The organism is Pseudomonas sp. GW822-FHT04C11 (assembly GCF_058800905.1).
Window position 1 is genome coordinate 345,361 of sequence record NZ_JBXAMS010000005.1, and the last position, 54,762, is coordinate 400,122.

The following is a 54,762-nucleotide window of genomic DNA, read 5'->3' on the forward strand; positions in this document are numbered from 1 at the left end:
ACCGCTGCTGTCGGTGTTCGGTGGCAAACTGACCACCTACCGCAAACTGGCCGAGTCGGCCATGGCGCAGCTGGCACCGTACTTCAAGGGCATGAAGCCGAGCTGGACCGCGCAAGCGACCCTGCCGGGCGGCGAAGACATGACCACGCCACAGGCCTTGAGCGCGTTGATTCGCGACAAGTTCGACTGGTTGCCGACGGAAATCGCCCGACGCTGGGCCACCACCTATGGCAGCCGTACCTGGCGCCTGCTTGAAGGTGTACAGAGCCTGAAGGACATGGGCGAACACCTCGGTGGCGGTCTCTACACCCGCGAAGTCGATTACCTGTGCAGCGAAGAATGGGCCACCAGCGCTCACGACATTCTCTGGCGTCGCAGCAAACTGGGTTTGTTCACCACCCAGGCAGAGCAAGAGAACGTCCAGCTGTACCTGAACAAGCTCGAGCAGAACCGCAGCAAGATCGAAGCGGCCTGATCGGTAACCCGGCTCAACCAAAGCCCCTGAATCTCACGATTCAGGGGCTTTTGTTTAGAAGATCTTTCGACGCCATTACAAAATGTTCGAGTAATCCGCTTCGATCCGATCCAGGCTCAGGTGATTGAGGAAGTTGGAGAAACACATCCAGGCCGACAAGGCGTTCATGTCACGGAACTGGTCCGGCAGGTACTTGGGTGGTTCCACCAGGCCCTCATCCACCAACTGACGCAGGGTGCGCATGTCTTCCAGGGTGGTCTTGCCGCAAAACAGCAAAGGGATCTGCTCAAGCTTGCCTTTACGCACGGCCAACTGAATGTAGTTGTAAACCATGATAAAGCCCTTGAGGTAGGACAAGTCCTTGGTGAATGGCAGGCCAGTGGGTATCGAACCACGGAAAACCCGGCTGGCATTGCTATAGCTTTCAGCCATCTCGAAGCCTTGAGCGCGGAAGAACTCGAAGATCTGCAAGAAGTCCGCGCCCTCCTCGGCCATGTGAATCGCCCGGGTACGGTTGGTCAGTTTGCGCAAGCGACTCGGATAGGACGCAAAGGTGATGATTTCCATCAGGATCGCCAACCCCTCCTGGGTCACGGTCGACGACGGTGGACCTTTGGAAAGGAAAGTACAGATCGGCTGATTCAGACCGTTAAGCGTGGTGCCGACATGCACCAGCCCTTCATGGACTTCCAGGGCGCGCACGTCACGTTCGTTGAACATCGCGTCAGCGCGGATCTTGATGTAGTCGGCACCAGCCGCCGCATCCGCGACAATACCGTCGGACTCGAACACCCGAATGGTTTCCTCGGCTTCGCCAAAGACCTTGTTCAAACGGGTTTGCAGCAAGTGCACGGCTTCCTTGGCGGTGAGGATCTTCGGTTCGTCCTTGAGGTCGCCCCGGCCATCGATGTTGTTCAGGTAGTCGGACATCATCAGGCCAAGGTCGGCCAGGGTCGGGTCGCCGGCGTGGAACGCATCGGACGCCGCGCCGTAAAGCTCCTGGGAGATCAACCCGAAATCTTCGGTGCCACGTGCTTCGAGCATCCGCACCACCATGCGGTATTCCTTGCACATGCGACGCATGATCTGCCCGACCGGGTTGAACTGGCCGAGCTGACGGGTGATGTCGCGCTCGATGTTCTGGAATTCCAGCTTCACTTTGCTGGAGTCAAAGGACAGTGGCCGGTTGAGGTAGTAGTCGCGATCCACCGCCGGCATTTCCTTGCCTTTGGCCTTGAGGAAACCCTTGCGGATGTTGTCGTCCCACTTGACCGCATCGAGTACCCGAATCGGCGTCTGCGCCAGCACTATGCGATCGGACAACGTGCGTATCGTCTGCTGGTATTCGTCCACCCGGTGCTCCTGTTGATAACCGTTGCGTATCGCGTGTTTTGATCAGGCCGACGCCAGCACCAGGTGCATATATCGCGTCAGAATGCCGAGCATCTCTTGTTCGGCCTCGGGCTCTGCGTCGTTGAGCAGGCCCTGATATTCCATCCGGCCGATAATCGCCGTCAACACTTTGGCATCCTGCTGCGGCTCTCGCGAACCCAATACCTGGAAAAGCTGGCAAGTGCCCTGCAAGAGAATTTGCTGATGCGAGCGCACCAGCAGCGCCAGGCGCGGGTTGAGCAACGCTTCCTGGCGGAAGGCCTGCTCGGCCATCAGGTGCTCGCGGCGGTTGATCAATTGCCGGTGAACATAGTCCGCCATCAGCCGTGCGATGTCGTCAGCCAACTGTGAGCGGCACTCGGGGCTGCCGTCGCCGCTGATGACCATCTCGCGCAACAAGCCTTCGTTATTGGCCCACAACCTGGCCATGTAGGCGGCGCTACGTTCGACGTATTGAGCGAAGGTATCGGTGAGCAGGTCATCGATATCCTTGAAATAGTAAGTGGTCGCCGACAGCGGCACACCCGCTTCGGCGGCCACGGCGCGGTGACGTACCGCACGAACACCGTCGCGTACGACGATGCGCATCGCTGCATCGAGAATTTCCTGTCGACGCTGCTCGCTTCCCTGTCGGCTGGCTTTGCGTCCCTGATACTGAACGCTTTCAGCAACCGCAGTGGCGATGCCAGCTGCTCCTTCTTGAGCCAATGCACGATTCACGACAGATATTCCTCTCTAACGTCAAAAGTAACCAATTGATACGTTTGTACCAGACAGGCAATAAAAAGCCGCCTGTTATAGGCGGCTTTTTAATTGAAACATTTACGCTTGCGGCCGCATGTGCGGGAACAGGATCACATCGCGAATCGACGGTGAGTTGGTCAGCAACATCACCAGTCGGTCAATACCGATACCTTCACCGGCGGTCGGCGGCATGCCGTACTCCAGTGCGCGAACAAAGTCAGCATCGTAGTGCATGGCTTCGTCGTCACCGGCGTCCTTGTCGGCCACCTGAGCCATGAAGCGCTCGGCCTGGTCTTCCGCGTCGTTCAACTCGGAGTAGGCGTTGGCGATTTCGCGGCCACCGATGAACAGCTCGAAACGGTCGGTGACGTTCGGGTTCTCGTCGTTGCGGCGGGCCAGCGGCGACACTTCGAACGGGTACTGGGTGATGAAGTGCGGCTGCTCCAGCTTGTGCTCGACCAGCTCTTCGAAAATCATTACCTGCAGCTTGCCCAGACCTTCGAAGCCCAGCACTTTGGCGCCGGCCTTCTTGGCGATGGTGCGAGCCTTGTCGATGTCAGTCAGGTCGTCAGCGGTCAGCTCGGGGTTGTACTTGAGGATCGAGTCGAACACCGAGAGACGCACGAACGGCTCGCCGAAGTGGAACACCTTCTCGCCGTACGGCACGTCGGTGCTGCCCAGAACCAACTGCGCCAGTTCACGGAACAGTTCTTCGGTCAGGTCCATGTTGTCTTCGTAGTCGGCGTGGGCCTGGTAGAACTCCAACATGGTGAATTCAGGGTTGTGACGAGTCGAAACACCTTCGTTACGGAAGTTGCGGTTGATCTCGAACACTTTCTCGAAACCACCTACCACCAGACGCTTGAGGTACAGCTCCGGCGCGATACGCAAGAACATCTGCATATCCAGCGCATTGTGGTGAGTCTCGAACGGCTTGGCCGCCGCACCGCCCGGGATGGTTTGCAGCATCGGCGTTTCGACTTCCAGGAAGTCGCGCTTCATCAGGAAGCTGCGAATGTGCGCAATCACTTGCGAACGCACGCGGAAGGTCTGACGCACGTCTTCGTTGACGATCAGGTCAACGTAACGCTGGCGATAGCGCTGTTCGGTGTCGGACAGGCCATGGTGCTTGTCCGGCAACGGGCGCAGGGATTTGGTCAGCAGACGTACGTTGGTCATTTCAACGTACAGGTCGCCCTTGCCGGAACGGGCCAGGGTGCCTTCGGCGGCGATGATGTCGCCCAGGTCCCAGGTTTTAACGGCGGCCAGGGTTTCTTCTGACAGGGTTTTACGGTTGACGTAAACCTGAATGCGCCCGGACATGTCCTGGATCACCATGAACGAGCCACGGTTGAGCATGAGACGACCGGCAACCTTGACCGGGATCGCAGCCTCTGCCAGCTCTTCCTTGGTTTTGTCCGCGTACTGTTTCTGCAAATCTTCGCAGTAGGCGTCGCGGCGGAAGTCGTTGGGGAAGGCCTGGCCCTTGGCGCGCTCGGCAGCAAGCTTTTCCTTGCGCAGGGCGATCAGGGAGTTTTCTTCCTGTTGCAGGGCTTGCGAATCGAGTTCTAGGTCGCTCATGTCTTTAAAAATTCCATCACAGGTTCGTTGCCCCCAGCCTTCGGCTGGGGTTCGCGGGCAAGCCTCGCTCCTACAGGGTCGTTGAATCAGTGACCACTGCAGTGCATTCGTTACAAGCCTTGTTTCAGGCTCGCCACCAGATATTCGTCGATGTCGCCGTCGAGCACCTTGTCGCAGTCGCTGCGTTCGACGTTAGTACGCAAATCCTTGATTCGCGACTGGTCGAGCACATACGAGCGAATCTGGTGACCCCAGCCGATGTCCGACTTGGTGTCTTCCAGGGCTTGGGAAGCAGCGTTGCGTTTCTGCACTTCCTGCTCGTACAAGCGCGCCCGCAACATTTTCATCGCGGTGTCTTTGTTGGCGTGCTGGGAACGTTCGTTCTGGCAGCTGACCACGGTGTTGGTCGGTACGTGGGTGATACGTACGGCCGAGTCGGTGGTGTTTACGTGCTGACCACCGGCGCCCGAGGAGCGGTAGGTGTCGATGCGCAGGTCCGACGGGTTGATGTCGATTTCGATGTTGTCATCGATTTCCGGCGACACGAACACGGCCGAGAACGAGGTATGGCGACGGTTACCGGAGTCGTACGGGCTCTTGCGCACCAGACGGTGCACGCCGATCTCGGTCCGCAGCCAGCCAAAGGCGTATTCACCCTTGATGTGCACGGTTGCGCCCTTGATCCCGGCGACTTCACCGGCGGAGAGCTCCATGATGGTCGCGTCGAAACCGCGTTTGTCCGCCCAGCGCAGGTACATGCGCAGCAGGATGTTGGCCCAGTCCTGGGCCTCGGTACCGCCGGAGCCGGCCTGGATATCCAGGTAGGCGTTGTTGGCGTCCATCTCACCGCTGAACATGCGACGGAATTCGAGTTTTTCCAGGGCCTCGCGCAGACGCTCGACTTCGGCAGCGACGTCATCGACGGCAGCCTGGTCTTCTTCCTCTGCGGACATCAGCAGCAGGTCTTTGGCGTCGGCAAGGCCGCTGTGCATCTGGTCGAGGGTTTCGACGATCTGCGCCAGCAGGGACCGCTCGCGGCCCAGTTCCTGAGCGTACGACGGGTTGTTCCAGACATTCGGATCTTCAAGCTCGCGATTGACTTCGGTCAGACGCTCATGCTTTTGATCGTAGTCAAAGATACCCCCGAATAGTTTCGGAGCGCTCGGACAGGTCCTTGATACTGTTAAGGATCGGGTTGATTTCCATGGCGGGCAGCACTCGTTGGCGAACTTTTGAAAGCCGGCGAGTATAACGTAATCACGCTGTCACGGCAGCCCGCCTGGCGGCTTTAACGGCGAATGAACGTGCGGGTTCATTCGATGCCGACCTGATTGCGTCCATTGTTCTTCGCCAGGTACAACCCCTTGTCCGCCGCCGAGATCAATTGACGGTAATCACTGCCCGGCTGCGGGGTGATGGTCGAGAGGCCGATGCTGATGGTCAGGCTCGCACCTTCGGCCGGAACAACATGCGGGATGTTCATTCCGGCCACGGTCTGCCGGAGTTTTTCCGCGACCAGGCGTGCCCCGCCCGGCGAGGTATTGGGCAATACCAGGACGAACTCTTCACCGCCATAACGCGCCGGCAGATCGGAAGGCCGGCTGCTGGCATCGCGGATCGCCGTGGCGACTTTGCGCAGGGCTTCGTCGCCTTCCAGATGGCCGAAGCTGTCGTTGTACAACTTGAAATAGTCGACATCGATCATCAACAGCGACAGTTGCGCCTGGTCACGCATGGCCCGACGCCATTCCAACTCAAGGTATTCGTCGAAATGGCGACGGTTAGACAGCCCGGTCAGGCCATCGGAGTTCATCAGGCGTTGCAGCACCAGGTTGGTGTCGAGCAACTGTTGTTGACTGACCCGCAGCGCCCGATAGGCCGCATCGCGCTGGATCAGGGTCATGTAGGAGCGCGAGTGATAACGAATGCGCGCGACCAGTTCGATGTTGTCCGGCAGCTTGACCAGGTAATCGTTGGCCCCTGCAGCAAACGCCGCGCTCTTGATCAGCGGGTCTTCCTTGGTCGACAGCACAATGATCGGAATGTCCTTGGTCGCCGGGTGGTTGCGGTATTCGCGCACCAGCGACAGGCCGTCCAGACCGGGCATGACCAGGTCCTGCAGGATCACCGTCGGCTTGATGCGAATCGCCTGGGCGATGGCCTGGTGCGGATCGGCGCAGAAATGGAAGTCGATGTTCTCCTCGTTCGCCAGCCCGCGGCGCACGGCTTCGCCGATCATCGCCTGGTCGTCGACCAGCAGCACCATCGCGGCGTTCTCATCGGTTTTAAAGGCGTCGAGCTGTAAATCATCCATGTGCGGGCACCTGAATAAGGCAAGTACAGCTGCAATGATGAGTCATTTTGCAAAGATCTCCAGCAATCGTGGCGCTATCTTGTCCAACGGGTGAATTTCTACAGCGGCGTCGATGGCGGCGGCCGCTTTCGGCATGCCATATACCGCACTGCTGCGCTGATCCTGAGCAATGGTCAAGTAGCCTTGCTGGCGCATCGATTTAAGTCCCTGGGCGCCATCGCGCCCCATGCCGGTCAGCAGCACACCGACTGCATCTCCGTTCCAATAAGTGGCCACGCTTTCAAAAAAAACGTCGATCGAGGGTCGATAGATCTCGTTGACCGGCTCGGCGGTGTAGGCCAGCGTACCGTTCTTCAATAAACGAATGTGGTGATTGGTGCCCGCCAGCAACACCGTCCCGCTTTGCGGCGGCTCGCCTTCCTGAGCCAGGCGCACGTCCAGACCGCTGGCGCTGCCGAGCCATTCAGCCATGCCGGCCGCGAACACCTGGTCAACGTGCTGGACCAGCACGATGGCCGGCGCAAAATCGCGCGGCAGGGCCTTGAGCAAGACTTCCAGCGCCGCCGGCCCGCCAGCAGAAGAACCGATGGCCACCAGGCTCTGGCGTTGCCCGAGAACACGAGGAAGGGCCGGCGCCGATTGCACACGGTTACCGCGCTCGCCGATCAGCCAGCCGATATTCATGATCTTGCGCAGCAGCGGCGCTGCGGCTTCTTTCGGATCGCCCGCGCCGAGGGCCGGGGTATCGACCACATCCAGCGCGCCGTGGCCCATGGCCTCGAACACCCGATGGACATTCTGCTGTCGGTCCACCGTGACGATAACAATAGCGCACGGGGTCTCGGCCATGATCCGGCGTGTTGCTTCGACGCCATCCATGACCGGCATGATCAGGTCCATCAGGATCAGGTCCGGGGTGAACTCGGCGCAACGTTGCACCGCCTCGGCGCCATTACGGGCGACCCAGACCACCTCGTGCGCCGGCTCGAAGGCCAAGGCTCGACGCAGGGCCTCCACGGCCATGGGCATATCGTTGACGATAGCGATCTTCATGCTCGCGCTCCTCCTATGAGCTCAACCACTGCATCGAGCAGTGCATCGTCATGAAAGCTGGCCTTGGCTAGATAGTAGTCGGCTCCAGCGTCCAGCCCACGACGACGGTCTTCTTCACGATCCTTGTAGGACACCACCATCACCGGCAGCGATTGCAGCCGATTGTCACGGCGCAACAATGAAACCAGCTCGATCCCATCCATGCGCGGCATATCAATATCGGTAATCAGCAGGTCGAATTCCTCGGCACGCAGTGCGTTCCAGCCGTCCATGCCGTCAACCGCTACGGCCACGTCATAACCCCGATTGAGCAGCAGCTTGCGTTGCAACTCACGAACCGTCAGTGAGTCATCGACCACCAGAATACGTTTACGCGCGACGATGGCGGCCTGTTGGCTGTGCCGGGCGATCCGTTCCAGGCGACCGGTATTGAGCAGTTTGTCCACCGAGCGGAGCAGGTCTTCGACGTCGACGATCAACACCACCGACCCGTCATCGAGCAAGGCCCCGGCAGAAATGTCCTGAACCTTGCCCAGCCGCTCATCCAGCGGCAGCACCACCAACGTGCGCTCGCCGATAAAACGCTCGACGGCCACACCGTACACCGTGTCGCGGTCACGGATGACCACGACTTTAAGGGTCGCCGGGCTGTTCTGACTCGCCGGGCGATTGAGCAGCTGGCTGGCCGCGACGAGGCCAACGTGTCGACCTTCGTGCCAGAAGTGCTGACGACCTTCCACCTGGACGATGTCGTCCGCTGCCAAATCGCACATGCGCTCGATGTGCGCCAGTGGAAAGGCATACGCCTCCTCGCCCACTTCCACCACCAGACTGCGCACCACCGACAACGTCAACGGCACCTCAAGCTGGAAACGACTGCCCTCGCCGGCCTTCTGTTCCAGCACCACAGCGCCGCGTAACTGGCGGACCATGTGCTGAACCGCATCCAGGCCTACGCCACGCCCGGACACCTCGGTAACTTTGTCGCGCAGGCTGAAGCCCGGCAGGAAGAGGAACGTCAGCAGCTCTTCTTCGCTCAACTGCGCCGCGGTCTCGGCCGGCGACAATTGACGTTCGACGATACTGGCGCGCACTTGTTCCAGGTCCACGCCATGGCCATCGTCGCTCAACTCCAGCAACAGCAGCCCGGCCTGGTTGGACGCGCGCAGGCGAATCAGTCCTTCGGCAGGCTTGCCGGCCAGCAGGCGTTGCTCGGGCGTTTCGATGCCGTGGTCTACCGCATTGCGCAACAAATGGGTCAGCGGCGCTTCGAGCTTCTCCAGCACGTCGCGATCGACCTGGGTCTTTTCACCCTCGATTTCCAACCGTACCTGTTTGCCCAGACTACGCCCCAAGTCGCGAACCATCCGCGCCTGCCCGGTCAGCACATCGGCAAACGGCCGCATGCGACAGGCCAGCGCCGTGTCATACAGCACCTGAGCGCGCTGACTCGCCTGCCAGGCAAACTCATCAAGCTCAGCGGTTTTCTCAGCCAGCAACTGCTGCGATTCGGCCAACAGCCGCCGCGCATCGCCGAGCGCCTCCAGGGCCTCAAGACCCAGGTCTTGCCCCTTGAGGTGAACGTTGAGGTTTTCCAGGGCGCGCAGACTGTTGCTCTGCGTACGTTTGAGACGCTGCATCGTCGCCAGGTAAGGCTTGAGACGCAGGGTTTCCACCAGCGACTTGCTCGACAGATCGAGCAGACTGTTCAAGCGCTCGGCGGTCACCCGCAACACCCGCTCGCCACCTTCGGTGACGCGCTTGGCTTTACGCGACGCCTCGACCGAGGCCGCCAGCGACGACTCAAGTTCCGACACCAGGTCCGGCGGCTCGACGTGCGGTGCCGGTGCCTCGGGCGGCAATGAGGGCTGTGCCACGGCAGGTGCTGCAACCGCCGCCAATGGATCGAGCAAACGCCCCATCAGCGCCACGTAGGCTTCGATATCGCCCGGCCCCACGTTGGCACTGCCTGGCGTGGCAATGCGCATCAGCAAGTCCGTGCCTTGCAGCAGCGCATCAATGTGTTCGGGGCGCAGAAAAAGTCGACCCTCCTGCGCGCTGACCAGGCAATCTTCCATCACATGAGAAACGCTGACTCCGGCATCCACACCGACGATCCGCGCCGCGCCCTTGAGCGAATGCGCGGCGCGCATGCAGGCTTCCAGCTGATCGGCCTGGGTCGGGTCACGTTCCAGCGCCAGCAACCCGGCGCTGAGCACCTGGGTCTGGGCCTCGGCTTCAAGACTGAAGAGTTCCAGCAATGACGCGTCGCGCATTTGATCGGGGGTCATGTCAGGCTCCGGGTCACGGCGGACAGCACCTGTTCTTCATCCAGCCAGCGCAGGCTGCGACCTCTGAATTGCAGGACGCCACGGGTGTACTTGGCACTGGCCTGCTCACCTGAGCGGGACGCGGCATCGAGAATCCGCTCATCAATGGCATGAATCCCGTCCACCTCATCCACCGGCACCACCACCGGGCCGCCGTGAGCAGCAATGATCAACATGCGCGGCATGATCCGCACGCCAGAGGCAACACCGGTGGTCGCTTCCAGCCCGAGCAATTCCACCAGCGACAGGCACGCCACCAGCGCGCCACGCACATTCGCCACCCCCAGCAGCGCCCGCGAACGCTGATGCGGCAGCGAATGAATCGCCTGCATCGGCGCCACTTCCACCAGGCTGCGGGTGGCCAGGGCGAGCCATTCTTCGCCGAGGCGGAACATCAACAGCGAGCGCGTGACCACGTCCGTTTCAACGGCAGTGGACACTTGCGCGCGGTCGTCCTGCTGCAAGGCATAGCGATCCAGCAAACGTGTCGCCGCCGCGGAATACACCGCGCAATTGCGACAGTGAATATGCTCGATCAGCAGCGGGCAGGACTTGTCGCCGTGGATACCGATACGGTTCCAGCAGTCGTCGATAGCCTGGGCATCTTCATGGGTCACGTTCAGCGAAACAGTACCGGTCATCGTTTACGCTCACTGTCAGCGGTGCGCTCATTACGAGCAGCGCGTTGCTGCAATCGACGGGCACCGGACGCATCCCCCTGGGACGCCAGTAACACCGACAGGTGCATCAGTGCTTCGGGATGCTGCGGTTGCAAATACAGCGCCTTGCGATAAAAACCCTGGGCTTGCAGCACGTTGCCGGCGACATCACTGAGCAGCCCCAGCCAGTAAAACACCTGCGCCACCGGCTCATGGTGGCGCAGGTATTCCTCACAGGCGGCCTGAGCTTCGAGGCTTTTACCTTCGTTGGCCAGGGCTGCAATGCTTGCCAGCAGCGTTGCCGCATCGGTATTCGGCGCTTTCTCAAGGCTCGCACGCGGCGCCGGTGCAACAACGGCAAACGGTCGGCTGCGCACTGGCGGTAGTGAAACGCTGCGCAGGGGCAAACTCACCGGCAACGGCGGTGCACTAAACACGGAGGGCGGCGCGGGTTCAGGCTCGCTGTGACGGCTGAAAGCGAAGGATTGTGGGATACCGATCGAACGCATCCCCAGATGCCCCAGCAAACTGCCTTCGGCCGGGCCGATAAACAGCACGCCCTCTACATGAGTCAGGCGCTTGAGCACCTGGAGAACCTGTTGCTGGGTAGGCTGATCGAAATAGATCAGCAGGTTGCGACAAAACACAAAGTCATAGGCTGGCTCATTGGCCAGCAAGGTCGGGTCCAGCAGGTTGCCCACCTGCAAACGCACCTGTTCGCGCACCCGCTCGCTGACGCGATAGCCGTCGTCTTCGGTGCTGAAGTAGCGCTCGCGGAAATCGGTTTGCTGCCCACGAAAGGAGTTCTTGCCGTACAGCGCACGCTTGGCTCGCTCGACCGACAGCGGACTGACGTCCACCCCGTCGACCTTGAACTGGTGCGGCGCAAGCCCACCATCGAATAACGCCATGGCAATCGAATACGGTTCTTCGCCAGTCGAGCACGGCAGGCTGAGAATCCGTAGCGCGCGCATACCCTTGGTCTCGGCCAGGCGCTTGAGCGCCAGCCTGGCCAGCGTGGCAAAGGATTCCGGGTAACGGAAAAACCAGGTTTCCGGGACGATCACGCCTTCGATCAATGCCTGTTGCTCGTCTGCCGAGCCTCGCAGTCGCAGCCAGTACTCATCGGCCGTTTCCACCTGCTGCGCGGTCATGCGCTGGCGCACGGCCCGCTCGATGATCGCCGGGCCGACGGAGTTCACGTCCAGACCGATACGTTCTTTGAGGAAGTCGAAAAAGCGCTGGTCGCAGCTCATAGGCGCTCCTCAAGCATCGCCAGGTCCAGCGGCGGCGACGGGAACAGCAGCGCCCGCACCTGGGCATCCAGCAAGTCTGCGACACGCACCCATTGCAGCAGCCCTTGGGCGTCTTCACGCACCGGCCCCAAATACGGCGCCTGACGGTTATCCAGGCCATAGGGCTGGAAGTCCGCCGGGTTGCAACGCAGGGTGTCGGTGGCCTGCTCGAGAATCAGCCCGAGCAATTGCCGGGGCGTGGCGTCATTCGGCTGATAATGCACCAGCACCAATCGAGTGCTGGTGCGCGCCTGGGCCGGCTGACCGAACGCCAGCTCGCCGACATCGATTACCGGCACCACCGCGCCGCGATAGGCAAACACCCCCGCGACCCATGAAGGCGTCCCGGCAATCGGTTTGAGCGGCAGGCGCGGCAGCACTTCGGCCACTTCAATGGCTTGCAATGCATAACGCTCGTCACCGATACGAAACACCAGAAACAATGACTGCCTGGGCGCCATGCCTGCGCCGCGCTTCGCCACGAGTTCGCTCATCAGACTTTAAATCGCGAGACGCCGCTGCGTAGCCCAACGGCCACCTGGCTCAGCTCGTCGATGGCGGAACTGGCCTGACGCAAGGACTCGACCGTCTGGCTGCTGGCATCGCCCAACTGCACCAGCGCATGGTTGATCTGTTCGGCGCCCGTGGCCTGGGCCTGCATGCCCTCGTTGACCATCAACACCCGCGGCGCCAGCGCCTGAACCTGGTGGATGATCTGCGACAGTTGCTCACCGACCTGCTGCACTTCGGACATGCCACGGCGGACTTCTTCAGAGAATTTGTCCATGCCCATGACGCCGGCCGACACCGCCGACTGGATCTCGCGAACCATCTGCTCGATGTCGTAGGTGGCGACGGCGGTCTGGTCTGCCAGACGGCGAACTTCGGTGGCGACCACGGCAAAACCGCGACCGTACTCCCCGGCCTTTTCCGCTTCGATGGCGGCGTTCAGCGACAGCAGGTTAGTCTGGTCTGCAACCTTGACGATGGTCACCACCACCTGATTGATGTTGCCGGCCTTCTCGTTGAGGATCGCCAGTTTGGCATTGACCAGGTCAGCCGCGCCCATCACCGAGTGCATGGTCTCTTCCATCCGCGCCAGCCCCTGCTGACCGGAACCGGCCAGCACCGAGGCCTGATCGGCGGCGGTGGAGACTTCGGTCATGGTCCGCACCAGGTCCCGCGAGGTGGCGGCGATTTCACGCGAGGTGGCGCCGATTTCGGTGGTAGTGGCCGCCGTTTCAGTGGCGGTCGCCTGCTGCTGTTTGGAGGTGGCGGCGATCTCGGTCACCGAGGTGGTGACCTGTACCGAGGAACGCTGCGCCTGGGACACCAGCGAGGTCAGCTCGGTCATCATGTCGTTGAAGCCGGTTTCCACCGCGCCGAATTCGTCTTTGCGATCAAGGTTCAAGCGGCTGCTGAGATCGCCGGTGCGCATGATGTCGAGGATCTGCACGATGCGATTCATCGGCGCCATGATCGCGCGCATCAACAGCAGGCCACAGAGGCCGGCGGCGATGACCGCCACCAGCAAAGACACACCCATGCTGGCTTTTGCCGCAGTAACTGCTTGGCGGATGGCCTCGGTAGCGTTAGCGGATTGATCACGATTGCTATCAATCACAGCATTCAACTGCTTGCGGCCATCGACCCACGCGGGCGTCAACTCCTGCTCCAGCGCCAGACGAGCCTGTTCGTATTGTTTTTGCTGATACAGCCCGACGACTTTAGCCAACGCTTGGTTGTACGTTTGATAACGAGCCTCGAACGCTTCGAACCCGGCCCGATCCTCGGTGGTGAAGATCGTTTTCCGATAGTTGCCCATCTCGTCTTTCAGGTGCGCCTCGGCGCCCTTGTACAGCTCCAGGTCAGCGGCACTCATGTCGCGATGTTCCGAGAGGCCAACGATCCTTTGGGTCAAGACGTAAGTGTCGACCCAGGCGCCACGAATCATCGAGCTGTAATACAGCCCCGGAACGGCATCCGACTGGACCGTTTCCTCGCTGGACTCAATCTTCAGCAGACTCGAGAACGAGACCATGACCATCAGCAGCATGATGGCGATAATTACCGCAAAGCTCGCCAAAATGCGTTGGCGCAACGTCCAGTTCTTCACAGTCAGTCCTCGGGGCCGTTCAAATGGAGGGGAGTATAGCCGAGGGCACGCTGCGTTTTATAAGCGCTGCATCTCAAGTAGCAACGAAACACCTGTGGCGAGGGAGCTTGCTCCCGCTGGAGCGCGTAGCGCTCCCAATATTGGCAATGACAATTCTTCAGATGGATCTCATTCGCCGGTTTTGGGGCTGCTACGCAGCCCAGCGGGAGCAAGCTCCCTCGCCACACCGTGGTGCTGCTAAGTCTCTGGCTGATCGAAGTTATCCAGCGCCCGATTCACCGCCAACTCGGCCAGGGAAATCATCTGCTGAATCGCCAGCGCGGTATTGCGTTTGGGGCCTTCAAGCTCAAACGCCAGATCGCTGGCCATGACATTCACCGAGGCGAGGGTTTCGCAGGCGTGGGCCAGCAGGGTTTCGCTGTCGACGTCGGGGGCAATGACGAAAATGCAGCCGGGGCGTCGGTCGGCCAACAACTGCTTGGTCTCGGGCAATACCAGGTAATGGTCGAGCGCACGGTGCGCGGCGGCGTGGAGTTCTTTTGAATCGAGGGAGGCGTAGGGAGAAACCGGATCGGTTTCGGGTGGATTGGGCGTGGCTTTGAACATGCTGATGCTCCTAGAGTCATGGAGCTGCCACGATTCGCTGCGAAGCAAAGGGAGGTGGCAGCTGTACGCGGGTTCGCAGACCGGGACTCTAGAACCGGCAGACCCGAAGGTCTCCCACGCACAACCGCCATAACATGAACTGACAGGCATAGAGGACACCTGCTCACGAACGGGGACGTTGTGCGTCTAGAGATTACCCGGGCTGCGAAACCCGGTCGCTGAATGGGCAGCGACACGGAAACAATAGGAGCCAGGCCCAAGACGCACAAGCCGGCGGATTCTGGCGCAGGTGTAGGCAGCGACGCAAGGCAACGTAGCCTCCGACCGAGGCTTTGGGGAAAGAATAAACAGATCAAAAATTGCGTACTGATTTGTGGCGAACGGAGCGTGCCCTCCGTTGGGCTGCGTAACGGTCAAAAAAGATCTTTTCACTTCAAAACCACATCATGCCGCACGGCGGACGACCAGAGACTTACCGAGAGGGAGGCCTTTTTTGTGCAAAAAATCACCTGATGAAACGTATCAGCTAGCAACAAAAAACCCATAAATTCAAAAAAATGGAATTTTTCCTTGATCTTGAAAATCCACTGACTTACAGTGAAATCACTGTATGGATATACAGTCACTAACGAAGATTCATTTAAATATATTCATGGATGAGGTACTCCCTATGAAAAGCAACACTGAAAAACTTGGTCAGCTTCCCCACCAGCCCAGCTTGTGGACCCGCGCCGATGCGCTAAAAGTTCACGCGGATGATCCGACCACTACCCAGCCTCTGGTCAGTGCGGATTTCCCGGTATTGAACAACGAGGTGTTCATCTGGGACACCATGCCGCTGCGCGATATCGACGGTAACGTGGCTTCTGTCGACGGCTGGTCGGTCATTTTCACCTTGACGGCAGATCGTCACCCGAATGATCCGGAGTACATCGACGAGAACGGTAATTACGACATCATCCGAGACTGGAACGATCGTCATGGTCGGGCAAAGATGTACTACTGGTTTTCCCGCACCGGTAAAGACTGGCAGTTTGGTGGTCGCGTGATGGCGCAAGGTGTGTCTCCAACCACGCGTGAATGGGCTGGCTCCCCGATTCTGTTGAACGACCAGGGCGATGTGGATTTGTATTACACCGCCGTCACGCCGGGCGCCACGATCGTCAAGGTGCGTGGCCGCGTGGTCACTACCGAGCATGGCGTCGAGATGGTGGGCTTCAAAAAGGTTACGTCGCTGTTCGAGGCTGACGGCGAGATCTATCAGACCGAAGCGCAGAGTCCGTACTGGGGCTTCCGTGATCCATGGCCGTTCCGCGATCCGAAAGACGGCAAGTTGTACATGCTGTTTGAGGGCAACGTGGCCGGTGAGCGTGGTTCGCACAAGGTCGGCGAAGCTGAAATCGGCGACGTACCGCCGGGCTATGAAGATGTCGGTAACTCGCGCTTCCAAACCGCCTGTGTCGGTATCGCCGTAGCAAATGACGAAGATGGCGACGACTGGGAAATGTTGCCGCCACTGCTGACTGCAGTAGGCGTCAATGACCAGACCGAACGTCCACACTTCCTGTTTCAGGACGGCAAATACTATTTGTTCACCATCAGCCATAAATTCACTTATGCCGACGGTGTGACCGGTCCGGACGGGGTGTACGGTTTCGTGGCGGATTCGCTCTTCGGCCCTTACGTGCCACTGAACGGTTCCGGTCTGGTGCTGGGCAACCCCTCTTCCCAGCCATTTCAAACCTATTCACATTACGTGATGCCTAACGGCCTGGTGACTTCGTTCATCGACACCGTACCCACAAAGGAAAGCGACACCGGAATGCAGTACCGGGTCGGCGGCACTGAAGCGCCGACAGTGGGCATCAAGGTGAAAGGGCAGCAGACTTTCGTGGTGGCCGAATATGACTATGGTTACATTCCCCCGATGATTGATGTAACGCTGAAATAGTATTGAAGTTACACAGGGCCTTCAGGCACCGAGTTTGAATTCGATAACAAACACGTTGTGGATATGATCGAGATATCCGCGCCTGACTCATTGCGACTTGATCGGGAGCCGCATTGAACAATGCGTAACATCGACCCTTCGGAACTGGCTGCATGGATGCAGCCAGTAACGGGGCTTCTCCCTCCCCTATCTCTCCCTATCTCTCCCCAACCAAGCCCATGCGAAGGCTGAAGTGAGCCGCACTGACCGAGCAATTTGAGAGTGACTTAAACATCATCCACGAACATTATTGCGTACTGACAAGCGCTTGATTGGATCAACATCCTCTTTGACTCTCCTCGCAAGGACGCGTGAATGCCCCGTCGTACCGTTTTTTCCATTTTCGGCTTGTTTGCCCTGCTGGCACTCACTGCCAACACCTGTATCGCCATGACCCTGGAAGAGCAATTCCTGGGCATGACCAGCTGTAACATCCAAGATGTCTACCTCGATCAAAACACTCAACAGCCCGTTGGGTTCGATGATCTATTGCGATCAAGACAGTCAGTCACTTCCCGTTTAAGAGCGATGGATCCTCAATGAACAGTCACGCCTTTCTCAAATACCTGTCACTCACCCTTCTGTGCTTATGGTGCTCGTGGGTGAATGCAAACAACGCCGTTGAACCAACCTGCCCATCCGAGGATTTGCCGACCTTCGTCAAAGCCTTTTCCGTCAGCCCCGAGCTGCAAAAAACCTACACTGCCACGCCAGTGACGGAGCAACTCCCTGCTTACGACGAAAAGTCCTACCCGGTCGTGATCCGCCGCAAGTTATTCGATTTGAAACCCGATGCCCTGGCACTGCTCGATCCCCAAGCGCAGGCCAAGGCCGGCTTGAAAACCTTCTGGGTCGATGACGTCACGTTGGCGGTCCACGACGAACTGGGCAATGTCTTGCAGGCCTTCGTATTCGAGAAAAACACCTGCTGGAACTTGATGAAAATCGAACAGTGGTCGGTCGAAGGCTTGCTCAATGAGCATGTGCCTGCCAACGAAACACCGCTGGAACGGGAAGTACGCAAAGCCTCGATCTATGAACGCTACGGCTCGCGGGAGGAGTTTCCACTGACCCAGTACTTCTTTGTCCTGGCCCAGCAAATCGACTTGCATGCCGCCGAACAAGGTTCCGTCGCAGGGGCGACTCGGGCCATTGCCTTGAGCTACTCCGAAATGTCACCGGAGATGGAGCCAGCGCTGATCGAAAAGCTGCTACTGACACACGCAGACAACGATGAGCTGGCAACCATGTTGCTCGCGTCGTTCTATTGTGATCGTGGCGACCCATCGTACAGCGGTCCTTGCCAGGATCTACCAAAGGCTAAAGAAACGCTGGTTCGGGGCGTCAGGAAACTCGACTCGGCGCAACTCTACGCACTCCTGGGTTCCCACTACACCGGCGACACCTGGGGCAAACCCGACATGCCTCGGGGTCTGGCGTGTTATCGGGAAGCCGCAACCAGGCAAGATGCTGAAAGCCTCGGTGTGCTGGCGCGCCTGGCCCAACGTGGAGAAGTGCCGCAACCGGGTGCGACCTGCCTCTGACTGACACCTTCAGCAATGACTCCAGTGGTGGGCATCGGCCCACCTGCTGGAGACATCAAAGTATCAAAACTGCGAAACACGGTGCATCGCATCCGCCAGATAGCGCATTGCAATGCGGTCATTCTCCGATAACGCTCGATACTGCTCGACGAGTTTCGCCTCCTCTGAATTCAGCCGGCGCGACCTTCGCGAGAGGCTCAAGCCAGAGAAAATCCCTAAAAACCCGATGAAGCTTTGCGCTTTTTCCATGGACGATGTCCCTCTGCACGTGAACTGAAACTTCAGATACCTCATCGCCCTGCTCCTTCTTCAGCAGCGACCGGCACCTGCCAGACAGCTGCTGAACGTTCACCGGCCTCAAGGGCAAAGGCCGGTCATGAGCCTAAGAATAGGGACAAAAAAACGTTTGCGAGCTGTTTTTAGAGTAATTAGTCAAATAAATGAAAACGCTTATTTGAAACACCAAGTCGGCTTGAACGACAGCTGAATATCCTCGGGGGGCCAGCTCATGCAATTGCACGCCTGGCGTTGCGAGTAACACGCAGGCCTGGCACGGCCTGTGGGAATTTTCCAGGAAGCGTGCACTAATCATTTTCGAGTTATTTCGAACGCTTTATCTTATTGGGCATCTGTTTAGAATCCGACGCGTTTGGCCGAAGGCTTGTCCGAACCACACATTTTGATCCGTATCGCAGCCAGGAACGCCGCGGGATCGTCCACCACAGGTTGTCCTATGCACCGCAGGAATTTGCTCAAAGCCTCCATGGCCATCGCTGCCTACACCGGCCTTTCGGCCACTGGATTGCTGGCCGCACGGGCCTGGGCCGGGACGGCCGATGGCGAGGCCCAGACCTTCGACTTCGAGGCGTTGCAGGCACAAGCCAAGCAACTGGCCAGCAGTGGTTATGCCGACACCAAGCAGGTGTTGCCACCGACGCTGGCGAACATGACGCCGCAGCAGTTCAACGCGATTCAGTACGACGCCAGACATTCGCTGTGGAATGACTTGAACGGGCAACTCGACGTGCAGTTCTTCCACGTCGGCATGGGCTTCAAGCAACCGGTGCGCATGTACAGCGTCGACCCCAAGACCCGTCAGGCGCGGGAAGTGCATTTCCACCCGTCCCTGTTCAATTACCAGAACAGCGGCGTCGATACCGCGCAGCTCAAGGGTGACCTGGGTTTTGCCGGGTTCAAGCTGTTCAAGGCCCCGGAGCTGGATAAACACGACGTGGTGTCGTTCCTTGGCGCCAGCTACTTCCGGGCTGTGGATAACACTGGCCAGTACGGTTTGTCGGCCCGTGGCCTGGCGATCGACACCTACGCGAAGAAGCGCGAAGAATTTCCGGACTTCACCAAGTTCTGGTTCGAAACCCCGGACAAGGACAGCACCCGTTTCGTGGTCTATGCCCTGCTCGACTCACCGAGTGCCACCGGTGCCTACCGCTTTGACATCGACTGCCAGGCCAATCAGGTGGTGATGGCCATTGATGCACACGTCAACGCGCGCACGGCCATTGAGCAACTCGGTATCGCGCCAATGACCAGCATGTTCAGCTGCGGCACTCACGAGCGGCGCATGTGCGACACCCTTCACCCGCAGATCCACGACTCGGATCGGCTGGCGATGTGGCGTGGTAATGGCGAATGGATCTGCCGCCCGCTGAATAACCCGGCGACCCTGCAATTCAACGCCTTCGCCGACACGGACCCGAAAGGCTTTGGACTGGTGCAGACCGACCATGAGTTCGACAGCTATCAGGACACCGTCGATTGGTACAGCAAACGCCCGAGCCTGTGGGTCGAGCCGACCACCGCCTGGGGCGAAGGCTCTGTCGATCTGTTGGAAATCCCGACCACAGGCGAAACCCTGGACAACATCGTGGCCTTCTGGACCCCGAAAAAACCGGTGGCCGCAGGCGACTCGCTGAGCTACGGCTACAAGCTCTACTGGAGCGCCCTGCCGCCGGTGGGCACGCCGTTGGCACGGGTCAATGCCACGCGTTCGGGCATGGGCGGTTTCGTCGAAGGCTGGGCCCCCGGCGAGCACTATCCGAAAGTATGGGCGCGGCGTTTTGCGGTCGACTTCACCGGCGGCGGACTGGATCGCTTGCCTGAAGGCACCGGCATCGAACCGGTGGTCACGGCGTCGAGCGGTCAGGTCAAAGATTTCAATGTGCTGGCGCTGGATGACATCAAAGGCTATCGAATCACCTTTGACTGGGTCCCGACCGATGACAGCGTGGCACCGGTGGAACTGCGCTTGTTCATCCGCACCCATGACCGGACGTTGAGCGAAACCTGGCTGTACCAGTATTTCCCGCCTGCGCCGGACAAGCGCAAGTACCCGGATTGGGCGGCGTCATAAGATAAGTGGCGCCTGGACGGGCCCCATCGCGGGCAAGCCTTGCTCCTACGGAATCTACCTCGTCGACCCCGCTCTCCCGTAGGAGCTGAGCTTGCTCGCGATGAGGCCAGTAAAGCCGATAAAAATTTCCGCCAGACAAGCAAGCCCCGGCCAAACAGCCGGGGCTTTTGTTTTTTTCAGCGTCACTCAGTCCCGCAAATCCGACTCATGAATCGGCTGATCGCGGCTCGTCGCCCGTTGATACTGCGCCGGCCAGATGGCCTTGCGTCCGCCCAGGTCATCGTCGGCGTGCAGTGGCCAATAGGGATCGCGCAACAGCTCGCGAGCCAGCAGGATGATGTCGGCCTGACAGGTGCGCAGAATGTGTTCGGCTTGCGCAGGTTCGGTAATCAATCCGACGGTGCCGGTGGCAATCCCTGACTCCTTGCGCACACGCTCGGCAAACCGCGTCTGATAACCCGGCCCGGTCGGGATCTCCGCATTCGCCGCAGTGCCGCCTGATGACACGTCGATCAGATCGACCCCCAACGCTTTCAAGCGCCGCGCCAACTCTACGGTTTCATCCGGGTTCCAGCCGTCTTCGACCCAATCGGTGGCCGATACCCGAACGAACAAGGGCAACTCTTCAGGCCAGACCGCGCGTACCGCCTCGGTCACTTCCAGCACCAGACGAATGCGGTTTTCGAAAGACCCGCCGTACTGATCACGGCGCTGATTGCTCAACGGCGACAGAAATTGATGCAGCAGATAGCCATGAGCCGCGTGCACTTCAACCACTTTGAAGCCTGCGGTCAGTGCACGCTTGGCCGACTCGACGAACGCCTGAATCACCTCGGCGATCTGCGCCTCGGTCAGTGGTGTGGGGGGCGTGTGTTGAGGGTCGAAGGCAATCGGCGAGGGGCCGACCGGGGTCCAGCCGCCATCCGCCGGTTTGACACTGCCATGTTTGCCCAGCCACGGCCGGTGGGTGCTGGCCTTGCGTCCGGCGTGGGCCAGTTGAATACCGGCAACGGCGCCTTGGGCGGTGATAAAGCGGGTGATGCGTTGCAGTGGTTCGATCTGTTCATCGTTCCACAGGCCCAGGTCCTGAGCGGTGATCCGTCCCTCGGCGGTGACTGCCGTGGCTTCGGTAAATATCAGGCCGGCCCCACCCACGGCACGGCTACCGAGGTGGACCAGGTGCCAGTCATTGGCCAGTCCATCGACGCTGGAGTATTGGCACATCGGCGACACCGCGATGCGGTTGAGCAGGGTCAATTGACGAAGGGTATACGGTTCAAGCAGCAGACTCATGGGGCACCTCTCAAATCAGTGGGCAGGCTCCAGGGTTCTGTTTGAATAGTCGACGAGTGACAGGAAAGGATGCGGCACCCGCCCCCGCGGGTAAAAAATGGACAAAACGTCACAAGGCCAATCAAGCAGTGATTAGAGCCTAGTCGACATCGGGGGATGAGGGAGGGTTCAGAAACGAAACGCTCCAATTAGTAGAAGCCAGCACGGAACCTGTGGCGAGGGAGCTTGCTCCCGTCGGCCGGTCCGCGTTCGGGCGTAGCAGTCGTAAAACCATTCACCGACATGCGTCAGACAAAACGCACTTAGGGCCGCTCCGCGCCCCAGCGGGAGCAAGCTCCCTCGCCACAAAGGCCCCATTGAAATTTCTGCTGGAACCGGGCTCAGCGCGGTTCGATGTGGGCAATCATCAGCTGGACGGTTTCCTGGCCGCGGAACTCGTTGACGTCGAGCTTGTAGGCCAGTTCGACCCAGCGAATGGTCGGGTTCGGCCAGACGTCGCGGTCGATGCCAAACGCAATACCGTCGAGCTTCACCGAACCACATTCGCTTTTCAGCACTACCTTGAGGTGGCGTTCACCGACCACTCGCTGCTCGACCAACTGGAACACACCGTGAAACAGCGGCTCCGGGAAGTGTTGGCCCCAGGGACCGGCATGGCGCAGGGCGCGGGCCAGTTCCAGGTGAAACTCTTCGACCGCCAGGGTGCCGTCCGACAGCAACCGCCCGGTCAGGTCCTCTTCACGCATTTGCCGGCGAACTTCAGCGTCGAAGGCCTCGGCGAACAATGGAAAGTTCGCTTCCGGTAACGTCAGGCCCGCCGCCATGGCGTGACCACCGTACTTGCTGATCAGTGTCGGATGTTGCGCCGCCACCACACTCAAGGCGTCACGAATGTGAAAGCCCTGCACGGAACGTCCCGAGCCCTTGAGCATGCCGTCGCCTGCATCGGCAAAGGCAATAGTCGGACGGAAATAGCGCTCTTTCATACGCGAAGCAAGGATTCCGATGACACCCTGGTGCCACTCGGGATCGAACAGGCACAAGCCGAACGGCATCGACTCCAGCGGCAAGTCCTTGAGCTGGGCCAACGCTTCGCGCTGCATGCCCTGCTCGATGGATTTGCGGTCCTGATTCATCCCATCGAGTTGCGCGGCCATTTCACGGGCCAGTGCCACGTCTTCGGTGAGCAGGCACTCGATGCCCAGGCTCATGTCGTCCAGACGCCCCGCCGCGTTCAGGCGTGGGCCGAGGATGAACCCCAGATCGGTCGAGGTGATACGCGAGTGATCACGCTTGGCCACCTCGAGAATGGCCTTGATGCCCGGCCGAGCCCGACCGGCGCGAATCCGCTCCAGGCCCTGATGCACCAGGATCCGGTTGTTGGCATCCAGTGGCACCACGTCGGCGACGCTGCCCAGCGCCACCAGATCCAGCAATTCGCCGATGTTCGGCTGCGGCCTGCTCTCGTACCAGCCCAGGCTGCGCAAGCGTGCACGCAACGCCATCAGCACATAAAAAATCACCCCGACCCCGGCCAGCGCCTTACTTGGGAACTCACAACCGGGCTGGTTCGGATTGACGATGGCATCGGCCAACGGCAGCTCGTCACCGGGCAAGTGGTGATCGGTGACCAGGACCTTGAGCCCGGCCTGTTTCGCCGCCGCCACGCCCTCGACGCTGGAAATGCCGTTGTCCACGGTGATCAGCAACTGCGGCTCGCGCTGCAACGCCACCGCGACGATTTCCGGGGTCAGGCCGTAGCCGTACTCGAAGCGGTTGGGCACCAGATAATCGACGTGAGCCGCGCCCAGCAGGCGCAGTCCCAACAGGCCAACGGTGCTCGCAGTGGCGCCATCGGCATCGAAGTCGCCAACGATCAGAATCCGCTGACGCTGCTCCAGCGCCACCACCAGCAAGTCCACCGCCGCCTCGATACCCTTAAGCTGTTGATACGGGATCAAGCGCGCCAGGCTCTTGTCCAGTTCCGCCTCAGACTGCACACCCCGCGCCGCGTATAAACGGGTCAGCAGGGGTGGAATATCACCGAGGAATGGCAGGGTGTCGGGCAATAGGCGAGGTTCGATGCGCATGGGGTAACAGGTGCTTCTCTTGAATACGTAGGATAAAACCGGGTGATGCGATCCTGCGGCGAAAAATCAGCCGCGCTCGCCGGCCAACCATTGCAGCTGGACTTCGTGTTGACCACGGTCGTCGGTGACGAAGATCGTCCCTTCGCTGATCATCACGTCCCACTTGATAACGCGGGGCATGTCCTTGGCCAGGGTTTCCAGGACTTCCTGAGGCACCGCGGCAATGTTGACGTTTTTCAGGTTTTTGACTGCTGGCACCACTTTGCCTTCCCAAACGCGCAGGCTGCCGTAAGCCAACAGGCTGGTGCGTTCGGTACGACGCGAGCACCAGGTCAGGCGATCGGCATCTGGCTGGCCGACTTCGATCCAGTGCAGAACGCGGTCATCCAGGCTCTTTTCCCACAGGGCCGGCTCGTCCACTTCCGACAGACCACGACCAAAGGACAGCTGCTCGTTGTACCAGAGGGCGTAGGCCAACAGCCGCACGGTCATGCGCTCTTCGGTTTCCGAAGGGTGGCGGGCGATGGTCTGCTTGACGCTCTCGTACACACTGCGGTCGAGGTCGGTAAGGTTCAGTTCAAACTTGTAGGTCGTGGACGGCTGGGCCATGAACGGGCTTCTTGATACGAGGAAAGGCGGCAAGTCTAACCGATGCCGGGGTCAATCAACGAATCATGACGGCCATCAAGCGTGGGCGATGAGCTCCGGCCTATGATAAAACGATCTACTAGCTCAGCCTTTGTCCTACAGGATTGACCATGCCGCTCACCGCCAAACCCCTTGCCGGCCTGAAAATCATCGAACTCGGCACTTTGATCGCTGGCCCTTTCGCCTCGCGTATTTGTGCCGAGTTCGGCGCCGAAGTGATCAAGATCGAATCTCCGGACGGCGGCGACCCGTTGCGCAAGTGGCGCAAACTCTACGAGGGCACTTCGCTGTGGTGGTTCGTCCAGGCGCGCAACAAGAAGTCCCTGACGCTAAACCTCAAGCACCCCGACGGCCTGGCAATCCTCAAGCAGTTGCTCGGCGAAGCCGACATCCTGATCGAAAACTTCCGCCCCGGCGTGCTGGAAAAACTCGGCCTTGGCTGGGAGGTGCTGCATGCGCTGAACCCAAAACTGGTGATGGTCCGTCTGTCCGGCTTTGGCCAAACCGGGCCGATGAAGGATCAACCGGGCTTCGGCGCAGTGGGCGAGTCCATGGGCGGCTTGCGTTATATCACCGGGTTCGAAGATCGACCGCCGGTGCGTACCGGGATTTCCATCGGTGATTCGATTGCCGCGCTCTGGGGCGTGATCGGCGCGCTGATGGCCTTGCGTCACCGTGAGGTCAACGGTGGTCAGGGGCAAGTGGTGGACGTGGCGTTGTATGAAGCGATCTTCGCCATGATGGAAAGCATGGTCCCGGAATTCGATGTATTCGGGTTTATCCGCGAGCGCACCGGCAACATCATGCCCGGCATCACGCCCTCCTCCATCCACACCAGCGCCGACGGCAAGCACGTGCAGATTGGCGCCAATGGCGATGCGATCTTCAAGCGCTTCATGCAGACCATTGGCCGCGACGACCTGGCCAACGATCCAGCGCTTGCCAGCAACGATGGCCGCGATAGCCGTCGCGATGAACTGTATGGGGTCATTGATCGCTGGGTCAGTTCGTTGCCGCTGGATGCGGTGATCGAGCAGTTGAACCAGGCCGAAGTGCCGGCCAGCCGGATCTTCAGCGCCGAAGACATGTTCAGCGACCCGCAATTTCTTGCCCGGGAAATGTTCCTGCAAGCCAAGCTTCCCGATGGAAAAGACTTCAAGATGCCGGGCATCGTGCCGAAACTCTCGGAAACACCGGGCGCTTGCGAATGGGTTGGCGCGCAGCTCGGTGAACATAACGTGCAGGTGTTGAGCGAGCTTGGCTATGACGTGGAACAGATCGCGCAACTGCGTGCAGATGGGGCAATCTAAACTGCAAGGGTTGTCAGCCATTCGCAGATGCGCGGCGCAGTACCTGCGTGTGCTGGGTTTCGGCACAACGCTAGCATGCCTGCTGGCAATCCCCTCGGCCGCTCAAGCCAAGGACACGTTGATCTGGTTGCTGCGCGATCTGCCGCCGCTGACGATTGTCGAAGGGCCGCAAAAAAACCAGGGCGTGATCGACCGGTATTTACCGCAATTGATCGCCAGCATGCCCGAGTACCAACACACAACCTTTCAGGTCAACCGCGCGCGCGGCATGCAAATGCTCCTGGAACCCAGCTTCACCTGCGACCCTTCGCTGCTCTGGAGCGCGGAACGGGCAAAACGGATCGTCTACTCCATCGCAGCCTATCGAGTCCCTGGCAACGGCATTGTGATACGCCATGCGGACCGCGAAGCGCTTGCGCCCTTCATCATCGGCAACAGCATCGATCTGGAGCGATTGCTGGCGCATCAGGACAAGAAACTGGGAGTGGTCGCCGAACGCAGTTACGGCCAGGTCGTTGACCGCCTGCTGCAACAGGCACCGAGCAACAGCCTGGCAGCCCATTACGGTAACGATGCTCTTGGCAGTCTGCTGCAAATGCAGCGCCTGGGTCGTTTGACCGCCCTGCTGGGGTACTGGTCGGAAATTCGTTATCAGGCGCAACAGCAAGGAATCTCGCCCGATGAACTGGAGTTTTTCCCGATTCGCGGCACGGACAAGTACCAGTCGACTCATATTGCTTGCTCGGATACCGAGCAGGGCCGTCAGGCCATCGCTCACATCAACAAAATATTGCGCGGATCGGGGCAAACCAGGCTGGTCGAGTTTTACGCCCAATGGCTCGACCCGAAAATGCGCAGCGAGTACCTGGAAGATGCCAAGAGGTTTTTCCAGAATGAGACACCCTGACCAAACGCCAGGCAAAAGAAACCCCGAGAAGTGGGGAGACGACTCGGGGTTAAACGTGGCCTACAAAGACCCGCCCAACAAGCGACAAGCACCGGAGCACAATGCTCGCTCTTGTTGATACAGGGTCTGACTAACCTGATTGCGCGAAGGTTCCCGCAAAAAACAAATCAGCTTCTGCCAGCCAGACGTTTGTCTTGCGCAACATTGCGCAGAGCCGCAATCACGCTGGGTTCCAGCCGTCCCTCGGCGATCAACAAGTCGCGGTGCAATCCGTCGACAACATCCGTCAGCAACCGTTTATCCGTGAACTGCGCCTGATTGAACTCACGTTCAACCACGATAGCGCCAGCGGTACTCTTCAATGTCACCAGGCATTCGCCATGGGTACCTGACGGGGTCAGTGTTACCTGATACGGGCTCAATGCCTCACCCAGCAATAGGCTGATACTTTCCATCTCGATCACCATTCAATAGTCCGAAAACAAAGTGCCAAGGGCGTGATAAATGACCACTGGCCCGAGAAGAAAGTTCTGAACTCGACTGACGGTATGTCGCTTTACCCTGAGTCTTCAGAGCATGCATGGGAAAGATGACAAGAAAAAAACAGCAGGTTAACAGCGTCAGCCAGGCACATAACGCTACCGACCATGGGTATCGGTCCAGCCGCCCACGACACCTCGCAGCAAACCTTCGGCGCTATAGAACGGCACCGTCCACTGATAAATATCCCTTACACCACTGTTGAACGTCAGTTGGCGCTCGGTAAACCGGTTTTTCCGACTGCTGAGTTGATCCATGATTTCCGCGTGCAGAAGCTCGGCCGTCGAGGCAGGCAAAACGTCGACCTCTGTCAGGCGTTTTCCCTGCATCTGGTCGAATCGGGTCGACAAATGCTCTTCATAGCTCTTGTTGCACATGATCAACCGCCCCTCCAGATCCCGTACAAACACCGGATCGGGCATGGCATCCATCAAGGCATGCTGGAACGCCAATTGATCACCAAGCCCTTGCTCGGCTTTCAGTCGCTGCTTGATCTGCATGCTCAGCCGCTGGTTCCACAGCAGTGAAATCAGCCCGAACAGACTCGCGAAAAATACTCCCCAGCAACCCCACTGGTAAAACCGCTGCCACAGCGAGGGTGGCTGACTGGGTACTACGCCGCTGAGCCACTTGGAACGAATGGCTCGCAACTCTGCCGGAGGAAAAGCCTCGAGCGCCTTGTTGAGAATGCTCAACAGCTGTGGCTGCCCTTTGCGCAGGGCGAGATGGTCGGCCTCCCACATACCTTCGATACTTGGGCCGATCGCCAGCCGGCCTGCAGGGTACAGGTGGGCGCCCGTTTCATTTTCAATGGTGACGTCGGCTTCGCCGCTTTCGACCAGGGCGCGTGCCTCGGCGTAGGTTTTCACCGAGCGCAGCTCGATCTGTGGATAGTCACGGCGGATGCCGGCCTCCAGCGCATGCCTGGCCGGTAGCGCCAGAACCTTGCCCGAAAGGTCCTCTAACGAATCGACCGAAGCAGCTCCGGCCCGCCCGACGAACACCCAGCCAGCCCCGCCAAAGGCATGGCTGAAATCCAGAAAGCCTTTGCGTTCATCGTTCACCGACAGTGTCGTGTTCATGTCTGCCTTGCCACTTTCCAGCAGTCCGAGCAGGTGTTCGGTCGAGAACGACTCTTCATGAACAAACTCCAGCCCGGTCATCCGTGAAAGACGTTGGAGAATGTCGTTGTTCAGACCGCTCCATTGACCGTGCTCATCCTTGAACAAGTACAACGGGAACTGCACCGACGCGACGATCACTCGCCGGTGCTCGGCTATCCATTTGAGCTCGTGAGCCTCAAGCTTGAGACCGTCATGACTGTCGGCAGACCTTACGTCCAAAGCACCGAGTTGAGCCGCCAATGCACAATGCCCAAGCCCCATGGCACTCAATAAAAACACCCAGCACAAAGCCGGCTTTAATCCATTAAAAAACCACATGCCTACTTCCTTCACGTCCACTCACCCATCCTTGAGGGGCGAAACGACGACAAGTGTGCCATGCAGAAATGAGAAAGCCCGTCAGGAGACGGGCTTCAAAATGTGACAGGTAAATCCTGTCAGAGTGGCTTACCGCGGTTGCCATGCTGACTGACAAAGGCCTGCACGGCTTTCAGGTCGTTTGGCAAAACTGTGTAGCGCTCATCTCGCTCAAACAAATCAGAAAGATGGGCAGGCAGTTCAAGCGCTTTTCCTACGCCGGCTTTTTCGACGGCTTCAGGGAATTTGACCGGATGGGCCGTTCCCAGAATCACCATCGGAATATCCAGGCTACGACGGCACTCACGCGCAGCCTTGACGCCGATGGCGGTATGCGGATCGAGCAGCTCACCGGTTTGTTCGAAGACTTCAGCGATGGTCTCGCAGGTTTGCGCGTCATCCACGGCCAGCGAGTCGAACAGTTTGCGCGCTTCGGTCCAGCGCTCTTGCTCGACGCTGAAACCGCCACCTTGCTTGAAGGTGTCCATCAGGCCGGCAATCGCCGCACCATTGCGACCGTGCAGGTCGAACAGCAGGCGCTCGAAGTTCGACGAGACCATGATGTCCATCGATGGCGACAGTGTCGCGTGCAGGGTTTCCTTGACGTACTGGTTGCCGCTCATGAAGCGGTGCAGGATGTCGTTGCGGTTGGTGGCGACGATCAACTGATTGATCGGCAGGCCCATATTGCGTGCCAGGTAACCGGCGAAGATGTCGCCGAAGTTGCCGGTTGGCACCGAGAACGACACCGAGCGCGCCGGGCCGCCCAACTGCAGGGCTGCGTGGAAGTAGTAGACGATCTGGGCCATGATCCGCGCCCAGTTGATCGAGTTCACCGCCACCAGGCGCGTGCCTTTGAGGAAGCTCTGGTCGGCGAAGCTCGCCTTGACCATTTCCTGGCAGTCATCGAAGTTGCCTTCGATGGCGATGTTGTGGATGTTCTCGCCGAAGATCGTGGTCATCTGCCGACGCTGCACTTCGGACACGCGGTTGTGCGGGTGCAGGATAAAGATGTCGACGTTTTCGCAGTGCTTGCAGCCTTCGATGGCGGCCGAACCGGTATCGCCCGAAGTGGCGCCGACAATCACTACGCGCTCACCGCGTTTTTCCAGCACGTAGTCGAGCAGACGACCGAGCAATTGCAGGGCGAAGTCCTTGAACGCCAGGGTCGGGCCGTGAAACAGCTCCAGCACCCATTCGTTGCTGTTCAGCTGACGCAACGGTGCCACGGCGCTGTGAGAGAACACGCCGTACGTTTCTTCGAGGATTTTCTTGAAGTCGGCATCCGGGATGCTGCCGGTAACAAACGGGCGCATCACCCGGAAAGCCAGCTCGTGATACGGCAGGCCGGCCCAGGAAGCAATTTCCTCCTGGGTGAAACGTGGCAGGTTTTCCGGCACGTACAGGCCGCCGTCACTGGCCAGACCGGCCAGCAGCACGTCTTCGAAATTCAGGGCCGGTGCCTGGCCGCGGGTACTGATATAACGCATGACTGGCTCCACTATTCAGAGTTCGCAAACCCGGGCTCGCGCACGAGCCCGGTGAACAATAACGACTTAGTTCAGGTGCTCGACGCGGATCCGCACCACCGGACCGACCACGTCCGCCAGGGCCTCCAGGGCGGCGATCGCATCGTTCATGCGCTGTTCCTGCACACGGTGGGTCAGCAGGATCATTGGCACCAGGCCGTCGTGTTCTTCGACTTCCTTTTGCATGATCGATTCGATGTTGATACCACGCTGCGACAGAATGCTCGCGACCTGAGCCAGCACGCCCGGATGATCCTTGGCCTGGATGCGCAGGTAGTAAGCGCTTTCGCAGGCTTCGATCGGCAGGATCGGGTGGGCCGACAGCGAATCCGGCTGGAAAGCCAGGTGCGGTACGCGGTTTTCCGGGTCGCTGGTCATGGCGCGAACCACATCCACCAGGTCGGCGATGACCGACGAAGCGGTCGGTTCCATACCGGCGCCCGCCCCGTAGAACAGGGTCGAACCGGCAGCGTCGCCGTTGACCATCACCGCATTCATCACGCCGTTGACGTTGGCGATCAGGCGATCGGCCGGGATCAGCGTCGGGTGCACACGCAGTTCGATGCCGGCAGCGGTGCTACGCGCCACGCCCAGGTGCTTGATGCGATAGCCCAGCGCTTCGGCGTAGTTCACGTCAGCGGTGGTCAGCTTGGTGATGCCTTCGGTGTAGGCCTTGTCGAATTGCAGCGGGATACCGAACGCGATGGACGCCAGGATCGTCAGCTTGTGCGCCGCATCGATGCCTTCAACGTCGAACGTCGGATCGGCTTCTGCGTAACCCAGCGCTTGCGCCTCGGCGAGCACATCTTCGAAAGTCCGGCCCTTCTCACGCATTTCGGTGAGGATGAAGTTGCCGGTGCCGTTGATGATCCCGGCGACCCAGTTGATGCGGTTGGCCGACAGGCCTTCACGAATCGCCTTGATCACCGGAATGCCACCGGCTACCGCTGCCTCGAACGCCACGATCACGCCTTTCTCGCGGGCCTTGGCGAAAATTTCATTACCGTGAACGGCGATCAGTGCCTTGTTCGCGGTGACCACATGCTTGCCATTCTCGATGGCTTTGAGTACCAGCTCGCGGGCAACGGTATAGCCGCCCATCAGCTCTATAACGATGTCGATCTCAGGGTTCGTGGCCACTTCGAAGACATCGTTGGTAATCGCAATACCGGTCGTCTGGAACTGAGGCTTTGGCGTGCGCATGGCAATTTGTGCCACTTCGATTCCACGCCCGGCACGACGAGCAATTTCCTCGGCGTTGCGCTGAAGTACGTTGAAGGTACCGCCACCGACGGTCCCTAACCCACAGATGCCTACTTTGACCGGTTTCACTGTGAACTCCCCATAAAACGGCCGACTCAAGGTCGGCCGTGGAAAACAGCCGCACAGCGTGCGGCTCTCTATTAATGGAGCGTCGACTGCTGCCGCCGCTCCATGATCGTCAAAGGCTTACCGTGACGACGCAGGATTATTTCGCACTCAGCGCCAGTTTGGCGACTTGTGGTGCTGGCTGGTAGCCCGGAATCACTTGGCCATCGGCCAAAACGATAGCCGGTGTACCGTTCACGCCGATCGACTGGCCCAGGGCGAACTGCTTGGAAACCGGGTTGGCGCACTTGGCAGCCTTGATTTCCTTGCCATCGACCATTTTGTCCATCGCCGCTTTTTTGTCAGCAGAGCACCACACGGCTTGCAGTTGCTCATCACCCGGCGAGCCGAGGCCCTGGCGCGGGAAAGCAACATAACGCACTTCGATGCCCATTTTGTTCAATGCAGGCACTTCGGCGTGCAATTTGTGGCAGTACGGGCAAGTGGTGTCGGTGAATACGGTGATGTGGGTCTTGGTTTCGCCAATCGCCGGGTAAACCACGGTTTCAGCAACCGGAATGCCGTTGATCAGTTTGGAGATCCCCAGACGCTCGGCCTTCTCGGTCAGGTTGACCGGTTTGCCGTCCTTGAGCTGGAACACATAGCCCTGAACGATGTACTGGCCGTCGGCGCTCGCGTACAGCACGCGGCTACCCTTGAGTTTGACTTCATAGAGACCGGCCAGCGGACTGGCACTGATGGACTCGATCGGGGTGTCGAGCTGGAGGGTTTCCAGGCTTTTACGAATGGCTTTATCAGCCGCATCATCGGCGATGGCAAAGGTGCTGACCAACGCAATGGCTGCGGCGGCGAAAATCTGGGTCAGACGCATGAGAACTCCTGAAGGCGGGCAAATGGGTCGGCTAGAACGCCGGTACTGAAACACCGGGTCATAACCGCCCATCGTGCAAACCCGCAAAGCCTACCACATAAGGCCCGCGTGGCCGAATGCGCCTGACGCAAGTCACTATGCGAAACCTGACTGACGACCATTGTGGCGAGGGGGCTTGCCCCCGTCGGCCGGTCCGCGCTCGGGCGCAGCAGTCGTAAACCGGCTGCTGCGGTTTGTCTGAATAACCGTAGCACTCAGTTTTGGGGCCGCTTCGCGACCCAACGGGGGCAAGCCCCCTCGCCACAAAAGGCGCCCTCAACCACCGGTGTTCCGCTAGCCGCGTGGGTGGTGTTTGGCGTGCAGGTCTTGCAAACGGGCACGCGCAACGTGGGTGTAGATCTGGGTGGTCGAGAGGTCGCTATGGCCAAGCAGCATCTGCACCACCCGCAAATCGGCGCCGTGGTTGAGCAGATGTGTGGCGAAGGCGTGGCGCAAGGTGTGCGGCGACAGGGACTTGCCGATCCCGGCGACTTTGGCCTGATGCTTGATGCGATGCCAGAAGGTCTGGCGGGTCATCTGCTCGCCACGCAGGCTCGGAAACAGCACATCGCTGGGCCGTCCGCCCAGCAACTCGCTACGCCCGTCACGCAGGTAGCGCTCGACCCAGACAATCGCCTCCTCGCCCATCGGCACCAGTCGCTCCTTGCTGCCCTTGCCCATGACGCGAAGTACGCCCTGGCGCAGATTGATCTGCTCCAGCGTCAGGCTGATCAGCTCGGTAACCCGCAAGCCGCAGGCATACAGCACTTCCAGCATGGCTCGATCGCGCTGGCCGATCGCTTCGCTCAGGTCCGGTGCGGCGAGCAAGGCTTCCACGTCCGCTTCCGACAACGACTTGGGCAATGGCCGGCCGAGTTGCGGCATGTCGACGCGCAATGTCGGGTCGACGGCAATCAGCTTTTCACGCAGCAAATAGCGATAGAACCCACGCACACCCGAAAGAAACCGCGCAGTAGACCGGGGCTTGTAGTTTTGCTCGAGGCGCCAGGACAGATGATCTAGGATCAGCTCGCGCCCGGCATTGAGCAGTTCCAGGCCCTTCTCCTGCAACCAGCCGTTGAACAGGGCCAGGTCGCTGCGATAGGCGTCACGGGTGTTATCGGACAGGCCCTTCTCCAACCACAGGGCGTCGAGAAACTGGTCTATCAGTGGGTGATCAATGGCAGGCATAAAGGCTCAAGCAAGACAGATAACAACGAACAGTCTTTCATAGCATGGTCGCTCGCGAAACCACTGCGCTTTCAGGGAGAGGAATAAATCACGGGCAACAAAAAAGCAGCCCGTAGGCTGCTTTTTTCTGCATCGGAAGCTGGACTTAAACCAGTTTTTCCTTGATGCGAGCTGCTTTACCCGACAGGTCACGCAGGTAGTACAGCTTGGCTTTACGTACGTCACCGCGACGCTTGACAGCCATGCTGTCGATTTGCGGGCTGTAGGTCTGGAAAGTACGCTCTACGCCAACACCGTTGGAGATTTTACGAACAGTGAAAGCACTGTTCACACCACGGTTACGCTTGGCGATTACTACGCCTTCGAACGCTTGCAGACGCGAACGGTCGCCTTCCTTCACTTTCACCTGAACGACAATGGTGTCGCCCGGGGCAAAGGTAGGGATCTCTTTGGTCATCTGCTCTGCTTCGAGTGCAAGGATGATTTTGTTAGTCATGCTGTGCTCCTAAGGTAAATCGTCGGATCTACCATCGATACGTTGTTAACTATCGTCCCGCTCGCGGATGTATTCCTCGAGCAGCTTCTTCTCTTCTCCAGAAAGCGAGCGGCTTTCCAGAAGATCGGCGCGTCGTTCAAAGGTCCTACCAAGGGACTGCTGTAAACGCCAACGCCGGATATGCGCGTGATTGCCACTCAGCAACACGTCGGGAACACGCTGATCCGCATACACCTCAGGTCGGGTGTAGTGCGGGCAATCCAGCAAACCATCCGTAAAGGAATCTTCCTCGGCGGAGTCCGCATGCCCTAAAGCTCCAGGCAGCAGTCGTGTAACCGCATCGATCAGGACCATCGCCGGCAGCTCGCCGCCAGACAGTACATAGTCGCCAATCGACCACTCTTCATCGACATGAGCGTCAATAAAACGCTCGTCAATGCCTTCATAGCGGCCGGCAATCAGGATTAATGCTTCCTCATTCGCCAACTCGCGTACCGCCGACTGAGTCAGTTGACGGCCTTGGGGCGACAGGTAAATTACCTTCGCCGCCTCCCCGGCTGCTGCCTTGGCCTGAACCAGAGCATCTTCCAGGGGCTTGATCTTCATCACCATGCCCGGACCACCGCCAAATGGGCGATCATCCACAGTGTGATGTCGATCCGTTGTGTAGTCTCGCGGATTCCAACAGGTCAGCTGCAAGAGCCCCTGTTTCACCGCACGACTGGTGATGCCGTAGTCGCTGATGGCGGAAAACATCTCGGGAAACAAACTGATCACTTCGACGCGCAAGTTAGCCACGCTTAGAAGTCCGCGTCCCAATCCACCTTCATCTCGCCTGCTGCGAGGTCGACGGCCAACACGCATTGCTCCGTATAGGGCAACAGGCGTTCGCGATCATCCAGGCTGCCAGCGCAAGGCTTGACCACCATGACATCGTTCGAGCCAGTCTCCAGCAGGTGATCGATCTTCCCGAGCAATTGCCCGAGGTGGTCGATGACCTTCAGACCTTCCAGCTGGTACCAGTAGTACTCGCCGTCGGTCAGATCAGGAAACAGGTTACGCGGCACGCAGATTTCAAAACCGGCCAGAAGACGAGCTTCTTCACGGTCATCGAGACCTTTGAGCTTTGTGACCAGAAACTTGCCGCCTTGTACGCGGCCGCTGACCAGCTCTACCTGCCGTACATCGCCTTCGCGCTTGAGCGTCCAGGTTTTGTAGTCCAACAGGTTTCCAATCGGATCAGTAAAGGAAAAGACCTTCACTTCGCCGCGAACGCCATGAATAGAATAAATCTTGCCGATAACGATCAAATCATCAGCGATTGCTGGCGTCGCGTTCATATCGCTCAGGCCGCAGCCTTAGAAGCGTCCTTCAGCAACTGAGCAACGCGCTCAGAAGGTTGTGCACCAACGCTCAGCCAGTAGGCTACGCGCTCTTGGTTCACGGACAGGCGGACTTCTTGACCACGAGCGATCGGGTTGAAGAAACCAACTTGTTCTTTGTGCGAACCGTCGCGTGGGTTGCGGCTGTCGGTCACGGTCAAGTGGTAGAACGGGCGCTTTTTGGAGCCGCCAAGGGCAAGACGGATTGTTAGCATGTGAACATAGTTCCTGTAGTCGGTGCTGCAAATCTAAATGCACAGCGGGCATAGGTGCCCGAAAGGCCGCATATTCTAAGGAATATCCGGACTTTTGCAAACGTCTTTTTCCGGCACCTGTCAGTGTGCCATCCAGATTTGCTATAGAGCCGTTGCGAACAACGGCGAGTCAGCTCCCGCCAATGCGGGCTTGCTGTGGGTCCCACGTCCGTGTGGGGCCGCGCCGACATGAATGCCGACGCGAATCTTTTACATCTTCGGCATGCCGCCGCCGGGCAACATACCGCCCATGCCGCGCATCATTTTGGCCATTCCGCCTTTGGCGGAGAACTTCTTCATCATCTTCTGCATCTGCTTGTGCTGCTTGATCAAGCGCCCGATGTCCTGCACCTGGGTGCCGGAACCCATGGCGATCCGACGCTTGCGCGAACCGCTGATCAGCTCAGGGTCGCGGCGCTCGGCCGGGGTCATGGAGTTGATGATGGCTTCCATCTGCTTGAATTGTTTCTCTGCCGCACCCTGGGCATTGCCCATTTGCGCCAGATTGACCCCGCCGATGTTCGGCAGTTTGTCCATGAGCCCGCCGAGGCCGCCCATGTTCTTCATCTGTTGCAACTGATCACGGAAGTCTTCGAGGTCGAAGCCTTTACCCTTCTTCAGTTTTTTGGCCAGCTTGTCGGCCTTTTCCTTGTCGAGGGTCGCTTCAGCCTGTTCGATCAGGCTGAGCACGTCGCCCATGCCGAGGATGCGCGAGGCGATCCGCTCCGGGTGGAACGGTTCGAGGGCTTCGGTCTTCTCGCCCATACCGATGAACTTGATCGGCTTGCCGGTGATCGCACGTACCGACAGCGCGGCACCGCCACGGGCATCACCGTCGACCTTGGTCAGGATCACACCGGTCAGCGGCAGCGCGTCGCCAAAGGCCTTGGCCGTGATGGCGGCGTCCTGGCCGGTCATGGCGTCGACCACGAACAGCGTTTCGACCGGTTTGATCGCCGCGTGCAGGGCCTTGATCTCGCCCATCATCTCTTCGTCGATGTGCAGGCGACCGGCGGTATCGACGATGACCACGTCGATGAATTTCAGTCTGGCTTCTTTAATAGCCGCTTCGGCGATGTCGACCGGCTTCTGGCTCAGGTCGGACGGGAAGAACGTCACGCCGATGTCGTTGGCCAGGGTTTCCAGCTGCTTGATCGCGGCCGGGCGGTAAACGTCCGCCGACACCACCATGACCGACTTCTTCTTGCGCTCTTTAAGGAAGCGCGCCAGTTTGCCAGCGGTGGTGGTTTTACCGGCACCTTGCAGACCGGCCATCAAAATGACGGCAGGCGGCACGGCGCTCAGGTTCAAATCTTCGTTGGCCGCGCCCATCAGGCTTTCGAGTTCGGCCTGGACGATCTTCACGAAGGCCTGGCCCGGCGTCAGGCTGCGCGACACCTCGGTGCCGACAGCGCGCTCCTTGACCGAGTTGACGAAGTCTTTGACCACCGGCAAGGCGACGTCGGCTTCGAGCAACGCCATACGCACTTCGCGCAGGGTGTCTTTGATATTGTCCTCGGTCAGCTTGGCCTTGCCGGTGACATGGCGCAGCGTCTGCGAGAGACGGTCGGTTAAGTTTTCAAACATGCGCGATCCTTTCAGGCCCTATGGAGACCGAGGTAATGGCGGCCCAGACCGTGAAAAACATGTGCTCGGCGAGCCTGCGGCGTGGGCAGGTCGCGGATTATAGCGAAGACTGCGTCTGGCGCACACCCGCCGTCTGGTTGAGTGGTCTTTCGTGTCATGTCGGTTGTATGCCAAACTCAGCCTCTTTCGGGCTTGCCTAACAGGATTTATGCTCCCTTTGTCACCCAGTTTGCTCAGCACCCTCGCCGCCGCCTGCTTATACGCCGCTGCGACTCTCTATCAAGGCACTCGTCTGGCCCAAGGCGCCAAGGCGAACAAACGCCTGCTGGTCTCGCTCGGCATCCTTGCCGTGCTGGCCCACAGCGCGAGCCTCCTGACCCACCTGATGATGCCGACTGGCCTGGGCCTGGACTTTTTCAGTGCCGCCAGCCTGATCGCCGCGGCCGTTATCGCGCTGACACTGCTGGCCTGCTCACGGATCCCGGTGGAAAACCTGCTGGTGTTGTTGTTCCCGCTGGGGATGACCACGGTGCTGCTGGCGCAGTTCGCGCCTTCGGGCACGGTGCAGGTGATCGACGAAGAACCGGGGATTCTGGCGCATATCCTGCTGTCGATCCTCGCCTACGGCATGTTCACCATCGCGGTGTTCCAGGCCTTGCTGCTGTTGGTCCAGGACCACCAGCTCAAGCACAAGCACCCGTCCGGGCTGATCAAGAACTTCCCGCCGCTGCAAACCATGGAAAGCCTGCTGTTCGGTTTCCTCTGGGCCGGCTGGACCCTGCTGTCGCTGTCGCTGATCTCCGGCTGGCTGTTCGTCGAAAACCTGTTCGCCCAGCATCTGGTGCACAAAACCCTGCTGGCATGCCTGGCCTGGATCGTGTTCAGCGTGTTGCTGTGGGGCCGCAATCGTCTTGGCTGGCGCGGCCACAAGGCCATTCGCTGGACCCTCGCCGGATTCTGCCTGCTGATGCTGGCCTATTTCGGCAGCAAGCTGGTCCGCGAATTCATCCTGCACATCTGACGGGCGCTCGTTATGGATAACCTGCCCATAGGGCCGCTGCTCGCCGTGCTAGCCCTGCTGATCTTGTGGTCAGGGCTGTTCACCGCCATCGAAGCCGCACAGCAACATCTATTGACCCAGCGGACCGCCTCGCGCTCTGGCGACAAGCCGATGGCGAAACTCAACTTCCCGCTCAACAGCCTGATCTTCTGCAATACCCTGTGCCGCGCACTGGTAGTAGTCATCAGCACGCTGCTGGCGATTTTCGGCTGGGCTGAAAAAGGCCCATGGCTCGCCTGCCTGAGCGCCACTGCTGCGTTACTGGTATTTGCCGATTACCTGCCACGCACCCTCGCCAGCCGTTATCCGGACACCATTCTGGCGCTGGGCAACACCCTGCTCGGCGTGCCGCTGAAAATAATTTACCCGGCCGCCTGGCTGCTCGGCGGCATCAGCCAATTGCTGCTCAAGCCGTTCGCACGCAAGATCAAGGTCGTCCAGCAAAGCGAAGACGAACCACCGGCCCCGCAGAACGACGGCACCGACCACGAACACCCGACCTGCCGCCCACACGCGCTGTCGGGCATTCATGCGCTGGATAACATCACCGTCAACGACATTCTGGTGCCGCGCAGCGAAGTCGACGGGATCAATCTGGACGATTCGATAGAGGAAATCATCGAACAGCTGCGCGCTAACAAACGCACGCGCCTGCCGGTGTTTCACAGCGATATCAACCAGGTCGAAGCGGTACTCAATACCCGACAGATCCGCCATTTGCTGCCCGACGCCAGCCTGACCAAAGAAGCCTTGCTGGCGGCGTGCCACGAACCTTACTTCGTCCCGGAAAGCACCCCGCTGCAACTGCAATTGCTGAACTTTCACAAGCAGCAGCGCCGCTTGGGCATGGTGGTCGACGAATACGGTGAAGTAGAAGGCATCGTCACCCTGGAAGACATTCTCGAAGAAATCGTCGGCGAATTCGAAAGCCAGCACAGCCTCGACAACCCGCACATTCACCCGCAGGCCGACGGCCGATTGGTGATTGAGGGCGCGGCCTCGATTCGTGAGCTGAACAAGAGTCTTGGCTGGCACCTGCCGAGCGACGGCCCGAAAACCCTCAACGGGCTGGTCACCGAAGCGCTGGAAACCATTCCCGACAGCGCGGTGTGCCTGAAAATCGGGCGTTATCGCCTGGAAATCCTCGAAACCGAAGACAACCGTGTCAGCCGGGTATTGATCTGGCACGTAGCCGCTGGCGAGGCCACAAGCCTGCGTTCGGCAGCGAAACCGCTGTAAAACCCACATCCCTGGGTGTTCGACCATAATAATTCGCTCCACCGGAGCACATGACTGTCAGGGATTACCGCATGACTACCAGCACCACTTACAGCGACGCTGTGCCTGCCCAACCGACGAACTCCACCACGCGGGTCGCAACGGCCAGTTTCATTGGCACCGCCATCGAGTTCTACGACTTCTACGTCTACGCCACCGCCGCCGCACTGGTGATCGGCCCGGTGTTCTTTCCGCAGACCTCTGGCACCGCCCAGATGCTTTCGGCCTTCCTGACCTTCGGTATCGCGTTCCTGGCCCGCCCTTTAGGCTCGGCGCTGTTCGGCCACTTCGGCGACCGTATCGGGCGCAAATCCACCCTGGTCGCTTCCTTGTTGCTGATGGGCGTGTGCACCACGCTGATCGGCGTGCTGCCGGGTTACGAGAGCATTGGCGCCTGGGCACCGATCCTGCTTTGCGTGTTGCGCTTCGGCCAAGGCCTTGGACTGGGCGGTGAATGGGGCGGTGCAGCATTGCTCGCCACCGAAAACGCACCAAAGGGCAAACGCGCCTGGTTCGGCATGTTCCCGCAACTCGGCCCGTCTATCGGTTTTCTTGCGGCTAACGGGCTGTTCCTGACCCTGGCGATGACCCTGAACGACGAGCAGTTTCGCTCCTGGGGCTGGCGGATTCCGTTCCTGCTCAGCGCTGTGCTGGTGATGGTCGGCCTGTATGTGCGCCTGAAACTGCATGAAACACCGGTCTTCGCCAACGCGATGGCGCGTCAGGAACGGGTGAAGATCCCGCTGGTCGAGCTGTTCAGCCAATACTGGGCGCCGACGCTGTTGGGTGCGGCGGCGATGGTCGTCTGCTACGCGCTGTTTTACATCTCGACGGTATTTTCCCTGAGTTACGGTGTTTCGACCCTGGGTTACAGCCGCGAAACCTTTCTCGGCCTGCTGTGCTTCGCCGTTCTGTTCATGGCTGCAGCCACACCACTGTCGGCCTGGGCCAGTGACCGTTTCGGGCGCAAACCGGTGTTGATCATCGGTGGCGTGCTGGCGATTCTCTCGGGCTTCACCATGGAACCGCTGCTGACCCACGGCACGACCTGGGGCGTGGCGCTGTTCCTGTGCATCGAGCTGTTTCTGATGGGCGTGACGTTCGCCCCGATGGGCGCGTTGCTGCCAGAGCTGTTCCCCACCCGCGTGCGTTATACCGGCGCGTCGGCGGCCTACAACCTGGGCGGCATTGTTGGCGCTTCGGCAGCACCATTCTTCGCACAGAAGCTGGTGGCAATGGGCGGCTTGAGTTGGGTTGGCGGGTATGTGTCAGCAGCAGCGGTGATCAGCCTGATCGCAGTGCTGTGCCTGAAAGAGACGCGGCATAACGACCTGAATCAGGTTGCCTGATAGATCGTCATCGCGGGCAAGCCTTGCTCCTACGGATACATGTCGAACACACCATTGTGCATTGACCCAATCCTGTAGGAGCAAGGCTTGCCCGCGATGCTTTTAGAGCTCTACAACGACGGCTTGCGAGGCACGGGTCGCTTTGGCGCGAGCGGCCTCGATCGACTCGTCACGGGCCAGGGCAACGCCCATGCGGCGCTGACCGTTGACTTCCGGCTTGCCAAACAGGCGCAGCGCCGTATCCGGCTCGGCCAGTGCGGCACCCAGGTTGGCGAAAGCGGTCTGGGTCGACTGCCCTTCCACCAGAATCACTGCCGACGCCGATGGGCCGAACTGACGGATCAACGGGATCGGCAAGCCGAGAATCGCCCGTGCATGCAAGGCGAACTGCGACAGGTCCTGAGAAATCAGGGTCACCAGACCGGTGTCGTGCGGGCGCGGAGAAACTTCGCTGAACCACACCTGATCACCCTTGATGAACAGCTCAACGCCAAACAGACCACGGCCACCCAGGGCTTCGGTCACGGCTTTGGCCACGCGCTCGGATTCTGCCAGCGCAATCGGGCTCATTGCTTGCGGCTGCCAGGATTCCTGATAGTCGCCCTTCTCCTGACGATGGCCGACCGGTGCACAGAACGTGGTGCCGCCGATGTGGCGAACGGTGAGCAAGGTGATTTCGTAGTCGAAGTCGATAAAACCTTCGATGATCACCCGACCTTTACCGGCACGACCGCCTTCCTGCGCGTAATCCCAGGCTTTCTGCACGTCATCGACACTGCGCAGCAGGCTCTGGCCTTTGCCCGAGGAGCTCATGACCGGCTTGACCACACACGGGAAGCCCAGATCGTCGACTGCCTTGCGGTAGTCTTCGAAGGTATCGGCGAAGTGGTATGGCGAGGTCGGCAGGTCCAGCTCTTCAGCGGCCAGACGACGGATGCCTTCACGGTTCATGGTCAACTGCGCGGCGCGAGCGGTCGGGATCACGGTGAAGCCTTCGGCTTCCAGCTCAACCAGCGTGGCGGTGGCGATGGCTTCGATTTCCGGCACGATGAAGTGCGGCTTCTCGGCTTCGATCACGGCACGCAGGGCCGCGCCGTCGAGCATGTTGATCACGTGGCTGCGATGCGCCACCTGCATCGCCGGCGCGTTGGCGTAACGATCCACGGCAATCACTTCAACGCCCAGGCGTTGCAGTTCGATCACCACTTCCTTGCCCAACTCACCACAGCCACACATCAATACGCGGGTCGCGGTTGGCGACAATGGAGTTCCGATACGGGTCATCTCAGGTCCTCAAAGGAGCGGATCATCGAGGGATGCGGCGCCAGGCGCGCATCCCTTAGGGAGAAAGCGCGGCATTTTACATGAACCTGAGGGTTTGGCTCAGCTTGCCAGCGCGTTCTTGCGCAAACGCCAGGCCATGGCCAGCCAGACGATGGTCACGCCGGCGAATTTCGAGCCCAGGGCGGTGAGGATCACGCCCGGCGTCAGGGCATCGATCATGCCGAAGAAGATGAAGGTATCCAGCGGAATGCTCAGCGCCGAACTTATCCACAGACGGTCGTGCAACGGACGCTTGGTAATGCTGAAGACCAGCCAGTCAATGCACTCCGAAACGGCGAAGGCAATGGCGCTGGCCAAGGCGATGGACGGATCGGAGGTGAGGTAGGACAGAACCAGCGCCGCCAGCATCGCGACGAGCGCGCCATGACCGAAACGGGTTTGCACCATGTCGCGCAGCACAAATATCAGACCACCCCAGGCTGACCAGATGATGTCCAGGTGCGGGGCGGTGGAAAAGGCGTAGTTGATCAGCACGACACTGCTGATGTAAGCGATCAGGAAGAACATGGCGCGCGGGGATACCTGTCAATTTTGTGCACAGGGTACTTCATCTTCGATGCATGGATAACCTGTGGCGAGGGAGCTTGCTCCCGCTCAGGAAGCGAAGCGGCCCTGAAATCAGAGCATGCGGTGTGTGAGATAGAGTTCATCAGTAGGTTTGGGGCCGCTTCGCAGCCCAACGGGAGCAAGCTCCCTCGCCACAAATGCCCACAAGGCTCACTAGGTCCGCCCGGTTCAGGTACTGGACTTGGAAGGCAACATCCAAAGCACCCCGCTCGACTTCGCTCGCTCATGACACAACCCCAACACCTTGCGGCGTTCGTCGTTGTCCATGCGGCTCCAGCGGGTAATCTCCTCCACCGTGCGTTGGCAGCCGGTGCAGATATCGTCCTCGTCCAGTGCGCAAATGTTCACGCACGGTGAGCGTACGGGTCTTTCGTTGTCGTTCATTGTTCCTGCTCGACCAGATCGCGGGCATAGCGCTGCGAGTTATGCACATAGTGCGCGGCGCTGGCTTCGAGCATTTTCTTCTGCGGCTCGGTCAGTTCACGTACTACTTTGCCCGGCGAGCCCATGACCAGCGAACCGTCAGGAATTTCCTTGCCTTCGCCGATCAGCGAGTTGGCGCCGATGATGCAGTTCTTGCCGATTTTCGCGCCGTTGAGGATCACCGCGTTGATGCCGATCAGGCTGTAATCGCCCACCGTGCAGCCGTGCAGCATGGCGTTGTGGCCGATAGTCACACCAGTGCCGATAGTCAGCGGGTAGCCCATGTCGGTGTGCATCACCGTGCCATCCTGCACATTACTGTTCTTGCCGATCAGGATCAGCTCGTTGTCGCCGCGCAACACGGCGTTGAACCAGACGTTGGCGCCCTCTTCCAGTTTGACCTTGCCCACCAGCACGGCGTTAGGTGCGACCCAGCTCTGCGGGTGAGTTTCGACGCGGGCGTCGCCCAGGCGGTATTTCATCTTATTGTCCTCAAGGCCAGGCAGGCTCACTTGCAAAGCAGGCTTCACGCCATACGCGCGACGGTTTCAGATATTGATAAAGTTTTTCGGTGGTTGATGCAGGCTGATCTGCGCGTCATAGAGCAGGTTGATCAGCTCGACGATCATGATTGCGGTCAGGCCCCAGATTTTGTATTCGCCGAAACGGTAGCTCGGCACATACCAGCTGCGGCCCTGATAATCGATGCGGTGCGTGTGTTCACGCGGGTCCTTGCGGAAGAACTCCAGCGGTACGCTGAACACTGCGGCAATTTCAGCATCGTTGGCCCGGTACTCGACGAAGTCCGGAATCACCCCGACGTAAGGCGTGACCTTGATCCCGTGCAGGGAGATCAACGGACTCAACGGGCCGATGACTTCCACCAGACCGGGTGGCAGGCCGATTTCTTCTTCGGCTTCGCGCAATGCGGTGAAAATCAGGTCCGGGTCTTCCGGATCGCGTCGCCCGCCGGGGAAGGCCACTTCACCGCCGTGGGTCGAGAGCCCGCTGGCACGCAGGGTCAGAACCAGCTCCGGTTCATCACTGCGGGTGATAGGCACCAGGACCGCGGCCTCCGGAAAACGCAGGTCGGTTTCCAGCGTACGCGGCGTGTGGTTGCTTACCCGATGCAGTAGCTCGTCCAGCATGAGTGCTCTCGATTTGTTAGCTACCTTGCATCATGCACCAAACACATCGACCGCCCAACCCCCCGAACCATGGCATGTCGCTAAACGACAACTTGCCGACAGACACCACCGCACGCCAAGATAGGCGTAGCATTTTCGGAAGCCCAGCATGAAATTCTGCAGCCAGTGCGGTAACCCGGTCACCCAACGCATTCCTGAAGGCGACTCGCGCCTGCGGTACGTCTGCGACCAGTGCCAGACCATTCATTATCAGAACCCGAATATTGTCGCTGGCTGCCTGCCAATCTGGGGTACTCAGGTGTTGTTATGCCGGCGCGCCATCGAGCCGCGCCGCGGTTATTGGACCTTGCCGGCCGGTTTCATGGAAAACGGTGAAACCATCGAACAGGCAGCCATTCGCGAAACCGCCGAAGAAGCGTGTGCACGGGTGCGCAACCTGAACATCTATACGCTGATCGATGTGCCGCACATCAGCCAGGTGCACGTATTCTTTCGTGCTGAACTGACGGACCTGGACTTTGCCGCGGGCGAAGAAAGCCTGGAAGTGAAGCTTTTCGATGAAGCCGACATCCCGTGGTCGGAGCTGGCTTTCCGCACGGTCGGCCGTACCCTAGAATGCTTCTTCGCTGACCGCCGGGTAGAACATTTTCCTGTGCGTTCCGAATCAATTCCTCCGCTTGCTCAGCCTGCGATCATTTAAACTATAAAAATACGCCGTACTCTCAGGGATATCGTTTTAATGCGCTGGTTGCTTGCCGCTTTCTGCCTGTCGTTTGTCATGGTTTCCCACGCTGCCACCACGGAGACCCTGGACGGCAAAATCATTGAAAAAGTGTTGGTGCTCAAATCTGCCCATCAGTTGCAGTTGATCAATGATGGCAAGCCACTGCGGACCTATCGCATCTCGCTGGGCAAAAACCCCAAGGGCCCGAAACTGATGGAGGGTGATCGACGCACTCCAGAAGGTTTGTATTGGCTGGACTGGCGCAAGGTCAGCGACCGCTTCAACCTGGCCATGCACATTTCCTACCCGAACATCAGCGATTCCGTCCGCTCGCGCCGCGAAGGTGTGCAGCCCGGTGGCATGATCATGATCCATGGCACCCCGGACACTGAAGAAAACCCTGAAGAGCTGTTCCACACCCTGGACTGGACCGACGGCTGCATTGGCATGCGCAACGTCGACATGCGCGAAGTCTGGGGTCTGGTCAAAGACGGTACGATGATCGAAATCCGCCCATAGTCCTCAAACACCCCAATACCTTGTGGCGAGGGAGCTTGCTCCCGCTGGGCTGCGAAGCGGCCCCAAACCTTGCAAACCGGTTTACCTGATAAATCTCGACAACCGACATCAGGACCGCTTCGCGCTCCAGCGGGAGCAAGCTCCCTCGCCACAAGGGCGGTTGTGCCTGAAAGATTGAAAATATATTAAAAAAATTGTCACCGTCACCAGCCCCTCGCGTGAATACCACTTCACACCACAGGCACTGACGCAGACTGCGATTTCTACTGCCACACCCCCCTCCCCTAATACCACTTAAAACCCAATACCGCCGCGCCCTCCAGCGCAGCGCTTATTCGCTCGCCCCTAGTGGACCACTGGCGTTGACATGGTATTTAAGTGGTATTAGTTTTGCGCCATGACCGGGGCAACAACACTCCACTCTCCCCATCGGACCTACACCCATGAACCACATCCTGGCCCTGCGCCCTGACGACACCCAGCCAACGCCGTTGTACCTGCAACTGGCGCGCAACCTGGAAGCGGCGATTCATGCCGGCCAGTGGAAAGCCGAGCAGGCATTGCCGTCGGAACGCAACCTCAGCGAAATGCTGAACATCTCCCGCGTGACCGCCCGCAAGGCGCTGGAAGTGCTGTTCGAACAAGGCTTGATCCGGCGCAGCCAAGGCTCCGGCACCTTCATCACTCCGCGCCTCGAGCAACCGTTGTCCCGGCTGTCCGGCTTCAGCGAAATGCTCCGCCTCAAAGGTTTCGTGCCGAGTTCGCAATGGCTGGAGCGCGAAATCACCCAGCCGACCCACGAAGAACTGATCCGCCTCGCGCTCTCGCCCTACGACAAAGTCGCGCGCCTCAAGCGTTTGCGTAAAGCCGACGACACCGTGATGGCCATCGAGATGAGCACCCTGCCCGCCTCGATCATCGCCCAGCCACAAGCGGTCGGTGATTCGCTTTACGAATACCTCGACGGCATCGGCAAACCGGTGGTGCGCGCCCTGCAACACATTCAGGCGATCAACGCCTCGGACGAATTCGCCGCGCTGGTCGGCATCGCCCCCGGCACCGCCATGCTGCTGATGACCCGGGTCGGTTACCTCGAAGACAACACCCCGATCGAAGTCACCGACACCTATTGCCGCAACGACTACTACGACTTTGTCGCAGAGCTGCGTCGCTGAGCCCTGTGTCATTGAAGCCGGAGAACCACTGATGTCCGAAGACAACATCCTCACCGCCCAAGGCTGGATCCGCGGCCGCTTGATCCATGAACACGGCAAGATCGTGCGCATCGAAGGTCAGCTCTGCGACCCGGCAGATAACGACCTGCCTTACCTGCTGCCGGGTTTCATCGACCTGCACGTCCACGGCGGTGGCGGCAAGGACATCATGGAAGGCACGCCGGCCTTCGACACCATCACCAAAACCCACGTGCGTTTCGGCACCACCTCGCTGCTGGCCACCACCATGACCGCGCCACCGGAAGAAATTTCCCGGGTGCTGGCCGAGGTCGGCGAATTCTGCGAACAGCGCCCGAAAGGCTGCGCCCGGGTACTCGGCGTGCACCTCGAAGGACCGTACATCAACCCTGGAAAACTCGGTGCACAACCGAACTTTGCCCACACCGCGCTGATGGCCGAAGTCGAAGCCTACCTGGCGCTGGCGCCGATCCGGGTGATCACCATTGCCCCGGAAATCGCCGGTCACGACAAACTGATTCGCGCCCTCAGCGACCGCGGCATTCGCATGCAGATCGGCCACACCCTGGGCAGCTACGAAGAAGGCGTCGCGGCGCTGGAGGCCGGCGCCAGCAGTTTCACCCACCTTTATAACGCCATGAGCCCGCTGCATCACCGCGAACCGGGAATCGTCGGCGCGGCACTGGCCCACGCCAAATACGCGGAACTGATTCCCGACCTGCTGCACGTGCATCCCGGCGCCATCCGCGTAGCCCTGCGCTCGATCCCGTGCCTGTATTGCGTCACCGATTCCACCGCCGCTGCCGGCATGCCGGACGGCGAATACAAGCTCGGCAGCCACACCGTGACCAAATGCCTGGGCGGCGTGCGCCTGCCTGACGGCACGCTGGCCGGCAGCACTCTGACCATGGATCAGGCGCTGCGCAACCTGGTGAAGATCGGCCTGCCACTGGCCGAGGCCTCGCAACGGCTGTCGCAATTCCCTGCCGATTATCTCGGCATCCATGAGCGCGGCCGCCTGCAACCCGGCGCCTGGGCTGACTGCGTGCGTCTGGATCGCTCACTCACACTGACCGCCGTAACGGTCGAAGGAGAAGACATTGACTTCAAAAATGCTTGAAGAGGCGCTGTCCTCGTACAAGGCCGTCGACGCTCAGTTGCAGCAACTGGATCCGCAGATGATCGAGATCGCCGGACGCCTGAACCGTCAGCCGCCGCAAGTGGCGATGACGGTTGCACGCGGCAGTTCCGATCACGCCGCCAGCTACTTCGCCTACCTGACCATGCAGCACGTGGGTATTCCGGTGGCATCGCTGCCGATGTCGGTGGTGACCATGCAGCAAGCGCCGCTGAAGGTCAGCGGTCAGGCGGTATTCGCGTTCTCGCAGTCCGGGCAAAGTCCGGATCTGGTCAACAGCCTGCGCCTGCTGCGCAAACGTGGCGCCCTGAGCATTTCGATGGTCAATGCCGAGAACTCGCCACTGGAGGCCGCCTGTGAATTCAGCCTGCCGCTGTGCGCCGGTACCGAAAGCAGCGTCGCCGCGACCAAAAGTTTCATCGCCACCCTCAGCGCCAGCGCGCGGCTGATCGCCTACTGGAAACAGGATCCCGAATTGCTGCAAGCCGGCCTCGCGCTGCCAGAAGGATTGCGCGACGCCGCCACGCAGGACTGGAGCCTGGCGGTCGACGTACTGCGTGACTGCCAACGCTTGATGGTGATTGGTCGTGGCGCAGGGTTTGCCATCGCCCAGGAAGCAGCACTGAAACTCAAGGAAACCTCGGCGATCCAGGCCGAAGCCTTCAGCAGCGCCGAAGTCAAACACGGCCCCATGGCACTCATCGACGATAACTACCCCTTGCTGGTGTTCGCCCCTCGCGGCGCCGAACAGGCCGGTCTGCTGAGCCTCGCCGCCGAGATGCGTCAACGTGGTGCCCGCGTATTGCTGGCCGCCCCGGATGACGTCAGCGAACGCGACCTGACGCTGAGCCGCGCCGAACACCCGGCGCTGGACCCGATTCTCGCCATCCAGAGTTTCTACGTCATGGCGGCCGGCCTCGCGGTCGCCCGTGGCATGGACCCGGACCAGCCGCGTCACTTGAGCAAAGTGACCCGCACCCACTAACACGCCCGAATCGAGTACCGCGCCATGCATAACAACAATAAAGACCTGACCCTCAGCGCCCCGCTCAGCGGCCCGGTGCTCACGCTTGCCAAGGTTCCGGACCCGGTGTTCGCCAGCGGCGCCATGGGCGACGGGATCGCCATCGACCCACTGAACAACACCCTGCACGCACCGTGTGCCGGGGTGGTGGTGCATGTCGCCCGCACCGGCCATGCCGTGACCCTGCGCGCCGACAATGGCGCCGAACTGCTGCTGCACCTGGGCCTGGACACCGTCGAGCTGCAAGGCGAAGGGTTCTCGATGCTGGTCAAGGAAGGCACCCGCGTCAGCAATGGCCAGGCACTGCTGCGCTTTGATCTGGACCAGGTCGCGCAAGGCTGTAAAAGCCTGGTCAGCCTGTTGGTCCTGACCAACAGCGAAGACTTCCAGGTGCTGCCGATCACCCTCAAATCGGTCAAGGTCGGCGAACCGTTGCTGCACATCGTGCCAAGAACCACCCACAGCACACAGGTCGAGGCAGACAGCTCAGGTGCCGAGGTTCACGGGCACATTCGCATCATCCATCGCGGCGGTCTGCATGCACGACCAGCGGCGCTGATCCGCCAGACCGCGCACCTGTTCAACAGCAAATCACAGCTGCATTTCGCCGGTAAATCGGCGTCGTGCGACAGCCTGATCGGACTGATGGGCCTGGGGATTGGCGAGCAGGACGAGGTTCAAGTCAGCTGCAAGGGCGCGGACGCCAAGGCGGCGCTGCAAGCCTTGTTGAACGCCTTGTCCACGGCGGTCAACGACGACAGCCACGCGGCCGCACCGACACCGATTGCCCAGCGTACCCGTACCGCCGAAGCCGGCGTGCTCAACGGTGTCTGTGCAGCGCCGGGCCTGGTCGGCGGCCCGCTGTTCCAACTGGCGGCCATCCCTCTACCGGAAGACACCGGCAAGCATAACGCCGAAGAACAACTGCAAGCCCTCGACCGTGCACTGGAACAGGTTCGCAGCGAAATCCGCGAAACGCTGTCCCACGCCAAAAAGCACAAACACACCGAAGAGGAACAGATTTTCGCCGCCCACCTGGCGCTGCTCGAAGACCCGGCGCTGCTTGAAGCGGCCATCCAGTCGATCGATCAGGGCAGCGCCGCCACCCACGCCTGGAGCCAGTCAATCGAGGTGCAATGCGAGGTGTTGCAACAGCTCGGCAACCCGCTGCTGGCCGAACGCGCCAATGATCTGCGCGACCTCAGGCAACGGGTGCTGCGCGCCCTGCTCGGTCAGGATTGGCACTACGACGTACCGGCCGGCGCTATCGTCGCCGCGCATGAACTGACCCCTTCCGATTTACTGCAACTGAGCCAGCAAGGCGTCGCCGGGCTGTGCATGGCCGAAGGAGGTGCGACCTCCCACGTGGCGATTCTTGCCCGTGGCAAAGGCCTGCCGTGCCTGGTTGCCCTCAGCGCCTCACTGCTCCATCTACCGCAAGGCCAGTCGGTGGTGCTGGACGCCGATGGTGGACGCCTGGAGCTGACGCCCGACAGCCAACGCCTGGAGCAAGTCGCCCAAGCCCAGCGTGAACATCTGCAACGCCGCGAACACCAACAAGCGCAAGCCCACACCCCGGCACACACCCGTGATGGTCTGCGGATCGAAGTCGCGGCCAACGTGGCCTCCAGCAATGAAGCGGCTGATGCGTTGAAAGGCGGCGCCGATGGCGTTGGCCTGCTGCGCACCGAGTTTCTGTTCGTCGATCGCCAGACCGCGCCGGATGAACAGGAACAGCGCCAGGCCTATCAAGCGGTGCTGGATGCCATGGGCGACAAGTCGGTGATCATCCGCACCATCGACGTCGGCGGCGACAAACAACTCGACTACCTGCCGCTGCCGGCCGAAGCCAACCCGGTGCTCGGCCTGCGCGGCATCCGCATGGCGCAGGTGCGCCCGGAGCTGCTCGACCAACAATTGCGCGCACTGCTGCAAGTCAGCCCGTTGCAGCGCTGCCGGATTTTGCTGCCGATGGTCACCGAGGTCGACGAATTGCTGTACATCCGCCAACGCCTCGATGCCTTGTGCGCCGAGCTTGCGCTCACGCAGCGTCCAGAACTGGGGGTGATGATCGAAGTCCCGGCCGCGGCGCTGCTCGCCGAGCAATTGGCGGAACACGCGGACTTCCTGTCCATTGGCACCAACGACCTGTCCCAATACACCCTGGCCATGGACCGCGACCACGCCGGTCTCGCCGCACGGGTCGATGCCCTGCACCCGGCGCTGCTGCGGCTGATCGCCCAGACCTGCATCGGTGCCGCCAAGCATCAGCGTTGGGTCGGCGTTTGCGGTGCACTGGCCTCCGATCCACTGGCGACCCCGGTGCTGATTGGCCTGGGTATCCGCGAGCTGTCCGTCAGCCCGCCGCAAGTCGGTGAAATCAAGGAACGCGTCCGCCAACTGGACGCCGCCGACTGCCAGCGCTTCAGCGCCACCCTGCTCAACCTGAGCAGCGCCACGGCGGTGCGTCACGCCTGTCATCAACATTGGCCTCTGAGCTAAAAACAACAAGAACACAGGGAGATACGCCATGTACCAACTCTTCATCGAAGGCTTGCAGCGCCTCGGACGGGCGCTGATGCTGCCCATCGCGATCCTGCCGATTGCCGGCCTGTTGCTGCGTCTGGGCGACACCGACCTTTTGAACATCGCGATCATCCACGACGCCGGGCAAGTGATCTTCGCCAACCTGGCGCTGATCTTCGCCATCGGCATCGCAGTCGGGTTCGCCCGGGACAACAACGGCACCGCCGGGCTGGCCGGGGCGATTGGTTACCTGGTGATGGTCTCCACACTGAAAGTGCTGGATGCGAGCATCAACATGGGCATGCTCGCCGGGATCATCAGCGGCTTGATGGCCGGCGCGCTGTACAACCGCTTCAAGGACATCAAGCTGCCGGAATACCTGGCGTTCTTCGGCGGCCGACGCTTCGTGCCGATTGCCACCGGGTTCAGCGCCGTTGGCCTGGGCGTGATCTTCGGTTTGATCTGGCCACCGATCCAGCACGGCATCAACAGCTTCGGCCAACTGCTGCTGGAAAGTGGCAGCATCGGTGCCTTCGTCTTCGGCGTGTTCAACCGCTTGCTGATCGTCACCGGCCTGCACCACATCCTCAACAACATGGCGTGGTTCATCTTCGGCAGCTTCACCGACCCGACCACCGGCGCCATCGTCACCGGCGACCTGGCACGCTATTTTGCCGGCGACCCGAAGGGCGGCCAGTTCATGACCGGGATGTTCCCGATGATGATCTTCGGCCTGCCCGCCGCCTGCCTGGCGATGTACCGCAACGCCCTGCCGGAACGCCGCAAAGTCATGGGCGGGATCTTCCTGTCGATGGCCCTGACCTCGTTCCTGACGGGCGTCACCGAACCGATCGAATTCGCCTTCATGTTCCTCGCACCGCTGCTGTATTTACTGCACGCACTGCTGACCGGCATGGCGATGGCCATCACCAACGCGCTGAACATTCACTTGGGCTTCACCTTCTCTGGCGGCGCCATCGACATGGCACTGGGCTGGGGCAAGTCCACCAACGGCTGGCTGGTATTCCCGGTAGGCCTGGCGTACGCGGTGATCTACTACGTGGTGTTCGACTTCTGCATCCGACGCTTCAACCTGAAAACCCCGGGGCGTGAAGGTGTCGTCGTCGGTGAAAAGGTGGTGCTGAGCGAAAATCAACGCGCCGGGGCCTACATTCAAGCCTTGGGCGGCGCAGACAACCTGATCACCGTCGGCGCTTGCACCACGCGGTTGCGCCTGGAAATGGTCGACCGCAACAAAGCCTCCGACAGCGAATTGAAAGCCCTCGGCGCCATGGCCGTGGTTCGCCCCGGCAAAGGCGGCAGCTTGCAGGTAGTGGTCGGGCCGCTGGCGGACAGCATCGCCGATGAAATTCGCCAGGCGATGCCGACTGCTGGTTCAGCTTTGGTAGCCGCTGTAGTGGTGACCGAAGAAGCGCCGAAAGCAGCACCCGTGGAGACACCAGAAGCGCAGAAATGGCTTAACGCCGTGGGTGGCAGCGACAACGTGCTGCAACTGGATTGCGTGGCCATGACCCGGATTCGCCTGCAACTGGCGGACGGTAAAGCGCTATCGGAATGTCAGCTGAAGGACTTGGGTTGCCAGGGTGTCAGCGCACTGGACGGTGGCGTGTGGCACCTGTTGATTGGTGACAAGGCGTTGAGTTTGAGTGAGGCGCTGGAGGGGTTGGTGAATCGTAGTGAGGTCAGCGCCAAAGTCTGAAAATCGACACAACTCCTGTGGCGAGGGAGCTTGCTCCCGCTGGAGTGCGGAGCACTCCCAAAACCGGGCAACCCATATTTCCAGAAACAACGCTTAGCCGGTTTTACGACTGCTTCGCAGCCGAGCGGGAGCAAGCCCCCTCGCCACAAAGTACATCCGAACCTCGACGTTCCCCGCCCAACAAAAATCCGCTGACCGTTACTGGCTCAACGGTTTCTTCATTTCGTCTTACTTAGGCGCAATCACAGAAAAAGACCAGATAGCAGACTCTTGGTTATCGCTTTTAGCCTTGATGGCATGTGCGCCCACCTGCAATTTGGTGAGTTGGGCAACCCAACGGCCAGTGTTGTCCGCAAAGAGTGTGAGATGCAGACTATTGTTGTCATACACCTCCACTTTCTTGCCGGGCTCAGACATACCTTTCACTATTACCTCGTTTCCATTCGTGGTGCCGCCGTTCGAGATTGGATTCCCCTTTGGATCGATAACCGTAGTGATGACGGGTGCGGCTTTGACTGCTGAAGTCATGATGATGCTCCTTGTGGATGACTCGGATTGAAGAGTTATCAAACCCGAGCCATCCATGTGTGACTACTGTCATAGTTGACAGGTAGGCACGCTCTTCAGACCAATGGCAGAGCCTGACTTTTCCCGAATACAAAAAACCGCTGATTGTTTCCGGTTCAGCGGTTTTTTCATTTTCTGGCGTACTACGGACCTACTCCTTCACGTAAAACTGGTCCGACTCCGACGGGTTGTAGTCATCCAGCGCCTTGTCCACCAATAACAGGGCGCCATCGACCATCCGGCAAATCGCCAACGCCACGCTACGTCGCGAACCCTCGATCTCGAATGCCAGGTCGGCGGCCATCACCTTGACCGAGGCCAGATCTTCCGAGGCATTGGCCAACAGGCTTTCGAGGCCCACGTCGGGTGAAACGCTGAACAAGCGGTCTGAGCGCAAGTCGCTGAAGCGCAGTTTGGCGAGGGTGGGTTTCAGGTAGTGATCGAGGGCGCGGTGCGCGGCGTCGTGGAGCTTTTTTGAATCGAGGGATTCGTAGGGGGAGACGTCGTCGTGTTCTGGAGGGATGGAGTTGTCTTTGATCATTGTGGAGCTCCTGAGAAAAATTGGAGCGACCGACATCCGTTGTAGATGCGGCGCCTGTAAGCGCCTAACAATTTTCGGGCTTGCAGTCCCGGTCGCTGAATTGGCAGCGACGGGGGTGTCAGAAATTTTGTGTTCGGGCATAACATGAGCAAGAGGTGCATGTATGCCAACCAAAAAGAAACCTGCGTTGCGAGAGCTGCCGAAAATCCCGAAAGAGCTGCTCGAGC

General features: G+C 59.8%; 51 protein-coding genes (1 of these 51 only partly in view). 17 read left to right on the plus strand and 34 right to left on the minus strand.

Annotation, left to right across the window (positions count from 1 at the left end; genetic code table 11):
• On the plus strand, positions 1-475 hold the 3' portion of the coding sequence (gene glpD / locus AC1RJ3_RS11255) for a glycerol-3-phosphate dehydrogenase (RefSeq protein ID WP_347927898.1). The gene continues 1,064 nt to the left of window position 1, outside the view; only the last 475 of its 1,539 coding nucleotides appear in the window; the start codon falls outside the window, past its left edge; it ends in the stop codon at positions 473-475.
• 75 nt (positions 476-550) lie between these two features.
• Here glpD and AC1RJ3_RS11260 read toward each other — a convergent pair whose 3' ends face one another.
• The 12 genes from AC1RJ3_RS11260 to AC1RJ3_RS11315 all read right to left on the minus strand — a co-directional run bounded on the left by AC1RJ3_RS11260 (position 551) and on the right by AC1RJ3_RS11315 (position 14,565).
• Positions 551-1,828 (minus strand): flavohemoglobin expression-modulating QEGLA motif protein, encoded by a 1,278-nt coding sequence (locus AC1RJ3_RS11260; protein WP_054593819.1) that lies wholly within the window; start codon positions 1,826-1,828, stop codon positions 551-553.
• Positions 1,829-1,870: 42 nt separating this feature from the next.
• Complete coding sequence (locus tag AC1RJ3_RS11265; protein ID WP_054598170.1) at positions 1,871-2,575, minus strand: TetR/AcrR family transcriptional regulator; 705 nt, start codon at positions 2,573-2,575, stop codon at positions 1,871-1,873.
• A 114-nt stretch (positions 2,576-2,689) separates the two neighbouring features.
• Positions 2,690-4,192: a lysine--tRNA ligase gene (gene lysS, locus AC1RJ3_RS11270; protein ID WP_493078949.1), complete on the minus strand. Its 1,503-nt coding sequence runs from the start codon at positions 4,190-4,192 to the stop codon at positions 2,690-2,692.
• Positions 4,193-4,302: 110 nt separating this feature from the next.
• Positions 4,303-5,398, minus strand: a protein-coding gene (prfB, locus tag AC1RJ3_RS11275) for a peptide chain release factor 2 (protein ID WP_102667242.1) whose coding sequence is annotated in 2 segments (ribosomal slippage) — positions 4,303-5,325 and positions 5,327-5,398 — 1,095 coding nt in all. Because the reading frame shifts where the segments join, the coding sequence is not laid out codon by codon here.
• Between the two features lie 106 nt (positions 5,399-5,504).
• A complete protein-coding gene (locus AC1RJ3_RS11280; protein WP_054593821.1) occupies positions 5,505-6,506 on the minus strand; it encodes a response regulator in 1,002 nt (333 codons plus the stop codon).
• 42 nt (positions 6,507-6,548) lie between these two features.
• On the minus strand, positions 6,549-7,559 hold the full coding sequence (locus tag AC1RJ3_RS11285; RefSeq protein WP_054593822.1) for a chemotaxis response regulator protein-glutamate methylesterase: 1,011 nt from the start codon (positions 7,557-7,559) through the stop codon (positions 6,549-6,551).
• Entirely contained in the window at positions 7,556-9,850 is a 2,295-nt protein-coding gene (locus AC1RJ3_RS11290; protein ID WP_493078952.1) for a hybrid sensor histidine kinase/response regulator, read from the minus strand. Before AC1RJ3_RS11290 ends, AC1RJ3_RS11285 begins: the two co-directional genes overlap by 4 nt.
• Entirely contained in the window at positions 9,847-10,530 is a 684-nt protein-coding gene (locus tag AC1RJ3_RS11295; protein WP_493078954.1) for a chemotaxis protein CheW, read from the minus strand. The genes AC1RJ3_RS11290 and AC1RJ3_RS11295 overlap by 4 nt, the downstream gene beginning before the upstream one ends.
• On the minus strand, positions 10,527-11,804 hold the full coding sequence (locus AC1RJ3_RS11300; protein WP_493078956.1) for a CheR family methyltransferase: 1,278 nt from the start codon (positions 11,802-11,804) through the stop codon (positions 10,527-10,529). The genes AC1RJ3_RS11295 and AC1RJ3_RS11300 overlap by 4 nt, the downstream gene beginning before the upstream one ends.
• The gene (locus AC1RJ3_RS11305; RefSeq protein WP_493078958.1) at positions 11,801-12,337 is read right to left on the minus strand and encodes a chemotaxis protein CheW; all 537 of its coding nucleotides are present in this window, start codon (positions 12,335-12,337) and stop codon (positions 11,801-11,803) included. The genes AC1RJ3_RS11300 and AC1RJ3_RS11305 overlap by 4 nt, the downstream gene beginning before the upstream one ends.
• Positions 12,337-13,899, minus strand: coding sequence for a methyl-accepting chemotaxis protein (locus tag AC1RJ3_RS11310; RefSeq protein WP_489110996.1), 1,563 nt, complete (start codon positions 13,897-13,899; stop codon positions 12,337-12,339). The genes AC1RJ3_RS11305 and AC1RJ3_RS11310 overlap by 1 nt, the downstream gene beginning before the upstream one ends.
• 297 nt (positions 13,900-14,196) lie before the next feature.
• Positions 14,197-14,565: a DUF6124 family protein gene (locus AC1RJ3_RS11315; protein ID WP_477773628.1), complete on the minus strand. Its 369-nt coding sequence runs from the start codon at positions 14,563-14,565 to the stop codon at positions 14,197-14,199.
• Positions 14,566-15,235: 670 nt separating this feature from the next.
• Here AC1RJ3_RS11315 and AC1RJ3_RS11320 point away from each other — a divergent pair.
• The 3 genes from AC1RJ3_RS11320 to AC1RJ3_RS11330 all read left to right on the plus strand — a co-directional run bounded on the left by AC1RJ3_RS11320 (position 15,236) and on the right by AC1RJ3_RS11330 (position 18,099).
• Positions 15,236-16,516, plus strand: coding sequence for a glycoside hydrolase family 68 protein (locus AC1RJ3_RS11320; protein WP_493078960.1), 1,281 nt, complete (start codon positions 15,236-15,238; stop codon positions 16,514-16,516).
• A gap of 354 nt (positions 16,517-16,870) precedes the next feature.
• Complete coding sequence (locus tag AC1RJ3_RS11325; protein WP_103319585.1) at positions 16,871-17,098, plus strand: hypothetical protein; 228 nt, start codon at positions 16,871-16,873, stop codon at positions 17,096-17,098.
• A gap of 59 nt (positions 17,099-17,157) precedes the next feature.
• Positions 17,158-18,099 (plus strand): hypothetical protein, encoded by a 942-nt coding sequence (locus tag AC1RJ3_RS11330; protein WP_493078962.1) that lies wholly within the window; start codon positions 17,158-17,160, stop codon positions 18,097-18,099.
• Between the two features lie 63 nt (positions 18,100-18,162).
• Here AC1RJ3_RS11330 and AC1RJ3_RS11335 read toward each other — a convergent pair whose 3' ends face one another.
• Positions 18,163-18,348, minus strand: coding sequence for a hypothetical protein (locus AC1RJ3_RS11335; RefSeq protein ID WP_493078964.1), 186 nt, complete (start codon positions 18,346-18,348; stop codon positions 18,163-18,165).
• A gap of 484 nt (positions 18,349-18,832) precedes the next feature.
• Here AC1RJ3_RS11335 and AC1RJ3_RS11340 point away from each other — a divergent pair, with 484 nt between their 5' ends.
• Complete coding sequence (locus AC1RJ3_RS11340) at positions 18,833-20,467, plus strand: glucan biosynthesis protein D (RefSeq protein WP_054593839.1); 1,635 nt, start codon at positions 18,833-18,835, stop codon at positions 20,465-20,467.
• A 186-nt stretch (positions 20,468-20,653) separates the two neighbouring features.
• Here AC1RJ3_RS11340 and AC1RJ3_RS11345 read toward each other — a convergent pair whose 3' ends face one another.
• The 3 genes from AC1RJ3_RS11345 to AC1RJ3_RS11355 form a co-directional block, all read right to left on the minus strand.
• Positions 20,654-21,760, minus strand: coding sequence for an NADH:flavin oxidoreductase/NADH oxidase (locus AC1RJ3_RS11345; protein ID WP_054593840.1), 1,107 nt, complete (start codon positions 21,758-21,760; stop codon positions 20,654-20,656).
• Positions 21,761-22,140: 380 nt separating this feature from the next.
• Positions 22,141-23,850: a single-stranded-DNA-specific exonuclease RecJ gene (recJ, locus tag AC1RJ3_RS11350; RefSeq protein WP_493078967.1), complete on the minus strand. Its 1,710-nt coding sequence runs from the start codon at positions 23,848-23,850 to the stop codon at positions 22,141-22,143.
• Positions 23,851-23,916: 66 nt separating this feature from the next.
• Positions 23,917-24,459 (minus strand): YaeQ family protein, encoded by a 543-nt coding sequence (locus AC1RJ3_RS11355; protein ID WP_054593842.1) that lies wholly within the window; start codon positions 24,457-24,459, stop codon positions 23,917-23,919.
• A 149-nt stretch (positions 24,460-24,608) separates the two neighbouring features.
• Here AC1RJ3_RS11355 and AC1RJ3_RS11360 point away from each other — a divergent pair, with 149 nt between their 5' ends.
• Both AC1RJ3_RS11360 and AC1RJ3_RS11365 read left to right on the plus strand, forming a co-directional pair.
• A complete protein-coding gene (locus AC1RJ3_RS11360; RefSeq protein ID WP_054593843.1) occupies positions 24,609-25,808 on the plus strand; it encodes a CaiB/BaiF CoA transferase family protein in 1,200 nt (399 codons plus the stop codon).
• Entirely contained in the window at positions 25,762-26,715 is a 954-nt protein-coding gene (locus AC1RJ3_RS11365) for a TIGR02285 family protein (RefSeq protein ID WP_054593844.1), read from the plus strand. The genes AC1RJ3_RS11360 and AC1RJ3_RS11365 overlap by 47 nt, the downstream gene beginning before the upstream one ends.
• A 167-nt stretch (positions 26,716-26,882) precedes the next feature.
• Here the strand turns inward: AC1RJ3_RS11365 and AC1RJ3_RS11370 are convergent, their stop codons facing one another.
• The 11 genes from AC1RJ3_RS11370 to ffh form a co-directional block, all read right to left on the minus strand.
• A complete protein-coding gene (locus AC1RJ3_RS11370; protein ID WP_493078970.1) occupies positions 26,883-27,170 on the minus strand; it encodes a DUF3509 domain-containing protein in 288 nt (95 codons plus the stop codon).
• Between the two features lie 183 nt (positions 27,171-27,353).
• Positions 27,354-28,697 (minus strand): transporter substrate-binding domain-containing protein, encoded by a 1,344-nt coding sequence (locus tag AC1RJ3_RS11375; RefSeq protein WP_493078972.1) that lies wholly within the window; start codon positions 28,695-28,697, stop codon positions 27,354-27,356.
• Between the two features lie 119 nt (positions 28,698-28,816).
• Positions 28,817-30,226: a threonine synthase gene (gene thrC / locus AC1RJ3_RS11380; protein WP_493078974.1), complete on the minus strand. Its 1,410-nt coding sequence runs from the start codon at positions 30,224-30,226 to the stop codon at positions 28,817-28,819.
• A 66-nt stretch (positions 30,227-30,292) separates the two neighbouring features.
• Entirely contained in the window at positions 30,293-31,597 is a 1,305-nt protein-coding gene (locus tag AC1RJ3_RS11385) for a homoserine dehydrogenase (RefSeq protein WP_054593847.1), read from the minus strand.
• 136 nt (positions 31,598-31,733) lie between these two features.
• Positions 31,734-32,465 (minus strand): DsbC family protein, encoded by a 732-nt coding sequence (locus AC1RJ3_RS11390; protein WP_054593848.1) that lies wholly within the window; start codon positions 32,463-32,465, stop codon positions 31,734-31,736.
• 333 nt (positions 32,466-32,798) lie between these two features.
• Positions 32,799-33,695, minus strand: coding sequence for a site-specific tyrosine recombinase XerD (gene xerD, locus AC1RJ3_RS11395; protein ID WP_054593849.1), 897 nt, complete (start codon positions 33,693-33,695; stop codon positions 32,799-32,801).
• A 145-nt stretch (positions 33,696-33,840) separates the two neighbouring features.
• Positions 33,841-34,191, minus strand: coding sequence for a 50S ribosomal protein L19 (rplS, locus tag AC1RJ3_RS11400; RefSeq protein WP_054593850.1), 351 nt, complete (start codon positions 34,189-34,191; stop codon positions 33,841-33,843).
• 45 nt (positions 34,192-34,236) lie between these two features.
• Positions 34,237-34,989, minus strand: a complete 753-nt coding sequence (trmD, locus tag AC1RJ3_RS11405) for a tRNA (guanosine(37)-N1)-methyltransferase TrmD (protein ID WP_019692017.1) — start codon at positions 34,987-34,989, stop codon at positions 34,237-34,239.
• Between the two features lie 2 nt (positions 34,990-34,991).
• Positions 34,992-35,531, minus strand: a complete 540-nt coding sequence (gene rimM / locus AC1RJ3_RS11410) for a ribosome maturation factor RimM (RefSeq protein ID WP_054593851.1) — start codon at positions 35,529-35,531, stop codon at positions 34,992-34,994.
• 5 nt (positions 35,532-35,536) lie between these two features.
• The gene (gene rpsP / locus AC1RJ3_RS11415; protein WP_003209587.1) at positions 35,537-35,788 is read right to left on the minus strand and encodes a 30S ribosomal protein S16; all 252 of its coding nucleotides are present in this window, start codon (positions 35,786-35,788) and stop codon (positions 35,537-35,539) included.
• A gap of 249 nt (positions 35,789-36,037) precedes the next feature.
• Complete coding sequence (gene ffh, locus AC1RJ3_RS11420; protein WP_493078980.1) at positions 36,038-37,414, minus strand: signal recognition particle protein; 1,377 nt, start codon at positions 37,412-37,414, stop codon at positions 36,038-36,040.
• A gap of 208 nt (positions 37,415-37,622) precedes the next feature.
• Here ffh and AC1RJ3_RS11425 point away from each other — a divergent pair, with 208 nt between their 5' ends.
• The 3 genes from AC1RJ3_RS11425 (at position 37,623) to AC1RJ3_RS11435 (ending at position 41,101) form a co-directional block, all read left to right on the plus strand.
• Positions 37,623-38,435, plus strand: a complete 813-nt coding sequence (locus AC1RJ3_RS11425) for a cytochrome C assembly family protein (RefSeq protein ID WP_054593852.1) — start codon at positions 37,623-37,625, stop codon at positions 38,433-38,435.
• 12 nt (positions 38,436-38,447) lie between these two features.
• Positions 38,448-39,713, plus strand: a complete 1,266-nt coding sequence (locus AC1RJ3_RS11430; protein ID WP_347927918.1) for a transporter associated domain-containing protein — start codon at positions 38,448-38,450, stop codon at positions 39,711-39,713.
• Positions 39,714-39,784: 71 nt separating this feature from the next.
• Positions 39,785-41,101, plus strand: coding sequence for an MFS transporter (locus AC1RJ3_RS11435; RefSeq protein WP_493078983.1), 1,317 nt, complete (start codon positions 39,785-39,787; stop codon positions 41,099-41,101).
• Positions 41,102-41,203: 102 nt separating this feature from the next.
• Here AC1RJ3_RS11435 and purT read toward each other — a convergent pair whose 3' ends face one another.
• The 5 genes from purT to AC1RJ3_RS11460 all read right to left on the minus strand — a co-directional run bounded on the left by purT (position 41,204) and on the right by AC1RJ3_RS11460 (position 44,583).
• Positions 41,204-42,385, minus strand: coding sequence for a formate-dependent phosphoribosylglycinamide formyltransferase (gene purT / locus AC1RJ3_RS11440; protein ID WP_054593855.1), 1,182 nt, complete (start codon positions 42,383-42,385; stop codon positions 41,204-41,206).
• 99 nt (positions 42,386-42,484) lie between these two features.
• Entirely contained in the window at positions 42,485-42,952 is a 468-nt protein-coding gene (locus AC1RJ3_RS11445) for a preQ0 transporter (protein WP_347927920.1), read from the minus strand.
• Positions 42,953-43,180: 228 nt separating this feature from the next.
• Complete coding sequence (locus AC1RJ3_RS11450) at positions 43,181-43,396, minus strand: DUF1289 domain-containing protein (RefSeq protein WP_054593857.1); 216 nt, start codon at positions 43,394-43,396, stop codon at positions 43,181-43,183.
• Complete coding sequence (locus AC1RJ3_RS11455) at positions 43,393-43,917, minus strand: gamma carbonic anhydrase family protein (protein ID WP_007936184.1); 525 nt, start codon at positions 43,915-43,917, stop codon at positions 43,393-43,395. Before AC1RJ3_RS11455 ends, AC1RJ3_RS11450 begins: the two co-directional genes overlap by 4 nt.
• Positions 43,918-43,983: 66 nt before the next feature.
• Positions 43,984-44,583, minus strand: coding sequence for a CoA pyrophosphatase (locus AC1RJ3_RS11460; RefSeq protein WP_054593858.1), 600 nt, complete (start codon positions 44,581-44,583; stop codon positions 43,984-43,986).
• A gap of 148 nt (positions 44,584-44,731) precedes the next feature.
• Here AC1RJ3_RS11460 and AC1RJ3_RS11465 point away from each other — a divergent pair, with 148 nt between their 5' ends.
• The 7 genes from AC1RJ3_RS11465 (at position 44,732) to nagE (ending at position 53,427) form a co-directional block, all read left to right on the plus strand.
• Complete coding sequence (locus tag AC1RJ3_RS11465) at positions 44,732-45,283, plus strand: NUDIX hydrolase (protein WP_493078987.1); 552 nt, start codon at positions 44,732-44,734, stop codon at positions 45,281-45,283.
• A gap of 39 nt (positions 45,284-45,322) precedes the next feature.
• Positions 45,323-45,826: a L,D-transpeptidase family protein gene (locus tag AC1RJ3_RS11470; protein WP_054593860.1), complete on the plus strand. Its 504-nt coding sequence runs from the start codon at positions 45,323-45,325 to the stop codon at positions 45,824-45,826.
• 443 nt (positions 45,827-46,269) lie between these two features.
• The gene (locus tag AC1RJ3_RS11475; RefSeq protein WP_071551701.1) at positions 46,270-47,001 is read left to right on the plus strand and encodes a GntR family transcriptional regulator; all 732 of its coding nucleotides are present in this window, start codon (positions 46,270-46,272) and stop codon (positions 46,999-47,001) included.
• Positions 47,002-47,032: 31 nt separating this feature from the next.
• Positions 47,033-48,139 carry an N-acetylglucosamine-6-phosphate deacetylase gene (nagA, locus tag AC1RJ3_RS11480; protein ID WP_103315688.1) on the plus strand — a complete coding sequence of 369 codons (1,107 nt, stop codon included), beginning with the start codon at positions 47,033-47,035 and terminating at the stop codon, positions 48,137-48,139.
• Positions 48,132-49,142, plus strand: a complete 1,011-nt coding sequence (locus tag AC1RJ3_RS11485) for an SIS domain-containing protein (protein WP_493079004.1) — start codon at positions 48,132-48,134, stop codon at positions 49,140-49,142. Before nagA ends, AC1RJ3_RS11485 begins: the two co-directional genes overlap by 8 nt.
• A gap of 24 nt (positions 49,143-49,166) precedes the next feature.
• On the plus strand, positions 49,167-51,683 hold the full coding sequence (ptsP, locus tag AC1RJ3_RS11490) for a phosphoenolpyruvate--protein phosphotransferase (protein ID WP_493078990.1): 2,517 nt from the start codon (positions 49,167-49,169) through the stop codon (positions 51,681-51,683).
• Positions 51,684-51,711: 28 nt separating this feature from the next.
• Positions 51,712-53,427 (plus strand): N-acetylglucosamine-specific PTS transporter subunit IIBC, encoded by a 1,716-nt coding sequence (gene nagE, locus AC1RJ3_RS11495; RefSeq protein ID WP_493078992.1) that lies wholly within the window; start codon positions 51,712-51,714, stop codon positions 53,425-53,427.
• A gap of 228 nt (positions 53,428-53,655) precedes the next feature.
• Here nagE and AC1RJ3_RS11500 read toward each other — a convergent pair whose 3' ends face one another.
• Complete coding sequence (locus tag AC1RJ3_RS11500) at positions 53,656-53,955, minus strand: hypothetical protein (RefSeq protein WP_489110845.1); 300 nt, start codon at positions 53,953-53,955, stop codon at positions 53,656-53,658.
• 190 nt (positions 53,956-54,145) lie between these two features.
• Entirely contained in the window at positions 54,146-54,535 is a 390-nt protein-coding gene (locus tag AC1RJ3_RS11505; protein WP_347927926.1) for a DUF6124 family protein, read from the minus strand.
• Between the last annotated feature and the right edge of the window lie 227 nt (positions 54,536-54,762).

Bases quoted from the DNA above. Each gene is read 5' to 3' on its own strand.
- lysS (WP_493078949.1), bottom strand. From the start codon at position 4,192: ATGAGCGACCTAGAACTCGATTCGCAAGCCCTGCAACAGGAAGAAAAC.
- AC1RJ3_RS11280 (WP_054593821.1), bottom strand. From the start codon at position 6,506: ATGGATGATTTACAGCTCGACGCCTTTAAAACCGATGAGAACGCCGCG.
- AC1RJ3_RS11285 (WP_054593822.1), bottom strand. From the start codon at position 7,559: ATGAAGATCGCTATCGTCAACGATATGCCCATGGCCGTGGAGGCCCTG.
- AC1RJ3_RS11290 (WP_493078952.1), bottom strand. From the start codon at position 9,850: ATGACCCCCGATCAAATGCGCGACGCGTCATTGCTGGAACTCTTCAGT.
- AC1RJ3_RS11295 (WP_493078954.1), bottom strand. From the start codon at position 10,530: ATGACCGGTACTGTTTCGCTGAACGTGACCCATGAAGATGCCCAGGCT.
- AC1RJ3_RS11300 (WP_493078956.1), bottom strand. From the start codon at position 11,804: ATGAGCTGCGACCAGCGCTTTTTCGACTTCCTCAAAGAACGTATCGGT.
- AC1RJ3_RS11305 (WP_493078958.1), bottom strand. From the start codon at position 12,337: ATGAGCGAACTCGTGGCGAAGCGCGGCGCAGGCATGGCGCCCAGGCAG.
- AC1RJ3_RS11310 (WP_489110996.1), bottom strand. From the start codon at position 13,899: ATGCTGCTGATGGTCATGGTCTCGTTCTCGAGTCTGCTGAAGATTGAG.
- AC1RJ3_RS11315 (WP_477773628.1), bottom strand. From the start codon at position 14,565: ATGTTCAAAGCCACGCCCAATCCACCCGAAACCGATCCGGTTTCTCCC.
- AC1RJ3_RS11320 (WP_493078960.1), top strand. From the start codon at position 15,236: ATGAAAAGCAACACTGAAAAACTTGGTCAGCTTCCCCACCAGCCCAGC.
- AC1RJ3_RS11325 (WP_103319585.1), top strand. From the start codon at position 16,871: ATGCCCCGTCGTACCGTTTTTTCCATTTTCGGCTTGTTTGCCCTGCTG.
- AC1RJ3_RS11335 (WP_493078964.1), bottom strand. From the start codon at position 18,348: ATGGAAAAAGCGCAAAGCTTCATCGGGTTTTTAGGGATTTTCTCTGGC.
- AC1RJ3_RS11340 (WP_054593839.1), top strand. From the start codon at position 18,833: ATGCACCGCAGGAATTTGCTCAAAGCCTCCATGGCCATCGCTGCCTAC.
- AC1RJ3_RS11345 (WP_054593840.1), bottom strand. From the start codon at position 21,760: ATGAGTCTGCTGCTTGAACCGTATACCCTTCGTCAATTGACCCTGCTC.
- recJ (WP_493078967.1), bottom strand. From the start codon at position 23,850: ATGCGCATCGAACCTCGCCTATTGCCCGACACCCTGCCATTCCTCGGT.
- AC1RJ3_RS11355 (WP_054593842.1), bottom strand. From the start codon at position 24,459: ATGGCCCAGCCGTCCACGACCTACAAGTTTGAACTGAACCTTACCGAC.
- AC1RJ3_RS11360 (WP_054593843.1), top strand. From the start codon at position 24,609: ATGCCGCTCACCGCCAAACCCCTTGCCGGCCTGAAAATCATCGAACTC.
- AC1RJ3_RS11365 (WP_054593844.1), top strand. From the start codon at position 25,762: ATGACGTGGAACAGATCGCGCAACTGCGTGCAGATGGGGCAATCTAAA.
- AC1RJ3_RS11370 (WP_493078970.1), bottom strand. From the start codon at position 27,170: ATGGAAAGTATCAGCCTATTGCTGGGTGAGGCATTGAGCCCGTATCAG.
- AC1RJ3_RS11375 (WP_493078972.1), bottom strand. From the start codon at position 28,697: ATGTGGTTTTTTAATGGATTAAAGCCGGCTTTGTGCTGGGTGTTTTTA.
- thrC (WP_493078974.1), bottom strand. From the start codon at position 30,226: ATGCGTTATATCAGTACCCGCGGCCAGGCACCGGCCCTGAATTTCGAA.
- AC1RJ3_RS11390 (WP_054593848.1), bottom strand. From the start codon at position 32,465: ATGCGTCTGACCCAGATTTTCGCCGCCGCAGCCATTGCGTTGGTCAGC.
- xerD (WP_054593849.1), bottom strand. From the start codon at position 33,695: ATGCCTGCCATTGATCACCCACTGATAGACCAGTTTCTCGACGCCCTG.
- rplS (WP_054593850.1), bottom strand. From the start codon at position 34,191: ATGACTAACAAAATCATCCTTGCACTCGAAGCAGAGCAGATGACCAAA.
- rimM (WP_054593851.1), bottom strand. From the start codon at position 35,531: ATGAACGCGACGCCAGCAATCGCTGATGATTTGATCGTTATCGGCAAG.
- rpsP (WP_003209587.1), bottom strand. From the start codon at position 35,788: ATGCTAACAATCCGTCTTGCCCTTGGCGGCTCCAAAAAGCGCCCGTTC.
- ffh (WP_493078980.1), bottom strand. From the start codon at position 37,414: ATGTTTGAAAACTTAACCGACCGTCTCTCGCAGACGCTGCGCCATGTC.
- AC1RJ3_RS11425 (WP_054593852.1), top strand. From the start codon at position 37,623: ATGCTCCCTTTGTCACCCAGTTTGCTCAGCACCCTCGCCGCCGCCTGC.
- AC1RJ3_RS11430 (WP_347927918.1), top strand. From the start codon at position 38,448: ATGGATAACCTGCCCATAGGGCCGCTGCTCGCCGTGCTAGCCCTGCTG.
- AC1RJ3_RS11435 (WP_493078983.1), top strand. From the start codon at position 39,785: ATGACTACCAGCACCACTTACAGCGACGCTGTGCCTGCCCAACCGACG.
- purT (WP_054593855.1), bottom strand. From the start codon at position 42,385: ATGACCCGTATCGGAACTCCATTGTCGCCAACCGCGACCCGCGTATTG.
- AC1RJ3_RS11445 (WP_347927920.1), bottom strand. From the start codon at position 42,952: ATGTTCTTCCTGATCGCTTACATCAGCAGTGTCGTGCTGATCAACTAC.
- AC1RJ3_RS11450 (WP_054593857.1), bottom strand. From the start codon at position 43,396: ATGAACGACAACGAAAGACCCGTACGCTCACCGTGCGTGAACATTTGC.
- AC1RJ3_RS11455 (WP_007936184.1), bottom strand. From the start codon at position 43,917: ATGAAATACCGCCTGGGCGACGCCCGCGTCGAAACTCACCCGCAGAGC.
- AC1RJ3_RS11460 (WP_054593858.1), bottom strand. From the start codon at position 44,583: ATGCTGGACGAGCTACTGCATCGGGTAAGCAACCACACGCCGCGTACG.
- AC1RJ3_RS11465 (WP_493078987.1), top strand. From the start codon at position 44,732: ATGAAATTCTGCAGCCAGTGCGGTAACCCGGTCACCCAACGCATTCCT.
- AC1RJ3_RS11470 (WP_054593860.1), top strand. From the start codon at position 45,323: ATGCGCTGGTTGCTTGCCGCTTTCTGCCTGTCGTTTGTCATGGTTTCC.
- AC1RJ3_RS11475 (WP_071551701.1), top strand. From the start codon at position 46,270: ATGAACCACATCCTGGCCCTGCGCCCTGACGACACCCAGCCAACGCCG.
- nagA (WP_103315688.1), top strand. From the start codon at position 47,033: ATGTCCGAAGACAACATCCTCACCGCCCAAGGCTGGATCCGCGGCCGC.
- AC1RJ3_RS11485 (WP_493079004.1), top strand. From the start codon at position 48,132: ATGCTTGAAGAGGCGCTGTCCTCGTACAAGGCCGTCGACGCTCAGTTG.
- ptsP (WP_493078990.1), top strand. From the start codon at position 49,167: ATGCATAACAACAATAAAGACCTGACCCTCAGCGCCCCGCTCAGCGGC.
- nagE (WP_493078992.1), top strand. From the start codon at position 51,712: ATGTACCAACTCTTCATCGAAGGCTTGCAGCGCCTCGGACGGGCGCTG.
- AC1RJ3_RS11500 (WP_489110845.1), bottom strand. From the start codon at position 53,955: ATGACTTCAGCAGTCAAAGCCGCACCCGTCATCACTACGGTTATCGAT.
- AC1RJ3_RS11505 (WP_347927926.1), bottom strand. From the start codon at position 54,535: ATGATCAAAGACAACTCCATCCCTCCAGAACACGACGACGTCTCCCCC.